Here is a 56,096-nt window from a genome sequence, read left to right on the forward strand (position 1 = left end):
GCGAGTTCGACTGGCCGGACGCCGAGGTTAGCGAGGAAACGGGCGCGCGCTTCCTGCAGGATGACGACATCCTGCCGTACTGGGCGGCGCGCTACGGCATCGGGCGGCCGCATCCGTAAGGATCAGTCGCTGGGTTCAAATCTGAGGACGCCGGCGATCCGGGCCACGCCGGTATCGCTCGGGTGAGCCTGACCATCCATCACCACAACTTCGGCGAAGTCGAAGGGACTGACGTCGTCGAGACAGGCGGCGTTGATCCCGAATTGCTGCGGGTTGGAACGGCGTTGGTGATGGGTGTGGATCCCGCAATGGCGACAGAACCAGTGCGAGGCCGTACCGGTGTTGAAGCGATAGAGCGACAGCGCGTCTTCGCCTTGGGTGATCTCCAGACCGTCCAGCGCGCTAGAGACCGCCACCGCCCCCCGCATCCGGCAGTAGGAGCAGGTGCAACGTCGAGCCGTGCTCAAGCCGTCGCTCAGGGCGACGCGAAACCGCACGGCGCCGCAGTGACACCCGCCTTCCCGGGTTTCCAGCGCCGACATCTCAACCCCCTGTCGCGGTCTTGCGATAATTATCTCGATCAAGGTTTCCGATCTCGACGGAGATCTGGCTAGAACCGTCATAGGGCGCGAGGCCGGCCAGCAAAGCCGCCTGCACCGCTTCGCCCAGCGCGGTTTTCTGTTCCTGTGTCCGGCCGCTGAGGATCCGCAGGTCGCAGTGGACCATGGCCTGGTCCGGGGCGCCGTTGGCGATGATCAGATTTTCGCAGCGGACAATGCGGGTCTTGCAGGCGGGCAGGGTTGCGCCGACGACGTCAACACAGAGGCGATGAATCTCCAGCGCCAGGGCGCGCCAGTCGGTCGCGTCGAAATGGGTGGAGTGTTCCAGCGTAATCTGTGGCATTCAGAGCGTCCTTGTTGCGACGCCCTTCCTTATCGCGCCGCGACGATGATTGCGATGAACGGACTTTAGAGACGATGCCCCTTGGCCCCTTCACCCTGGTCGCCACATTTCTGACGGTGTGGTGGATCGTGTTGTTCGCCATCCTGCCGCTCGGCCTGTCGGACCAGATCAAGGATCCCCCCACGGACGGGACCCAGTGGGGCGCCCCCAAGACGCCGAACCTCAAGAAGAAGTTCATCACCACGACCTGGGTGTCGATCATCGTCTGGCTGGTGATCGTCGCCTTCGTCTGGGTCGGCTGGAGCCCCTTGCCCGACATCACCCACGCGAACGCGCTCTAGCTTTCGTCCCCCTTGCCCGGCTAAACCTCGGGCCTGACTGAATTTGCCGAGAATCCTCCCATGCGCCTGTCGCGCTACTTCCTGCCGATCCTGAAAGAAGCCCCCTCCGACGCCCAGATCGTGTCGCATCAGCTGATGCTGCGCGCGGGCATGATCAAGCAGGAGGCCGCCGGCATCTACGCCTGGCTGCCGCTGGGCCTGCGGGTGCTGCGCAAGATCGAGACCATCGTGCGTGAGGAGCAGGTCAAGGCCGGCGCCGTCGAGCTGCTGATGCCGACGCTGCAACTGGCCGACCTTTGGCGGGAGTCGGGGCGCTACGACGCCTATGGCCCGGAGATGCTGCGCATCACCGACCGCCACGAACGCGAGCTGCTGTACGGCCCGACCAACGAGGAGATGATCACCGACATCTTCCGCGGTTTCGTGAAGTCGTACAAATCCCTGCCGCTGAACCTCTTCCACATCCAGTGGAAGTTCCGCGACGAGCGTCGCCCCCGGTTCGGCGTCATGCGCGGCCGCGAATTCCTGATGAAGGACGCCTATTCCTTCGACATCGACGAGGCCTCCGCCCGCATCGCCTATAAGCGGATGTTCGCGGCCTATCTGAATACCTTCGCCCGGCTGGGCCTGAAGGCGGTGCCGATGCGCGCCGACACCGGCCCCATCGGCGGCGACCTGAGCCACGAGTTCATCGTCCTGGCCGAAACGGGTGAGAGCGAGGTCTTCTGCGACCGCAAGCTGGTCGAAATGGCGGCGCCCGGCCACAACCTCAGCGTCGAGCAGTTGGAAGGCGTGTTCAACGAGCGCACCGCCCTGTACGCCGCGACCGAGGAAATGCACGACGCGTCCCAGTTTGAGGCCCAGACCGCCGAGGGCGACCGCCTGTCGGCGCGCGGCATCGAGGTCGGCCACATCTTCTACTTCGGCACCAAATATTCCGCGGCGATGAAGGCCAACGTCCAGGGACCGGACGGCAAGGACGCCCCGGTCCACATGGGCAGCTATGGCGTCGGCGTCTCGCGCCTGCTGGGCGCCATCATCGAAGCCAGCCACGACGCCGGCGGCATCATCTGGCCGGACGCGGTCGCCCCGTTCGACGTGGTGGTCATCAACCTGCGCGCCAGCGACGAGGCCGTCTCGGCCGCGTGCGAAGAGGCCGTGGCCAAGCTGGAAGCGGCGGGCAAGGACGTCCTCTACGACGATACGGACGAGCGCCCGGGCGGCAAGTTCGCCACTGCCGATCTGATCGGCGTGCCGTGGCAACTGACTGTCGGGCCGAAGGGACTGGCTGACGGCGTCGTCGAACTGAAGCGCCGCGCCACCGGCGAGAAGCAGAGCCTGTCGCTGGACGCCGCCCTGGAGCTGCTTACGAAATGACCGACGCCGCGACGGCCTCCGCTCCGCCGCCCGCATCGAAAGGGTCCGGCCCCTTCTCCAGCTGGGAGATCGGGCTGGCCCTCCGCTACCTGCGCGCCAAGCGCAAGCAGGGCGGGGTGGCGCTGATCGCGATGATCAGCTTCATCGGCATCATGCTGGCCGTGGCGGTGCTGATCAGCGTCATGAGCATCATGGCGGGTTTCCGCGGCACGCTGATGGACCGCATCCTGTCGTTCAACGGCCATATGTACGTGCAGGGTCCGGTGCTCTATGCGCCCGATCGCGACGCTGCGCTGAAGCGGATCGGCGACGTGCCGGGCGTCGTGTCGGTGACGCCTTTGACCGAAAGTCCCGCCATGTTCCGCGCGGGCAATCTGGCGACCGGCGGCATGGTGCGTGGGGTAAGGCCCCAGGACCTGGCCTCAATGAAGTTCGTCTTTGAAAGCCTTAGCTCCGAGGCGCGCGAGCGGTTCGGCAAAGGCGAATACGGGGGCGACCACGTCCTGATCGGCAAGACCCTGGCTGAGGAAGCCGGGCTGCGCGAAGGCGATCCGATCTCGCTATATTCGCCGACCGGCGCCGACAGCGCGTTCGGCAATCTGGGCGGACTTGAGAAGACCTATATCGTCGGCGGCGTCTATACGTCGGGCGCGGCGGACTACGACCGCGCGTTCATCTTCATGCCGCTGGAACAGGCTCAGATTTTCTTCGGCAAGGATGGGCTCTGGGACATCATCGAAATGAAGGTGGCGGAGCCGGACAAGGTCGAGAGCCTTCTGGCGCCGGTACAGCGCGCGGCCGGAGCGGGCAACGTCGTCACTGACTGGCGCAATCGGCAGGCCGCGATTTGGGGTGCGCTGCAGGTCGAACGCACGGCGATGAGCATCATCCTGGGCATGGTCGTCGCTATCGCCGCCATGAACATCATCAGCGGTATCGTCATGCTGGTGAAGAACAAGACGCGCGACATCGCCATTCTGCGGACCGTTGGGGCTAGCCAGTCGTCCATCCTGCGCATCTTTTTCATGTCGGGCGCAGCTATCGGCATCGGCGGCACGATTGCAGGTTTGGTGCTCGGACTGCTGTTCTGTTTGAACATCGGTGCGATCCAGCATTTCCTCGAAGGGCTGCTGGGGGTCCAGCTGTTCAACGCTGAAGTCTACATGCTGGATTCCGTGCCGGCCGAAGTGGACCCGTGGGACGTGACCTGGGTCGCGGTGTTCTCCTTCTTCATGAGCTGCCTGGCCAGTTTGCCGCCGTCGTGGAATGCGTCGCGCATCGATCCGGTGGAGGCCCTGCGTTTTGAATAGGCTGTTGAAGAAGAAGCCCGTCGTCGCCTCCGAGACGAACGGCGCCATCCTGTCGCTGCGCGGGGTCACACGCACCTATCCGACGGCGCAAGGCGGGCTGACGGTCCTTAAGGGCGTTGATCTCGAGGTCATGCCGGGCGAGGTCGTCGGCCTGATCGGACCGTCAGGTTCCGGCAAGTCCAGCCTGCTGCACGCGGCGGGCCTGTTGGAACGGCCGACCAGCGGTCAGGTGCTGATCGACGGCGAGGACGTCGGCGGCCTGGACGAGCGCGCGCGCACGCGGCTGCGGTTGCACCGCATCGGTTTCGTCTATCAATTCCACCACCTGCTGCCGGAATTTGATGCTCTGGACAATGTCGCTCTGCCCATGCGCATCGCAGGGGTGCGGGAAGGGGAGGCGCGTCGACGCGCGACGGAGACCCTGACGGCGCTCGGTCTCGGTCAACGCGTCACGCACCAGCCAGCGCAATTGTCGGGCGGCGAACAGCAGCGCGTCGCCATCGCCCGCGCCCTGGCCAATAGTCCGCGCCTGCTGCTGGCGGACGAACCGACCGGCAACCTGGACCCCGTGACCAGTCAGGCGGTGTTCGAGGCCCTGCGCGAGTTGGCGAAGACGACAGGCGTGGCCGCCCTGATCGCCACCCATAATATGGAACTCGCGGGGCATATGGACCGAGTCTTCGCCTTGAAGGACGGTCATCTCGAGCAGCGGGCGGCGGAAAGCCAGACCTACTAGCCTGCGATTAGCCTGTCCGTGGGGGTCAGGCGCTCGCTGTAGGGTCGCATAGTCCAACGCAAGGCGGCCGCCCCCAGTAGAGGCGCGATCTGGCCATAGGCTCGCCGACCCGGATCGAGCGCGCGTCTCAGGGCTGCGGTTTCGTCTAGTGTCAGGGGCGGCTGGGACATGGCCAGAACCCTCTGAAGCCGGAACCGCACGGTCTCGCGCCACGCTTCATGCGGAACGGCCTGGCACGGACTGACGGTCAGTAGCCGCAGGAACTCGTCGAGCCCCGGCGACGCCCCTTCCATCGCGTAGACTATGACGCCGTCGACCGTCACCATGACGCCGGCCAGGCTGAGGCTGCGCGCCTGGTCGCGGCGCATGTCAGTCAGTGCGGGCCATCGCGCGGCGTCCAGGAAACCGGAGGGAGGCCGAGCTAGAAAAACGGCGCTTTGCAGCACGTCGAGCCTCAACGCATCAGCGGCATATCGAAGATACCGCTGGCCATGCGCACAGGCGGATCAACTGCGTGCGACTACGAGGTTTTCACGCAGGAAAGCTTGCGTATTTTCAAACGTATGATGCTTGATAGCCTAGCTGACGAACGAAATGCTCAGGTCACGAACAGAGCGGGGCGCCCTATCACTGAAGTCGCCATCATCGATGATGACCGATCGCTGCTGGAACTGACAGTTCTGGCGGTGCGCGAGGCAGGCTTTTCCGCTGTCGGCTTTCACGAACCTCTTGACGCCCTGATGTGGGCCTCTGACGCCGAGCCGACCTGCATCATCGCGGATTTGAAGATGCCGGGTGTGGAAGGCCTGGACCTGGTGGCGGCGTTCTGCGCCCTCAACCGCCACGCTGTGGTGATTGTGAGCGCCTTCGTCGACGTGCGGACAACGGTCGATGCCATGCGGTTAGGCGTCGATGACGTCCTGCCCAAGCCCGCGTCTGGTGAGGAGTTGGTTCGCGCGCTCCGGCGGGGCATGGCGGCGCTGGCTTCGACGCCGTTGCGCGAAGAGCTGACGTTCACCCGTCGCGAGCGACAAGTCGCCGAAATGCTGGTCGAGGGGCTGACGACCAAGCAGATCGCGCAGAACCTGGAGCTAAGTCCGCGGACAGTCGAGTTTTTCCGGGCCAGCCTGCTGCGCAAGACCCAGTCGCCCAACTCTGCGGCCTTGGCGCGCTGACGCGTCTCGGCTTTCTGGCGAAATGAAGTTGACGAGAACAAAGGGGCAACATAGAACAAACGGGCAACATTTGATCTGGGGATAAAATCAATGACGCGTTGGGTGAGGGATCTGCTGTCGCTTGCGTCCTGCGGCGGCTTCGTCTGGATGGTCTGGCAGGCGGCCTTCCTGGTGACATGACCGCGCCCCACTGAAGGGCGACTCCCTGCATGATGAAGAAGCGTCGTCTAAGCGGCGCTGCGATGCGGAGTTTTCGATTGGCGGATGCGGTGAACAGTCAGGGCTTTGTCCACCTGCGGGTCCGCAGCGCCTATTCGCTTCTGGAAGGGGCGATCAAGGCGAGCAAGATCGGCAAGATGGCCGCTGAGGCGGGCATGCCGGCGGTGGGGGTGGCGGACCGAGCCAATCTGTTCGGCGCCCTGGAATTCAGCCAGACGACCAAGGATGCAGGCGTGCAGCCGATCGTCGCCTGCGCCCTGCCTGTGCTCGACATCGGCGGGCAGGTCGCCCAGCGCTGGGCCAAGACGCCGACGGTCGTGCTGATCGCCCAGAACGAGCAGGGCTGGCTCAATCTTTGCGCCCTGTCGTCCGCCGCCTACCTCGACGCGGGCGAGATGGCCGAGCCGGGGGTGCCCTGGGGACAGGTTGTGGATAAGTCGGAAGGACTGATCCTGCTGTCCGGCGGACCTGACGGCCCCATTGATCCTTTGTTCGTTCAGAAGAAGCCGGGCGAAGCCGCCGCCGCCCTTGATGAGATGAAGCGGGTCTTCGGCGATCGGTTCTATGTCGAGCTTCAGCGTCACGGCCTGTCCAGCGAGACGGTGGCCGAGGGAGGGCTGGTCGAATGGGCTTACGCTAACGATGTCCCGCTGGTGGCGACCAATGACGTCTATTACGCCAAGGCGGCGCAGGCGAAGTCGCACGACGCCTTGCTCTGCATCTCCGACGGCGCCTTCACGGGGCAGGAGGACCGCCGCCGCGTTACCGGCGAACACTGGTTCAAGTCGGCCGAGGCCATGCGCGAGCTTTTCGCCGACCTGCCCGAGGCCTGCGACAGCACCATTCAGATCGCCCGCCGCTGCGCCTTCCTGGTCAAGACGCACAAGCCGATCCTGCCGCGCTTCGACACGGGCGCGGGTAGGTCGGAGGGGGACGAACTGGCGCACCAGGCGCGCGAGGGGCTGAAAGCGCGGCTTGAAAAGAACAAGGCCTATGCGCCTGAGGAAGACTATTGGGCGCGTCTCGAATGGGAAGTCGGGATCATCCAGCAGATGGGCTTCCCCGGCTACTTCCTGATCGTTGCCGACTTCATCAAATGGGCCAAGCTGCACGACATCCCGGTCGGGCCTGGGCGGGGTTCGGGCGCGGGCTCCCTGGTGGCCTGGTCGCTGACCATCACCGACCTGGACCCCTTGCGGTTCGGCCTGCTGTTCGAGCGCTTCCTGAACCCCGAACGGGTGTCCATGCCCGACTTCGATATCGACTTCTGTCAGGAGCGACGCGAAGAGGTCATCGACTACGTTCAGGACCATTACGGCAAGGACCGGGTGGCCCAGATCATCACCTTCGGCACCCTGCAGGCGCGCGCCGTGCTGCGCGACGTCGGTCGGGTGCTGCAGATGCCGCTGGGCCAGGTGGACCGTCTGGCCAAGATGGTGCCGGCCAACCCCGCCAATCCTGTCACCCTGGCCCAGGCCATCGATCTTGAGCCGCGCCTGCGCGAGGCGCGCGACGCGGAGGCCTCGGTCAAGGCGCTGCTGGAGACGGCGCTGGAGCTTGAGGGGCTGTACCGCAACGCCTCGACCCACGCCGCAGGCATCGTCATCGGCGACCGGCCGCTGACGGAACTGGTGCCTCTGTATCAGGACCCGCGCTCCACCATCCCGGCCAGCCAGTTCAACATGAAGTGGGTCGAGCCGGCGGGCCTGGTGAAGTTCGACTTCCTGGGCCTGAAGACCCTGACGGTGCTGGATCGGGCCAAGGGCTATCTGGAACGGCGCGGCGCGGCGCAGGACTGGGGCCTGCTGCCGCTGGACGATCCCAAGACCTATGAGCTGATGGCCTCGGGCCAGACGGTCGGGGTGTTCCAGCTGGAATCCCAGGGCATGCGCGACACCCTGCGCAAGATGCGCTGCGGTTCGATCGAGGAAATCACCGCCCTGATCTCCCTCTACCGGCCGGGGCCGATGGAGATGATCGACACCTATATCGACCGGAAGTTCGGCCGCGCCGAGGTCGATTATCTGCACCCCAGTCTGAAGGAGGTGCTGACCGAAACCTACGGCGTCATCATCTACCAGGAACAGGTGATGAAGATCGCCCAGATCCTGGCCGGCTACAGCCTGGGCGAGGCCGACCTGCTGCGTCGCGCGATGGGCAAGAAGAAGAAGGAGGAGATGGATTTCCAGCGCCTCCGCTTCGTCAAGGGGGCGTCCGAGAAGGGGGTGCCGGAGAGCCAGTCCGGCTCCATCTTCGACCTGGTGGCCAAGTTCGCGGGCTATGGCTTCAACAAGTCACACGCGGCGGCCTATGCGCTGATCTCGTTCCAGACGGGCTGGCTGAAGGCCAATCATCCGGTCGAATTCTTCGCCGCCTCCATGAGCCTGGACTTGTCGAACACGGACAAGCTGGCGGTCTTCTATCAGGACTGCCGCCGGTTCGAGGTCCCGGTGCTGGCGCCCGACATCAACCGCTCGTCCGCCGACTTCGACGTGGCGTGGAAGGACGGGCAGGGCAGCGTACTGTATGCGCTCGGCGCCATCCGCAACGTTGGCCTGGAGGCGATGCGCCACGTCGTCGAGGTGCGCGAGACTGGCGGGCCGTTCGCCGACATCTTCGACTTCCTGGAGCGGGTCGATCCCAAGGCCGTCAACAAGCGAGCGCTGGAAGGACTGGCGCGGGCGGGCGCCTTCGACAGCATCCATCCGAACCGCCGCCAGCTGTTCGAGCAGGCAGACGTCCTGATCGCCTATTGCCAGAGCGTGGCGGCTGAACGCGCCTCGGCTCAGGTGAGCCTGTTCGGCGCCGATCAGGCAGGGGCCGCGCGTCCGCGTCTGAAGAGCGTCGAACAATGGGCCGGGCCGGACAAGCTGGACCAGGAGCTCTATGCTGTCGGCTTCTACCTGTCCGGCCACCCGCTGGAGGAGCTGACGCCCGCCTTGAAGCGCAAGCGGGTGACTTTCGTGGCCGAAGCGCAGGGGCTGGCCGAGGCAGGGCATGAAGCCTTCCAGATGGCCGGGGTGGTGCGTCGTCGTCAGGAACGCGCCAGCGCCCGAACCGGCGAGAAGTTCGCCTTCGTCACCTTCTCGGACCCGACGGGCGAGTTCGAATGCCTGTTCCCGCCTGAACAGCTACGGCGTTGCCGCGAGGTTCTGGAGGTCGGGACCTCGGTTCTGGTCAGGGTGCGGGCCAAGGCGGCGGACGGGGAGGTGCGCTTCTTCGGCGACGACGCCACCCGCATGGACGTGCTGCTGGATGACGCTCAGATCGGGTTGCGGGTGGTTCTGTCTGCCCAGTCGGCGGACGCGGAGGCGCTGAAGGCCCGCTTGGACCGCGCGCGGGCGCAGGGCAAGGGCGGCGAGGTGTGGCTGCAGGCTACATTGGGCGGGCGCACCGAGGTGGAGATCAAACTGCCTGGACGATACCGGCTGGACGCGGCGTTGCGCGGCGCGTTGAAGTCGGCGCCGGGGGTGGTGATGCTGGAGGACGCCTGATGAGCGAGACGAGCGTGAAGACCCATGCCGGATCCTGCCACTGCGGCGCGGTGGCCTATGAAGTCGATGTCGGTCTGGATGGACTGGTCGAGTGCAACTGCTCCCATTGCTACCGCAAGGGGTTCGTTCTGGCCTTTGCGCCGCGCTCGGCCTTTCGGCTGACGAAGGGGGAGGGGGAGACGACCTCCTATTTCTTCAATCAGCACAAGATCGACCATCGCTTCTGCAAGACCTGCGGGGTGCAGCCGTTCGGTTACGGCGTAGCGCCGGACGGGAGCGAGGTGGCCGCCATCAATATCCGCACCCTGACCGATATCGAGCCGTGGACCTGGACGGCGCAGCGCGTGGATGGCCGCAGCTTCTGATCCGGCTGTAATGTCGGCTCGCGGGACGATATCGGGCTCGCGGCTCCTGTTGCGGCCAGCTTGTTCGGCCGCTTGTGTTTTTCAGGCCTTTCGCCTATATGCGCGGCGCACTTCGCACGTGGGCGTGGCGCGGTCCGGGGAGACATCCCGGCCTGCACCGTTCCGAGGGATCAGTCGATCCTTTTAACCGCCCGCGCTAGGTTTGATCGGAAAAAGGAAAACACGATCATGGCTCTGCCTGAATTCTCGATGCGTACGCTGCTGGAAGCCGGCGCTCACTTCGGCCACCAGACGCACCGCTGGAACCCGAAGATGGACCGCTACATCTTCGGCTCGCGCTCGAACATCCACATCATCGATCTGTCGCAGACGATGCCGCTGCTGCACCAGGCCCTGGTCGCCGTGCGCGACGTAGCCGCCAAGGGCGGTCGCGTGCTGTTCGTCGGCACCAAGCGTCAGGCCGCCGACCCGGTCGCGCAAGCCGCCACGCGCTGCGCCCAGTACTACATGAACAACCGCTGGCTGGGCGGCACCCTGACCAACTGGCGCACCGTCTCGAACTCGATCCAGCGCCTGCGCGAGCTGGAAACCATCGTTGATGGCGGCGGCGAAGGCCGTAACAAGAAAGAGCTGCTGACCCTGCAGCGCGAGAAGGACCGTCTGGAGCTGTCGCTGGGCGGCATCAAGGACATGGGTTCTGTGCCGGACATCATGTTCGTGATCGACACCAACAAGGAATCGATCGCGATCCAGGAAGCCCGCAAGCTGAACATCCCGATCATCGCCATCCTGGACACCAACTCGGACCCGGACGGCATCACCTATCCGGTGCCGGGCAACGATGACGCCGCCCGCGCCATCCAGACCTACTGCGACCTGATCGCCGACGCCGTCCTGGACGGCCTGGCCGCCGGCGCCGCCGCTCAGGGCATCGACCTGGGCGCTTCGGAAGCTCCGGTTGAGCCGGCTCTGCGTGAAGCCGTCGTGGTCGAAGCCGAGGCCGCTCCGGCCGGTACGGAAGGCGCGGCTGAAGAGCTGGTCGCCGCCGAGGCCGAGAAGGTCGAAGGCTAAGGACAGACGTTCTGGCGCCGCCGTGCGCCGGGCCGACGTCAACTTGACATGCGGCCGGGCTAAACAGTCCGGCCGCCCATTTTGAATTTCAGGAGAAGAACATGGCCGAGATCACTGCCGCCCTTGTGAAGGAGCTTCGCGAGCGTTCGGGCGTGGGCATGATGGACTGCAAGAAGGCGCTGGTTGAGAACAACGGCGACATCGAAGCGGCCATCGACTGGCTGCGCGCCAAGGGTCTGTCCAAGGCCGCCAAGAAGGCCGACCGCGTCGCCGCCGAGGGCCTGGTGGCCGTCGCCGTGCGCGAGGACGGTAAGGGCGAAGTCGCCTCGGCCATCGAGTTCAACGCTGAAACCGACTTCGTGGCCCGCAACGACCTGTTCCAGGCTGCGGCCAAGGAATTCGCTCAACTGGGCCTGCACCACGAGGGCGTCGACGCCATCCACGGCGCGACCCTGGAAAACGGCAAGACCGTTGAGGCCGAAGTCACCAACCTGATCGCCACCATCGGCGAAAACATGCAGCTGCGTCGCGCGGCTCGCCTGTCGGTTGGCGAAGGCGCGGTTGCGACCTACGTCCACAACGCCGTTTCGCCGGGCGTCGGCCGCATCGGCGTGCTGGTCGCCCTGGAAGGCGCTGGCGACAAGGAAGTCCTGCGTGAAGTGGGCCGCAAGATCGCCATGCACGTGGCGGCCACGGCTCCGCTGGCGCTGGACACCTCGGACCTGGATCCGGCCGCGATCGAGAAGGAACGCGCTGTCCTGATCGAGAAGGCTAAGGAAGAAGGCCGTCCGGAAAACATGATCGAGAAGATCGTGTCGGGCCAGATCGCCAAGTTCCAGAAGGACGTGGTGCTGACCAAGCAGCCGTTCGTCATGGACCCGGACGTGACCATCGAACAACTGGTCGCCAACACCGGCAAGGAGCTGGGCTCTGAGCTGAAGCTGGCCGGTTTCGTCCGCATGGCCCTGGGCGAAGGCGTCGAGAAATCCGACGCTCCCGACTTCGCGTCGGAAGTCGCCTCGATGACCGGCGGCAACTAAGAAGACCTCTGCCTCCCCGTCGAGGGGAGGGAGAATTATGCGTTTGGGCGCGTTCGGCTTTGAAGGCTGACGCGCCCTTCGTCTATGATGAGCCGCCGATTCACTTCGCGCGGATGCTAACCCCCTGTATCCACGGACCCTTGACCATGCCCGACGCCCCCTCTGAGTTTCGTTACAAGCGCGTCCTGCTGAAGGTCTCGGGCGAGGTCCTGATGGGCGATCAGCCCTATGGCATCGACATGAAGACCGTGGACGTCGTCGCCGCCGCCGTCGCCGCCGTGGCGCGCCAGGGCGTCGAGATCTGCCTGGTCATCGGCGGGGGCAACATCTTCCGGGGCCTGTCCAAGGCGGCCGAGGGCATGGAACGCGCCAACGCCGACTACATGGGGATGCTGGCCACCATCATGAACGCCCTGGCCATGCAGGGCGCGCTGGAGAAGATCGGCGTCGACACGCGGGTCCAGAGCGCCATTCCGATGGCCGCTATCGCCGAACCCTACATCCGCCGCCGTGCGCTGCGTCACCTGGAAAAGGGCCGTGTGGTGATCTTCGCCGCGGGCGTGGGCGCGCCGTTCTTCACCACGGACTCGGGCGCCGCCCTGCGCGCAGCAGAGATGAACTGCGACGCCCTGCTGAAGGGCACCAGCGTCGACGGCGTCTATACGGCCGACCCCAAGAAAGACCCGACGGCGACGCGCTATGAAACGCTGACCTACCAGGACGTCCTGGCCAAGGACCTGCGGGTCATGGACGCCTCGGCCATCGCCCTGATGCGCGACAGCGGCATTCCGATCGTGGTCTTCTCGATTCGCGAGGAAGGTTCGCTTCACAAGACCTTGACGGGGCAGGGGACCTATACCGTCATCACCAACAAGCCCGCCTGAGCGGCTTCGCTATTCAACGACAGGACCAAGGACATTCGCCATGGCCAAACCCGATCTCAAAACCTTTCGTGACCGGATGGAAAAGTCGGTCTCCTCGCTGAAGGACGACTATGCGGGCCTGCGAACGGGCCGCGCCAACGCAGGTCTGCTGGAGCCGGTCGTCGTCGAAGCCTATGGCGCGACCTCGCCGCTGACCGCCGTCGCCGCCATCAGCGTGCCGGAACCGCGCATGATCTCGGTCAGCGTCTGGGACAAGGGCATGGTGGTGTCGGTCGAGAAGGCGATCCGTTCGGCTGGTCTGGGACTCAACCCGATCGTCGACGGCCAGAACTTGCGCATTCCGATCCCGCCCCTGACCGAAGACCGCCGCAAGGATCTGGCCAAGCTGGCCGCCAAATACGCCGAGGACAAGAAGATCGCTGTGCGCAACGTGCGCCGCGACGCCAACGACGAGCTGAAGAAGGCTGAAAAGGCCGGCGATATCAGCCAGGATGAACAGAAGAAGATGGAAGCCGAGGTCCAGAAGGACACCGACGCCGCCATCAAGCGCATCGACGAGACCTTGAAGGCCAAGGAAGTCGAGATCATGCAGGTCTGACGCCCTCGTCAGGTCTGTCCAAGGAAGGTCTCATATGTCGGCCGAGCCCGTCGCCACGGCGCCTGCAAAGGGGCCTCGTCACGTCGCCCTGATCATGGACGGCAACGGCCGCTGGGCGCAGCGACGGGGCCTTCCGCGCGCCGTGGGCCACCGCGAGGGGGTCCAGGCCCTGCGCCGGACCATCAAGGCCGCGCCTGAACTGGGCGTGCAGTGCCTGACGGTGTTCGGCTTCTCGACCGAGAACTGGAGCCGTCCGGCCGACGAGGTGTCTGACCTGATGGGGCTGGTGCGCGCCTTCGTTGGCAGCGATCTGAACCGACTGGAGGCTGCGGGGGTGCGGGTGAAGGTTCTCGGGCGCCGCACGGGTCTGCCTGAGGATATCGCCGCCATCGTCGCGCGGGCCGAGGCGCAGACGGCCCACAACGACAAGTTCCTGCTGCAGGTGGCCTTCAACTATGGCGGCCGGGCGGATTTGGCCGATGCGGCCCAGCTTCTGGTTGATCGCGCCCGCGCTGGCGAGGACTTCATCGTCGACGAAGAGGCGCTGGGCGCCGGCCTGTCGACGGCCGGCGCGCCACCGGTCGATCTGATCGTGCGGACCTCAGGCGAGCAGCGCCTGTCCAACTTCCTGTTGTGGGAGGCGGCGTACGCCGAGATGGTTTTCCAGGAGATACTTTGGCCGGACTACGGCCCAGAAGCCCTGGCCGAGGCCATCGCCCAGTTCGCCTGTCGCCAGCGCCGGTATGGCGGGCGCGAGGTCATCGACACGGCTTATGGCGAGGCGGCGGTTTGATATGGCGTTGAAGCCTCGCGATATCGCCCTGCGAGCCGCCTCTGCGGTCGTGCTGGCCCCGGCGGCCGTTCTGGCGACCTGGGCCGGCGGCGACTGGTTCTGCGCCTTGGTTGTCGCGGGCGCGGTGCTGCTGGCCTTCGAATGGGCGCGGATGTGCGCGCCCAAGCTGTGGCGGCCGATCGGGGTCGCGGTGGCCCTGGCCCTGGTCGTGGCGGTGATCGCCGCCCACGTCGGCCAGATTTCCCTGGCGCTGGTTTTGATGGTGTTCGGGGCGCTGGCTGCGGGTCTGTTCGCCCGGACGCGAGGCGAGTCGGCGCTCGATACCGCCTATGGCGTGCTTTACCTCGGCTGGCCCTGCGTTCTGTTGATCTGGCTGCGCGACCTGCATGAGGTGCAGGGGCTGTACTGGACCGTGCTGGTCTTCGCCGTCGCCTGGTCAGCGGACATTCTGGCCTATCTGGTCGGCAGCTTCGTCGGCGGCCCCAAGCTGTGGCCGCGCTTTTCGCCGAACAAGACCTGGTCCGGCTTCATCGGCGGGCTGACCGCCGGGATGATCGCCGGCGCCGCGATGGCGGGCTGGCTGGACATGGGGATGCTGACTGCCGTCTGGGGCGGGGTGCTGGGCCTGACCGCCGCCTTGGCCACCATGGGCGGCGATCTGTGGGAGTCGGCGCTGAAGCGTCGCTTCGGGGTCAAGGACGCCGGCAACCTGATTCCGGGTCACGGAGGTCTGCTGGACCGGGTGGACGGCCTGATGTTCGCCGTGGTCGTGGTCGCCGCCGGGCGGCTGATCGTTCTTATGCTGGAGCGGGCAGCGTGATCGCGCGGCGCGTCACGGTCCTCGGCTCGACCGGATCGGTCGGCTCTTCGACGCTGGACCTGATGGAACAGGCGCAAGGCGCGGGCTCTGCGCGGTTCGAGGTCGAGGCCCTGACCGGCGGCGCGAATATCGCCCGCCTGGCCGAGCAGGCGCGCCGCTGGCGGCCGCGCATCGCCGTGACGGCCGATCCCGCGCGGCTGAATGAACTGCGCGAAGCCCTGACAGGAACTGGGATCGAAACCGCCGCCGGCCCGGACGCCATCGTCGAGGCGGCCACGCGGCCGGCCGACTGGATCATGGCCTCCATCGTCGGAGCGGCGGGCCTGCGTTCGGCCTGGGCGGCGGCGGGGACGGGCGCGACACTCGCCTTGGCCAACAAGGAGAGCCTGGTCTGCTGCGGTCCGGCGTTGATCGAGCGGGTCCGGCGCAGCGGCGGCCAACTGATCCCGGTCGATTCCGAGCACTCGGCCATCTTTCAGGTCTTCCCGCTCGAGGCGCCCCAGCGGGTGTCCAAGCTGGTGCTGACGGCCTCGGGCGGACCGTTCCGCACCCTGCCGCGCGCAGCCATGACGCGCATCACGCCCGAACAGGCGGTCGCCCACCCGAACTGGAGCATGGGCGCCAAGATCTCCGTCGACAGCGCCACCATGGCCAACAAAGGCCTTGAGCTGATCGAGGCCGCTTATCTGTTCGACATGCCGGGCGAGCGGATCGATGTGGTGGTGCACCCGGAATCGATCATCCACAGCCTTGTGGAATATGTGGATGGTTCGACCCTGGCGCAGATGGGGCCGCCGGACATGAGGACGCCGATCGCCTGCGCCCTGTCCTGGCCGGATCGGCTGGCCTGGCCCGCGCCCAAGCTGGACCTGGCGTCGCTGGGGCGGCTGACCTTCGAGGCGCCGGATGAGGCGCGCTTTCCGGCCCTGAGGCTGGCGCGCGAAGCCCTGGCTGCCGGCGGCGAGGCGCCGATCGTCTTCAATGCAGCCAATGAAGTGGCGGCGCTGGCGTTTCTTGACCGACGGCTGGGCTTTCTCAATATTGCCGCAGTCGTCGCCGACACCCTTGAGAAGGCGACCAGCGCGGGCGTGTCTTGCGGTTCGGACGATGCCTGCGATGCGGCCCTGGCCGTCGATGCGCAGGCGCGGCGAATTGCGAGCGACGTCATCGCCTCGCTGAACATGGCTGCCTGAGGGCGCAGGAGAGACGAGCGGCATGGTAGGCGCGATCAGCCAGATTCTGACCTATGTCGTGCCGTTTCTGCTCGTCCTGACGCTTGTCGTGACGGTGCACGAACTCGGTCACTTCCTGACCGCGCGCGCCTTTGGCGTGAAGATGGATCGTTTCGCCATCGGGTTCGGCCGCGCCATCTTCAAGCGCACTGATAAACATGGCGTCGAGTGGCGCGTCGGCTGGCTGCCGCTGGGCGGCTATGTCAAGTTTTCCGGCGATCTGGATGCGACCGGCGTGCCCGACCGAGCAGGGCTGGAGGCGATGCGCAAGCAACTGGTCGTCGACCATGGACCGGGCGCAGAGCGCGATTATCTGTATTTCAAGCCGCTGTGGCAGCGCGCCCTCGTCGTAGCGGGCGGGCCGTTCGCCAACTTCGTGCTGGCCATCTTCATCTTCACCCTGCTGTTCAGCCTGGTCGGCGTTGAGCTTCGTCCGGCGCGGGTGATGCAGGTGCAGGCGGAATCCCCCGCCGCCGCCGCCGGCTTCCAGCAGGGCGACCTGATCACCCACGTGAACGGCAAGCTGATCTCTGACGGCGGCGAGGTGACGCGCGTCGTGGCCTTGAGCAGCGGCGATCCGGTGCGCTTCACCGTCGAGCGCGGCGATCAGGCTGTGCAACTGACCGCCACGCCAGAGCGCCGGGTTGAGACCGATCGCATCGCCGGCCGCGTCAGCGTTGGGCGCATCGGCCTGTCCCTGGGTTCGACGCGCGACGAGATTCGTCATGTCCGTTACGGCCCGGTCGCGGCCGTGGGGCAGGGCGTGCGCGAGACCGGCGCTATCCTGAACACGACCCTGACCTATATCGGCCGCATCTTCACCGGGCGCGAGTCGGGCGATCAGTTCAGCGGGCCGCTGGGCATCGCCAAGGCTTCGGGCGCCCTGACCAACGCGGCCGTTGCGGCCAATCCCGAGCCCTGGGCCATCGTCCGCAATCTGTTGCTGACGCTGACGAGCTTCGCGGCCATACTTTCGGTCGGAATCGGCTTTTTAAATCTGATGCCCATTCCCGTTCTGGATGGGGGGCACCTGCTGTTCTACGCCTACGAAGCCGTTGCGCGCCGTCCCATGGCCGCTAGGGTTCAAGAAGCGGGATATCGGGTCGGTCTTGCTTTGCTGGCGGGTTTGATGTTGTTCGCGACCTGGAACGATCTGCAGAAGCTCAATCTCTTCAAATTCCTCGGCGGGCTCGTCTCGTGAGCCGACGCCAGCCCCCGATGGTACCCGCATGAATCAAAACGACAGTCGCCTCATGACCCAGACCCGTGGCCGCATTCTCGGGGTCAGCGCCCTGGCCCTGACCTTCGCCGCCGGCCTCGCGAGCCCGGCGCTGGCCCAACAGACGCCCAACGTCGTGGTTCAGGAAGCGCCGCCGCAGGCTGATCGCGCTGTGGTGAACCGCATCGTGGTGCGCGGCAACGAGCGGATCGACCAGACGACGGTCCTCTCCTACCTGCCGATCCAGCCCGGCGACACCATCGATCCCGTGACCATCGACGTGGCTGTGCGGACCCTGTCGCGCACGGGCCTGTTCGCCGACGTCCAGCTGGGCCTGCAGGCCAACGGCGACCTGATTGTCGAGATCGCCGAAAACCCGATCATCAACCAGGTGACCTTCGAGGGTAACAAGGCGCTGGCCGAGAAGAAGCTGCGCGACGAAGTCACCATCAAGCCGCGCGGCATCTACACCCGCGCGCGGGTGCAGGAAGACGTCGGCAAGATCGTCGAACTGTATCGTCTGTCGGGCCGCATCTCGGCGACGGTGACGCCCAAGCTGGTCCAGCTGGATCAGAACCGCGTCGACGTGGTGTTCGAGATCGACGAGGGGCCCGAGACGGGTATTTCGGCCATCACCTTCCTGGGCAACCAGGCGTTTTCCGACAGCGACCTGGCCCAGGTCATGGTGACGAAGACGTCCAAGTGGTGGCGGCTGTTCAGCTCGAACGACAACTACGATCCGAACCGCCTGGATTACGACCGCGAACAGCTGCGCAAGTTCTATACGAACCGCGGCTATTACGACTTCCGCATCCTGTCGTCGGTGGCTGAGCTGAAGCCGGACAACAGCGCCTTTGGCGTCACCGTCACGGTGGATGAAGGCGATCGCTACAACTTTGGTGAGATCAAGGTCGTCACCGAGAATGACCGACTGAACGCCGACTTCCTGCAACTGCTGCTGCCGATCCGTAAGGGGGACCTGTACGAGAGCGATCGCATCCAGGCGGCGGTCGATACGTTGACGTTCGCCGCCGGTTCGGCCGGTTACGCCTTCGTTGAGATCAATCCAACCTATCGCGCGGACCCCGAGACCGACACCGTCAACGTCACCTTCAACGTGCGTGAAGGCCAGCGTGTCTACATCGACCGCATCAATGTGGTCGGCAACACCCGCACCCTGGACACCGTCATCCGCCGCGAACTGATGGTGGGCGAGGGCGACGCCTTTAACCGCTCGCTGGTCGAGCGGTCGCGCAACAACCTGCGCGCCCTGGGCTTCTTCAAGGACGTCAAGATCGAGGAGACGCGCGGCAGCGCGCCGGACCGCTCGGTCGTCAACGTCACCGTCGAAGAGCAGCCGACCGGTGAACTGTCCGTCGGCGCGGGTTTCAGCTCGGTCGACTCCTTCGTGCTGAACCTGGGCATCACCGAGCGCAACTTCCGCGGTCGCGGCCAGAACGTCGTGGCGCGCGCCGAATGGGGCTCGCTGCGTCAGCAGATCGACTTCCGCTTCACCGAGCCGAAGTTCCTGGGGCGTGACGTGCGCGCGGGCTTCGACCTGTTCCACACGCGCTACGATCTCAGCAAATATTCCTCTTACGACTATCGCTCGACGGGCGGCGGGGTGCGCGTCACCTATCCGCTGAACGGTTACGCCAGCTTCAGCGCCCGTTACTTCCTGAAGGACGACGAGGTCATCATCCCGTTCGGCTATTGCGGAGGCGTCGGCGCCGGGTCGTCGGCCTTGTGCGACCAGGCGGGCTCGTATCTGAACTCATCGGCGGGCTACACCCTGGTGGTGAACCGCCTGAACGACCCGGTTCGCCCGACGCGCGGCTGGACCGCCTCTCTGCGTCAGGACTTCGCCGGCATCGGCGGCGATGTGAACTACATCCGGACCGAGGCGGACGCCTCCTGGTACTACGGCATTCGCCCCAACTGGGTGGTCAGCCTGCAGGGCCAGACCGGCTACGTCAGCGGCTGGAACGGCGACCCGATCCGGATCAACGACCGCTTCTTTAAGGGCGGCAACACCTTCCGCGGCTTCGAAACGGCGGGCATGGGCGCGCGCGACCTGACCACGACCGACGCCCTGGGCGGCAACTTCTACGCGATCGGTACGGTCGAGCTGACCGTGCCTAATCTCCTGCCCGACGAGTATGGCATCAAGACCTCGTTGTTCGCGGACGTCGGCACGATCGGCAAACTTGACGATCGCTATCTGGTCGATCCGGCGACCGGCCTGCGCAACCCCAATATCGTCGACGACCTGGCCCTGCGCGCCGCGGCGGGCATCAGCATCCACTGGCGTTCGCCGATGGGGCCGATCCGCTTCGACCTGTCCAAGGTTCTGTCCAGGGAAGACTACGACAAGACCGAGACCTTCCGCTTCTCGACCTCCACCCAGTTCTAACTGCGGTCTGACCGCCGCCACTAAGGCTTAGATTATGAAACTCATCGCTATCGGCGCCTTCGCCCTCGCTTCGCTGACCGCCTCGGCCGCCCTGGCCCAGTCGCAAGGGCCGGCCAACCCTGGCCCGGCCATCCCCGGCGTCTGCGTCTATTTCAACCAGCGCGTCCTGGCTCAGTCGACCGTAGGCCAAGCCGTTCAGACCCGCATGGAACAGCTGGCGCAGGAAGTTCAGGGCGAGCTCCAGCCCTACGCCACCGCCATCCAGACTGAGGCCCAGGCCCTGCAGCAAGGCGCCGCCACCATCCCGGCCGACCAGATGAACCAGCGCCGCCAAGCCCTGCAGCAGCGTATCCAGGAAGCCCAGCAACTGGAAGCCACGCGCGACAACGAGCTGCGCTACACTCTGGCCCAGCAACGCCAGAAGATCTCGGAAGCTATCGAGCCGATCCTGGTCGCCGTCTATCAGGAAAAGGGCTGCGGCATCATGATCGACCGCGAGAGCGTCTTCATCATGAACCCGGCCATGGAAGTGACGGATACCGTCATCCAGCGCCTGAACGCTCAACTGCCGACCCTGAGCTTCAACCGCTCGCCGGTGCCGGCCCAGCCGCAATCCTAAGGCGGGCCATGCCCGATCCGAGGTTCTTTCAGACCCTGTCGCCCCTGACGGTCGCCGCCCTCGCCGAGCATATCGGCGGGGAGGTGGTCCGGGGCGGCGAGGTCGTCATCTCGGCCGTTGCGCCCCTGTCCAGTGCGGACCGGGGCGCGATTGCGTTTCTGGGCGACCGCAAGTTCGCCGCCGCCTTGGCCGAGACCAAGGCCGGTTGCGTGATCGTGCCGCCGTCCGCCGTCGACGCGGCCCCGGCTGACGCCGCCGTCATCGTGTCGGGCGAGGCTCAGGCCGCCTGGGCGCGGGCTTCGGCCCTGCTGCACCGGCCGATCCGTCTGGACCGCGCCATCACGGTCGTCGAGGCCGCCGAGGACGATACCGTGGTGATCGAGCCGGGCGTGATCCTGGGCGAGGGCGTCCGCATCGGACGCGGCAGCCGCATCGGCGCCAACACCGTGATCGGTCCCGGCGTGCAGATCGGCCGCGACTGCCTGATCAGCCCTGGCGTCACCGTCGGCTTCGCCCTGGTGGGCGACCGGGTGAAGCTGCTGGCCGGCGCGCGGATCGGCGAGGCGGGCTTCGGGGCCGCCGGGTCCAAGGCCGGGCCGGTCGACATTCCGCAGTTGGGCCGCGTCATCCTGCAGGACGGGGTGACGGTAGGCGCCAATTCCTGCATCGACCGAGGCGCCTACGATGACACCGTCATCGGCGAGAACACCAAGATCGATAATCTGGTGATGATCGGCCACAACTGCGTCATTGGCCGCAACAACCTGATGGCGGCGCACACCGGCATCTCGGGCTCGGTCACCAGCGGCGACAACTGCATCTTCGGCGGCCGGGCGGGCGTGGGCGACCACATCACCATCGGCGAGGGCGCGCGCGTCGCGGCCGGAGGCGGCGTCCTGGCCGATATCCCGCCGGGCGAGATCTGGTCCGGCTATCCCGCCAAGCCTTTGCGCCAGTTCTTGCGCGAGACGGTGTGGCTGTCCAAACAGGCGTCCCAGAAGAAGGGCGCGAAGGAATCGAAAGAATGAGCGAAGACAATAAGATCGATTACGCCGAGGTGATGCGTCGCCTGCCGCACCGCTACCCCTTCCTGCTGGTCGACAAGGCCGAGGACTTCGTAGCAGCGACCTCGATCGTCGGCATCAAGAACGTCACCCACAACGAGCCCTTCTTCCCCGGCCACTTCCCGATCGACCCGGTCATGCCGGGCGTCCTGATCGTCGAGGCTATGGCCCAGACGGGCGCCCTGCTGATGTCCAAGTCGCTGGACGTGGCGGTGGCTGACAAGGTCATCATGTTCATGTCGATCGACGGCGTGCGCTTCCGCAAGCCTGCGCGTCCGGGCGACCAACTGCGCATGGAGGTCAAGGTGATCCGCGCGCGCGGCGACGCCTACAAGTTCCGCGGCGAGACCTTCATCGACGGCAAGCTGGCCGCCGAAGCTGAGTTCATGGCCATGGTCGTGACCGTGGCGGAGCCCGCCCAGTGAGCATTCACCCGACCGCCATTGTCGACGCTTCGGCGACCCTGGCGGACGGGGTCGAGATCGGCCCGTTCTGCACCGTGGGGCCGGGCGTCGCCCTGGCTTCCGGCGTGCGCTTGGTCAGCCATGTGGTGATCCAGCAGGATACGAGCGTCGGCGCGAACACGACCATCCACCCCTTCGCCGTCATCGGCGGCGATCCGCAGCACGGCGGCTACAAGGGCGAGCCGGTGCGGCTGGAGATCGGCGAGAACAACCTGATCCGCGAACACTGCACCTTCAACCGGGGCACGCCGCCCCATGCTGGAGTTGGGACGGGCGTCACCCGCGTCGGCTCGAACAACCTGTTCATGACCGGCGCCCACGTCGGCCACGACTGCGTGGTCGGCGACAATGTCGTCATGGCCAACAACGCCACCTTGGGCGGCCACGCCCAGATCGGCGACAAGGTCTTCCTGGGCGGCCTGTGCGCCGTGCATCAGAACGGCCGTGTGGGGCAGGGCGCCATCGTCGGCGGCCTGGCCGCCGTGACGCGCGACGTCATCCCTTACGGCTCGGCGTGGGGCAATCACGCCAGCTTGCACGGCCTCAACCTGATCGGATTGAAGCGCAAGGGCTACGGCAAGGACGCGGTGCGTCGCCTGCTGGCCGCCTATCGCGACCTGTTCGAGGGAGAAGGCGTCTTCGCCGAGCGTCTGGATCGGGTCGAGGCGGCCTACCCCGACCTGCCCGAGATCATGGAGATCACGGCCTTCATCCGTGACGGCGGCAAGCGCCCGCTGTGCCTGCCGGGCGCGGAATGACGACCGCGCCCAAGCTGGCCTTGATCGCGGGGTCGGGCGATCTGCCCATCCGCGTCGCTCAGCGCTGCGAGGCCGAGGGGCGCGAGGTGTTCATCATCCGACTGAAGGGTTTCGCCGACGCGCACCTGCACCGCTGGTCGGGACAGGACTTCGGCATGGCCGAGATCGGCAGGATCCTGAAGGCGATACGCGCCGAGGGTTGCCGCGCGGTGTGCTTGGCGGGCTACGTCAATCGGCCGGATTTCAAGACCTTGAAGCCCGATCTTAAGGGCGCGTCCCTGCTTCCGGGCATCATCGCAGCGGCGTCCAAGGGCGACGACGCCTTGCTGCGTAAGATCCTTTCGGTGTTCGAAGATGAAGGGTTCGCGGTCGAGGGCGCGGACGATCTGCTGGGCGGCGAAATGCTGGCGGCGGGGGCGCTTGGGCAGGTGACGCCGACCGAGGAGCAGCTAGCGGACCTGAGGAAGGCGCTGCACGTCGCTGAAAAATCCGGCGAACTGGATATCGGTCAGGGCGCGGTCGTCTGCGACGGACTGGTGCTGGCGGTCGAGGCTCAGGAAGGCACGGACGAGATGCTGCGCCGCGTGGCGCACCTACCCGCCGACCTGCGCGGCTCACCCGGTTTTGCGCGCGGGGCGCTGGGCAAGGCGCCCAAGCCGATTCAGGACCTGCGCGTCGACATGCCCGTTATCGGACCGATGACGGTCGAACTGGCGGCCGCCGCAGGGCTGGCCGGCATCGGCGGGTTCGAGGGTCGGTTGATCGTCATCGACCATGAGGGCCTGGTCGAGGCGGCCGACCGCCTGGGCCTGTTCGTCTGGGGAGTGGAACGATGAGTCGACCCCTGAAGGTCATGCTGGTGGCGGCCGAGGCTTCGGGCGACGCCCTGGGCGCCGGTCTGGCGCGGGCGTTGAAGGCGCGGCTGGGCGGTGACGTGGTCTTCGTCGGCGTGGGCGGTCCCAAGATGGCGGCCGAGGGCGTCGCCAGCCCGTTCGACATCGCCGAACTGTCGATCCTGGGCTGGATCGAGGGTCTGAAGGCCTATGGCCGGGTCAAGAAGCGGGTGGCCGAGACGGCGGCCCTGGCGGCGGCGGAAAATCCCGACGCCGTGGTGCTGATCGACAGTTGGGGCTTCACCATCCGCGTGGCTCAGGCGATCCGCGCCGCCTCGCCGAAGACGCCGCTGATCAAATACGTCGGGCCGCAGGTCTGGGCCTCGCGGCCGGGACGGGCCAAGACGCTGGCGGGGGCGGTCGATCATCTGCTGGCCCTCTATGCGCTGGATGCGCCGTGGTTCGAGAAGGCGGGGCTGCCGACGACGGTCGTCGGCTCGCAGGCGCTGCACGTCGATATGGCCGGGGCCGACGGCGCCCGCTTCCGCGCCGCGCGCGGCATCGCGGCGGACGCGCCCTTGCTGCTGGTCCTGCCGGGCAGCCGGCCCAGCGAGATCACGCGCATGACGCCCGTCTATGAAGACGCGGCGAAGCGCCTGAAGGCCGAGATTCCGGGGCTGGAGGTCGCCGTCGTCGCGGCCGGCACCGTCGCCGCCGATGTGGCGGGCCGGGTCGCTGCCTGGCCTTTCCGCGCCCATGTCGTGCAGGAAGCCGACAAGTATGACGCCATGAAGGCCGCGAACGCCGCCCTGGCGACCAGCGGCACTGTCTCGACGGAACTGGCGCTGGCGGGCGCGCCGACGGTCATCGCGTACAAGATCGACGGGCTGAGCTACGTCCTGATGAAGCGGTTGGTGACGGCCAAGCACATCACCCTGTTCAACATCGCCGCCGACGAGGCCATTGCGCCGGAGTTCATCCAGCACGAGGCGACGCCGCAGGCCCTGGCCAGGGCGGTCGGACGGCTGCTGACCGATCCGGAGGCGGCGGCCGACCAGGCGCGTCGTCAGACCGAGGCGCTGGATCTGATGGGTCGCAGCGGACCGGACCCGTCGGAACTGGCGGCCGATGCCGTGCTGCGGGTGATTGCGGCGAAGGCGGGCTGAGCCCCCTACACCCCGCTCATCCCGGCGGAGGCCGGGATGAGCGGATCTATGGAGAATTCAGGCTAACAACGCCCGTGTCGCGGCTTCCACATCCGCCTGGCGCATCAGGCTTTCGCCGACCAGCAGGGCGCGCGCGCCGGCTTCGGCGACGCGCGCCACGTCCTGCGGGGTGAACAGGCCGCTTTCGGCGACCAGAAGCGCGCCAGTCGGGCTCAGGGCCGCCAGTTGCTCCGTCGTCGCCAGATCGACCTCGAAGGTCCGCAGCGAGCGGTTGTTGACGCCGATCATCGCGTCGTCCCGGCCTTGGACCAGCTTGGCCGCGCGCGCCATCTCGTCTGCGTCGTGCGTCTCGATCAGGGCGTCCATGCCCCAGCGGGTCGCCTCGGCCAGCAGTTCGGCGGCCAGGGCGTCGTCCACCATGTCCATGATGATCAGGATGCAGTCGGCGCCCAGCGCCCGGCTCTCGGCGACCTGCCACGCGTCGACCAGGAACTCCTTGCGCAGGCAGGGCAGAGCGACCGCGGCGCGCGCGGCGCCCAGATAGGCGTCGTCGCCCTGGAAGCTGGGGCCGTCGGTCAGGACGGAGAGGCACGACGCGCCGCCGCGTTCATAGGCCTGGGCCAGAAGGGGCGGGTCGAAGTCGGGGCGGATCAGGCCCTTGGACGGGCTGGCCTTCTTGATCTCGGCGATCAGGGCCGGGCGGCCGGTTTCGGCGAACCGTTGGGCCAAGGCGGCGCGGAAACCGCGCGGGGCCGAGGCCTCGTTTGCGCGGGCCTCGACGGCGTCCTGCGACGCCGCGGCCTTGCGGGCGGCGACCTCCTCGCGCTTGTAGGCGGCGATGCGGTCCAGAACGTCGCTCATCAGGCGTCCTCGTCTTCGATTGGCGCGTGGGAGACGCGCACCAGTTCAGCCAGGGCGGCGGCGGCGCGGCCGTCGTCGATGACGGCGGCGGCGATCTCGGCGCCCGATTTCAGGTCCTCGGCCCGCCCGGCCACCACCAGGGCGGCAGCGGCGTTCAGCAGGACGATGTCGCGATAGGGGCCGCGCTCGCCCGCCAGCAGGGCGGTCAGGGCCGCCGCATTGTGCTCGGCGTCGCCGCCGCGCAGGTCGTCCATCGTCGCCAGAGGCAGGCCGGCGTCGGCGGGCGTGACGCTGAAGCGGCGCACGGCGCCGTCCTTCCATTCCGCCACCTCGGTTGGGCCCGTGGTGGTGAGCTCGTCCAGGCCCTGGCCGTTGACGGTCCAGGCGCGCTTGGCACCCAGTCGGCCCAGCACCTCGGCCAGCGGCTCCAGCAGGGCGGGATCGTAGACGCCCATGACCTGATGGGTCGCGCCCGCCGGATTGCACAGCGGTCCCAGCAGGTTGAACACGGTACGGAAGCCGATCTCGCCGCGCACCGGTCCGACGTGGCGCATGGCCCCGTGATAGGTCGGGGCGAACAGGAAGGCGACGCTCGCCCGGTCCAGCGCCCGCGCTTGCTGAGCGGGCGTGGCGTCCAGATTGACGCCTAGGGCGGCCAGGACGTCGGACGAGCCCGACTTGGAGCTGACGGCGCGGTTGCCGTGCTTGGCGACCTTCAGGCCCGCGCCCGCCAGCACGAAGGAGGCGGCCGTGGAGATGTTGTAGGTGTGCTGGCCGTCGCCGCCGGTGCCGCAGGTGTCGATCACCTCGTCGAACGGGTGGTCCAGCGACAGGGCGGCGTCGCGCATGGCGCTGGCGAAGGCGACGATCTCGTCCACCGTCTCGCCGCGGATTCTCAGAGCGGTGACGGCGGCGGCGACCTGGGACGGGGTGGGCTCGCCGCGCAGGCAGGCGGCGAAGAAGGCCTTGGCCTCATCCAGGGTCAGGACGCGGCCGTCCACCAGCTTGGCCAGCAGGGGTTTGATGCTGTCCATGGCGTCAGACCGTCGCCAGGCGCTTGACGCCCGCCAGGTCGAGGAAGTTGGCGATCATCTCATGGCCGTGTTCGGTGGCGATGGATTCCGGGTGGAACTGGACGCCGTGGATCGGCCGGGTGCGGTGCGACAGGCCCATGATCTCGCCATCCTCGGTCCAGGCGGTGACTTCCAGCGCGTCAGGCAGCGTCTCGCGGCGCACGGCCAGGGAGTGGTAGCGGGTCGCCGTGAAGGGCGAGGGCAGGCCGCCGAACACGCCGCGGCCTTCATGCAGGATGGGCGAGGTCTTGCCGTGCATCAGGGTCTTGGCGCGCACCACCTCGCCGCCGAAGGCCTGGCCGATCGACTGGTGGCCCAGGCAGACGCCTAGAATGGGCATGGTCTCGGCGGCCGTCTCGATCAGCGAGAGGCAGATGCCCGCCTGATCGGGGGCGCAGGGTCCGGGGGACAGCAGCACGGCCTCGGGCTTCAGCGCCCAGGCCTCCTCGACGGTGAGGTCGTCGTTGCGGACGACGTGCGTCTGGGCGCCCAGCTCCGCGAGGTAGTGCACGAGGTTGTAGGTGAAGCTGTCGTAGTTATCGACGACGAGGATCATGGCGAAGGCTTCTTGAAGACGGGGAGGCAGGGCGGCCCCAACATGGAAGGCAAGCGGGCCGATTGAAAGCGGACGTTAAGCTGTCCGGGCGATACAGGAGCATCGCCATCGGAAGAAATCCGTCTTGACCCCTGTAGAATGCATCCGCGACGCCCGCGTCCTGTTGAACGAGGCGCCCAGCGAAGAACCCAAACCCATGCGGCTGCTCGCGGCAGCCGCCTTCGCCGCGACGACGGCGGTTCTGTTGGCCGGAACCATGGTCGTGGGTCCCGGCGTATCGTTTGACCAGGCTGCCACGGTTTCCAATCCCTAGCCGTCGGAACCCTGGCCGCGCGTGGTCGCGGTGAATCGCCACGCGTCCTCGGCCGCCTTCATCGGAGCGCGGGCTTTCGCTAGAGTCTCAGCGTATTCGGCGGCCGGATCGCTGTCGGCGACGACGCCGGCGCCGGCCTGAACGAAGATCTGGCCCTTGGCGAACATGGCCGTGCGCAGGACGATGCAGATGTCCGCCTCGCCATTGGCCGAGATGTAGCCGACGCCGCCGCCATAGCCGACGCCGCGCTTCTCTGTCTCAAGCTCGTCGATGACCTCCATCGCCCGCACCTTGGGCGCGCCCGAAAGGGTGCCGGCGGGCAGGGCGGCCAGAAGCGTGTCCACTGCGTCCAGCTTCGGATCGGCAGAGCCGTTGACGTTGGAGACGATGTGCATGACCTGGCTGTAGCGCTCGACCACGAAGCTCTCGGTCACCTCGACCGAGCCGGGCGATGAGACGCGGCCCACGTCGTTGCGGCCCAGGTCCAGCAGCATCAGGTGTTCCGCCCGCTCCTTGGGATCGGCCAGCAGTTCGGCCTCCAGCGCCTGATCCAGCTCGGGCGTGGCGCCGCGCGGGCGGGTGCCGGCCAGCGGGCGGATGGTGACGCGGCCGTCCTTCAAACGCACCAGAATTTCCGGGCTGGAGCCGGCCAGCTGGAAATCGACGTAGTCGAGGAAGAACAGATAGGGCGACGGATTGCCGCGACGCAGCGACCGGTAGAAGGCGAACGGGTCCTGGTTCCACGACGCCGAGAAGCGGTGGGCCAGCACGACCTGGAAGATATCGCCCGCGGCTATGTAGTCCTTGGCCCGCGCCACCATGCGGCCGAAGGCGGCCTCGTCCACGTCGGAGTGGAAATCGGGCGCCGCAATCGGCTCGACCTCGCGCTGGATCGGCAGGGGGCCGCGCAGGCGGTCCTCGAAGTCCTCCAGCCGCGCCTCTGCGGCGGCATAGGCCTGGGCAGGATCGCTCGCCGTGTCGGGATAGGCGGCGGAGATCAGGACGATCTCGTGCTTCACCGAATCGAAGATGGCGACCAGGGCCGGGCGCGCCATGACGGCGTCGGACAGGTCCAGCGGATCGGGGTTTGCCGGGCCCAGCGGCTCCAGCAGACGCACCATGTCATAGCCGAACACGCCGAAAAGACCGGCGGCCATCGGCGGCAGATCGGCGGGCAGGTCGAACTTCGTCGCCGCGATCAGGGCGCGGAGAGAGTCTAGCGCGGGGGTGTCTTCAGGCGTGAAGACGTCCGCCAGCACATCGGCGCCGCGCGCGATCTCCGCCTTGCCGTCCCGGCAGCGCCACACCACGTCCGGCGACAGGGTGACGAAGGAATAGCGGCCGTTGACGGCGCCGCCTTCGACCGACTCGAACAGGCTGGCGTACCGCCGCCCGTGCCCGACCTTCAGGAAGGCCGAGACGGGGGTTTCCAGATCATCGACCAGACGGCGGACCAGAACCTGGGGGCGGCCCGCCGTCAGGCCGGCGGTGAAGGCGTCGCGGTCTTGCTGCATTACTTCTTGGCGGGCGCAGCCGGGGCGGCCGCCGGAGCGGCGGGGGCCTCAACACCCAAAACCTGAAGGGCCAGCGCCGGGTCGTTGCGCGACTTGGTGCGCGCGGCGGCGGAAGCGATGGTGCGATCAGCCATGCTGTTGGCCAGTTCCTCGGTCAGGCGCGGACGGGCCTGTTCAGCCAGCGGAGCCGCCAGCGCCGTATCCGCGGCGTGGATGGCGTCGACACGGCCGACGACAAAGCTGTCCTGAGCCTGCTGACCCGAGAAGACCTGGCCCTTGGCCTGCCCGAACAGACCGCGCAGCACGCCGTCGCCGACCTGAGCTTGCGACTCGCGGCTTTGCTGGACGCCGGTGCGGACGGTCAGCTGAGCGCCGGCGTCAGCGGCGACCTTGGTGATGTCTTCGCCGGCGCGGATGCGCCCGGCCAGCTCTTCAGCCTTGGCCGACAGCAGGCGGGCGTTTTCACGCATCGTCCATTGCTGGCCCAGCGGCGCGCGCACTTCGTCCAGCGTCGGCAGGGCCGACGGGCGGATATCGTCCAGACGGACGGCGAAATACTGACCGTCGCCAGCGTCGATGACGTCGCTCTCGCCGCCCTTCGACAGGGCGTAGGCGCTTTCCAGAACCTGACGCGGGGCGTTCATCGGCTGACCGTCCGGCAGTTGGCCTTGCTCGGTGAAGGGCGGCAGCTGGATCACGCGGGCCTTTGCGGCCGCGGCGGCGTCAGCAAGGTTCTTGCCTTCCTGGCGGGCCTTCTCGAACTGCTCGACCTTGGCGTAGGTCTCGCCCTTGACGGCCTCCGCCTGCAACTCCTGGACGAGGGCGGGGCGGGCGGTTTCGAGCGTCACTGCCTGCCCAGCCTGGATCGAGGCCACCTTGGCGACCGTGAAGCCCAGACGGCCCTGGATCGGCGCCGACACCTGATCGGCGGCCAGGGCGAAGACGGCGGCGCCGACGGCGGGATCGCCCACGGCGGCCTGCGGCGTGGCCTTGTAGTCGCCGAGTTGAATGTTGTTGGCCTTGGCCACTTCTGCGGCGTTCTTGCCGGCGCGCAGATCGGCGACGATCTTGTCGGCGGCTTCCTTGGTCGGGACCGTCAGGGTGACGAAGGTGCGCTTTTCCGGCTCTGCCAGGGCGGCCTTGCGGAACTCATAGCGCTCGCTGATCTGCTCTTCGGTGATCGCCGGACGGGCGTCGTTCGGGCCGGGCGAGAACAGCACCAGAGAGATCATGCGGAACTCGGGGCTGCGCAGGCGCGCCTCGTTTTCCTTCATGAAGGCGGTCAGTTGGGCGTCGGTCGGCGCGCCGGCGCGGCCGGCCATGTCCTGGGTCACCGAGAACCAGCGGCCGTCGCGGGTTTCCAGCGCCTGGCCCGCCAGCAGGGCGGCGTAGACGCGCGGGGCCTGCAGACCGGCAAACACCGCCGAGCCCACGTGGGCGGTGACGTATTGGTCGCGCAGATCGTCTTCCAGCATCTGCGACGTCAGGTTCTGCTGGGCCAGGGCCTGGGCGTAGAGGTTCTGATCGAACTGGCCCGTGATCTGGTTGAAGAAGGCGGGGATCTTGCGGATTTCAGCCAGGATCAGCTCTTTGCCGGGGCGGATGCCCGCCTTGTAGGCCCAGTCCAGGAAACCCAGGCGCTGGGTTTGGCTGTCGAGGTACTGAAGGTGCAGGTTCTCCTTGACCATGTCGTCATAGCTGACCGGGCGTCCGGCCTGTTCCTGCAGATTGGCGCGGACGCGCTCGAAATCGGTGCGGAACTGGCCGGAATCGACGCTGCGGTCGCCGGCGCTGATGATGTGGCGCGGTCCCAGGTTGGCGAAGATATCCGATTGCGCCCCGACGATCAGGAAGCTGAGGATGATCAGGGCGAACAGGCCGGCGGCCCATTTCGACTTGGCGAAGTTTCGGAAGTACGTGATCATCGAGAAGAACCTGACGAGGGCCGGCGTCAAAAGGGCGCCAAGGGTCGCGTATAGGGGGTGCGGGGCCGCCGCCGCAAGTGAGGCCTGACGACATCTTGGCTTCTGTCGTCGCCGCCACTAGACAGGCCGCATGACACAATCTGTGAAGCTGGTCGCCGGCAACTGGAAAATGAACGGTCTGGGCGCGAGCCTGACCGAGGCTGAAACTCTCGCAAAGGCGCTGACCGAGCAGGCTGCGGCCTGCCGCGTGGCCCTGTGCCCGCCCGCCACCCTGATCGACCGGATGGCGCAGGCGCTGAAGGGCGGCGTTGTCGAAATCGGCGGCCAAGACTGCCACGCTGAAACCTCGGGCGCCTATACCGGTTCGGTCTCGGCCGAGATGGTTCGCGACGCGGGCGCCGGTCTGGTGATTCTGGGCCACTCGGAGCGCCGCGCGGGTTTCGGCGAGACGGACGCCGACGTCGCCGCCAAGGTGGAAGCCGCCCTGGCCGCCGGTCTGGAGCCCGTCATCTGCATCGGCGAGACCCTTCAGGAGCGCGAAGCCGGGCAGGCCGTCGAGGTCGTGAGCCGTCAGGTCGCCGGTTCGCTGCCGGCCTCGCTGGCGGGCAAGGCCTTCGCTGTGGCCTATGAGCCGGTCTGGGCCATCGGCACCGGACTGACGCCGACGCTGGAGCAGATCGAAGAGGTCCACGGCGCCGTGCGCGCCGCCATGGTCGCCAAGCTGGGGGAGGGCGGCCGCGCCGCGCCGATCCTGTACGGCGGCTCGGTCAAGCCGTCGAACGCCAAAGAGATCCTGGCCGTGGCCGAGGTCGGCGGCGCTCTGGTCGGCGGGGCCTCGCTGAAGGCCGAAGACTTCCTGGGCATCATCCGCGCGGCCTGACCGCGCGGACCGTTTGCTCGAAACCCTCAACGGTGTTAGAGCCCGCCGCTTGATCGGCGCGCTTTTGCGCCCACATGAATGACGCCATGCTCCAGACCATTCTGCTCGTCGCGATGATCATCATCTCGGTCTCTCTGTCGGCCGTGATCCTGCTGCAACGTTCCGAGGGCGGCGCCCTGGGCATGGGCGGCGGGCCGTCGGGCTTTATGACGGCGCGCGGCGCGGGCAATCTGCTGACCCGGGTGACGTCTATCCTGGCGGTGGCCTTCTTCGTCTGCGCCATCGGTCTGACGATCGCGGGCAACTATGCGCGCGGGTCGCGTTCGGTGATCGACGCCGATGCGGTCGGCTCCATCGCTCTGGATCGGCCGCAGCAGACCGCCCCGGCGCCGGAGGCAGCGCCTGCCGCTCCGGCCCAGCCAGCGGCTCCGTCGCTCGACGACCTGGAAGCCAGCCTGCCCGCCGGGCAGGGTGCGCCCGCCCAGTAAGGGCGTCGCCGCCATCGAGTTTGAGGAAGCGCGCCGCGAGGCGCGCTTTCTTCTTTTGATCAACAGTTGGATTTGTTCAGAGCCTCTCCGCTCAGGACGAATCATGGAGTAAGGTGTCCGCCCATGGCTCGCTATGTGTTCATCACCGGCGGCGTGGTTTCCTCTCTTGGAAAAGGCCTCGCTTCCGCCGCTCTCGGCGCTCTTCTGCAGGCGCGTGGCTATAAGGTCCGCCTGCGTAAGCTGGACCCCTATCTCAACGTCGATCCGGGCACGATGAGTCCCTATCAGCACGGCGAGGTCTTCGTGACCGACGACGGCGCCGAGACGGACCTCGACCTAGGCCACTACGAACGCTTCACCGGCGTCTCGGCGGCCAAGTCGGACAACATCACGACCGGCCGCATCTATCAGACGATCATCGAGAAGGAGCGTCGCGGCGACTATCTGGGCGCGACGGTCCAGGTGATTCCGCACGTCACCGACCAGATCAAGCAGTTCTGCCTGAACCCGGCCAAGACCGACGCGGGCGAGGATGTGGACTTCGTTCTGGTCGAGATCGGCGGCACGGTCGGCGACATCGAGGGCCTGCCCTTCTTCGAGGCGATCCGCCAGCTGGAGCAGGACCTGCCGCGCGGCCAGTCGTGCTTCGTCCACCTGACCCTGCTGCCCTTCATCAAGACGGCCGGCGAGATGAAGACCAAGCCGACGCAGCACTCGGTCAAGGAACTGCGCTCCATCGGCATCCAGCCCGACATCCTGCTGTGCCGGTGCGAAGAGCCGATCCCGGCCGACGAAAAGCGCAAGATCGCCCAGTTCTGCAACGTGCGCCCCGACAGCGTCATTCAGGCGATGGACTCGGCCGACATCTACGCCGTGCCGCTGGACTATCACCGCGAGGGTCTGGACACCCAGGTGCTGGCCCACTTCGGCATGGACGACGCCCCGGCGCCCGAACTGTCGGGCTGGAACGAGATCGTGCGCCGCCGCCTGCACCCGGACGGCGAGGTCACCATCGCCGTTGTCGGCAAATACACCGTCCTGAAGGACGCCTATAAGTCGTTGATCGAGGCGTTGCAGCACGGCGGCGTGGCCAACAACGCCAAGGTCAATATCGACTGGGTCGAGGCCGACACCTTCGAAGGCGATCCGCAGGCCTGCGCCGAACGGCTGGAAGGCGCCCACGCCATCCTGGTGCCCGGCGGGTTCGGCGAACGCGGGGCCGAGGGCAAGATCGAGGCGGCGCGCTACGCTCGCGAGCGCAAGATCCCCTATTTCGGCATCTGCTTCGGCATGCAGATGGCGGTGATCGAGGCGGCGCGGAACCTGGCTGGCTTCCCCAAGGCGACCTCGACCGAGTTCGGCCCGGCGGATGAGCCCGTGGTCGGCCTGATGACCGAATGGGTTCAGGGCAATGAGCGCGTCAAGCGCGAGCAGGGCGGGGACCTGGGCGGCACCATGCGTCTGGGCGCTTACGCCTCGACCCTGGCGGCGGGCTCCAAGATCGCCGAGATCTACGGCCAGACGGACATCAACGAGCGCCACCGTCACCGCTATGAGGTGAACATCAACTATCGCGAGGCGGTGGAGGAGAAGGGCGGCCTGTTCTTCGCCGGGATGTCGCCTGACGGCGTCCTGCCCGAAACGGTCGAGCGCCGGGACCACCCCTGGTTCATCGGCGTGCAGTATCACCCCGAGTACCGCAGCCGGCCCTTTGCGCCCCACCCTCTGTTCGCCAGCTTCATAGCAGCGGCCCTGGTTCAGAGCCGTCTGGTCTGATCACGGACGGTTGTATCGGCGTTATTCGGATTTCGTGGCAATCTGTCGTTAACGTTTTCGGAACGACGTCGATGGCCGGTGATTTCCTTTACTTCCTGCACCGCCACTTTCGTGCGGTTCTCGCGATCAGCGTGACGCTGGGCGCGCTGCTGGCCTACGCTCTCGCGCGCCTGATGCTACGCATGATCTTCGGCGTTTAGCGGCCGCCGTCAAAGCAGGCGGCCGCTGCCGGTTAGCCGTTTCAGAAGATTGTCGAGCGCCGCTAGCAAATATCCGCCGTATCCAGTCATACAAGGCCAACTAGTCGAGCGGCGATTGGTTGCCGCGCCGTGCTAGAGCGACTGGCCGTCGTCGACGGTGATGATGGAGCCGGTGATGTGGCGCGCCGCAGGCCCGGCGAGCAGCATCAGGGCCTGATCCAGCGCGTCCTCACCCATCAACCGCCGACGAGGGAAGCCGTTGATCTGGGCTCGACCTTGGTCGGTGGCGAACCAGTCGGCGTTGATCTCCGTCTCAATATAGCCCGGCGCGATGGCGTTGACCGCGATCAGTCGTCTGGCCCATTCGCGAGCCATGCCCTTGGTCATTGAGACGACCGCCGCCTTGGAGGCGCAATAGGCGGTCAGGCCCGGCAGTTGGACCGATCCGGCGATAGAGGCGATGTTGACGATGCGCGCATCGCCCTGTGCGGCCACGCCGCTGTCGATCATGCGGCCGGCCGCCTCGCGCGCGGCGATGTAGACGCCTCGCACATTGACGTCGAAGGTCTGATCCAGCCGATCCAGCGGCATGGACAGGGCGGCGCCTTCGCCCCCGACGCCGGCGTTGTTCACCAGGATCGACAGTGGGCCCAGAGCCTCTTGCGCCGCATCCATCGCCGCGCCGATCGTCTCGGCGTCGGCCACGTCCAACGTGACCGCCACCGCCTGGCCGCCAGCGGCGCGGATCGCGGCGACCTCCGTTTCCAGCCGGTCTGTCCGGCGCGCGGCCAAGGCGACGCGCGCCCCTGACTGCGCCAGGACGTGGGCGAATCGCAGGCCAAGGCCGCTGGACGCCCCGGTGATGAAAGCGGTGCGGTTTTCTAGTGATTTCTCGATCATGGCGTTTTCCTCCGACCCAAGCTTCACCGGAGTTCAGGGCGATTTCAACGACATTCGCTATCACGCGAGCGAATGTTGACTCCCGCGCTAATGCGTGTCCCAATCCGGGCCAAGCGCTGACGAACATGAGCGGCGCATGGGAGGGAAAATCTAATGAAGGCCATACTGCTCGCCTCGGCGTGCCTGCTTGCACCTGCCGCAATTCTGGCGCCGGGCCAGGTCTGGGCGCTGGATCAATCTTCGGCTGTCTCGCAGGCGGAAGAGCGCGACCGCCAGGCCGCGCAGGTCGAGGACGTGATCGTCACCGCTACCCGTCGCGCCGAACGTCTTCAGGACGTGCCGGTCAGCATCACCAGTCTGTCGCAGGAAGAGCTGACGCAGCGCGGCATCGTCAACTATGACGGTCTGGCCACGGCGACGCCGGGCGTCGTGCTGAACCGCGCGTCGGCCAACTTCAACAATTTCACCGCGCGGGGCGTCGCCACAAACGGCTATGGCGCCAACCTGCAGAGCACGGTCGCCATCTATCTGGACGAACTGCCGATCTCGTCGAACGGCAACTCCACCATTCTTGATCCGACGCTGTACGACGTGGAGCGGATCGAGTTTCTGCGCGGGCCGCAGGGCACGCTGTTCGGGTCGGGCTCGCTCGCCGGCGCGCTGCGCATCCTGACCCACGATCCTGACGCATCCGGCTTCGACGCCTCGGCGCTGGTCGATCTGGGCGTGATGGCCGAGGGGGGCCTGCGCCAGCGCTATAACGCCATGGTCAACGTGCCGCTGATCGAGGATCAGCTGGCCCTGCGGGTCGTCGGATTCTCGCGAAACGAAGAGGGTTGGGTCGACAACATCGGCACGGGCATCGAGGACGCCAACACCCTGGTTCAGTACGGCGGCCGCGCCATCCTGAAGTGGGATCCGACCGATCGCTTCTCCGCCCGCCTGATGTACTCGCGGGAGATCAGCAACCCGCATGACGCGTCGCTGACCAATCCGCAGCTCGGGGAATACGTCCGCCTGACCGACCGCCCGGACCGCTTCCAGAGCGACATGACGAACTACAACGCGACGCTGGAATACCAGTTCGATGGCGCGCGGTTGACCAGTTCCTCGACCTATTCGGATTATGAGGGTCTGTTCTACGTCGACCTGGCGGGCTCTTACGGCCAAGCCTTCCCCTTCGCCCTGGATGCGGACGCCTGGGACAGCACCTTTGTGCAGGAACTGCGGCTGGTCTCTGATCCGGGCGGCAAGTTCGACTGGTCGGTCGGCGGCTTCTATTTCCGCAAGCGCCGGGACGTCGACTACAACTATCGCTCGAACCCGGAGTTTCTGGCCGCGCGCGGTCTGACTGGTCTGCCGGACGAATACTACCAGCGGATGGGCACCCACTTCATCAGCCATGAAGTCGCCGCCTTCGGTCAGCTGACCTATCGGTTTACGGACGACCTGTGGGTGACCGGCGGCCTGCGCTACGGCAAGACCGACGCTCAGGGCTTCACCGAGGCGGGCGGGTATAACTCCAACTATCTGACCCTGGCCTATTGGGGTTTCAACAATACGCCGATCACCATGACCGGCCCCTATGCCGCAGCGGAGGGCGTGAAGGCAGAGGAAGACGGGCCGTCGTATCGCCTAAGCCTGTCGTGGCGGCCGACGAAGGCGATCACGACCTATGGGGCGATCTCCACGGGCTTCCGTCCGCCGATCATCAACGCCCAGGCCGGCTCGGTCAGCCAGATCGACCCCAATGACATCGTCATTCCCACGGGCGCCAGCTCGGATAACCTGATCAACTACGAGGTCGGGGTTAAGGGACGCTGGTTCGGCGGCAAGGTGTATGCCGATGCTGCCCTGTACTGGGTCGACTGGAACGACATCCAGGTCCAGGCCAACCGCGTGTCCGACTCCATCCAGTTCGCCACCAACATCGGCGGCGCGACCAGCAAGGGGCTGGAGGTCTCGGTGGTGACGCTGCCGGCCGATGGCTGGACCGTGGCCCTGACCGGCTCGTTGAACGAGGCCAAGGTCGATGATCTGAGCGTGCAGGAGGCCGCCATCTCGGGCGCCGTTCTGGGTGCGCGTCTGGCCGGGCCGAAGGCGTCGGGCTCTCTGCGGGTCAACTACGAGTGGCAGCCGACCGCAGGTGTCATCGGCAATGCGTCGGTGGCTGTTTCGCACGTCGGCAGCTTCCCCAACGCCTTCCCGAACACGCCGGGCCGCCCCCTGGTGCCGCTGCCGACCTATGACGACACCGACAGCTATACGGTGGTCAACGCCAACGTCGCCTTCGCCTTTACCCAGTTCACCGTCGGGGCCTACGTCGAAAACCTCTTCGACGACCGGTCGATCAACTACATCCACCCCGAGGCCTTCATCGACGGGCGCTACGGCCGTCAGCGTCCGCGCACCTTCGGCGTGCGTGTCGGCTACGAGTTCTGATCGATGGCCGTCGCAGCCTCCTCGGCCGTTCCGGGCGCGCAATCTGCGCGTCCGGGAGCCCGCGCCTGGTTTGTTCTGGCGCTTCTCTGCTTCGTCTACGTCCTGAACTTTCTGGACCGGCAGCTGCTGTCGATCCTGGCCAAGCCGATCCAGGACGAGCTGGGCGTCACCGACGGCCAGCTGGGCCTGATCAGCGGCCTGTATTTCGCGATGTTCTACTGCATCCTCGCCATTCCGGTGGGGTGGCTGGCGGACAGGACCAATCGGGTCAGGGTGCTGTCCCTGGCCTGCGCCCTGTGGAGCGCGGCGACGGCGGCCTGCGGGTTCGCCCAGAACTATCCGCAACTGGCGGCTGCCCGCATGATGGTGGGCGTGGGCGAGGCGGGCGGCGTTCCGCCGTCCTACGCCATTATTTCCGACTACTTCCGGCCCGGGACGCGGGGCACGGCGCTGGGACTGTTCAACCTGGGGCCGCCGATCGGATCGGCGCTGGGCGTGGCGTTCGGGGCCTCGGTCGCCGCCGCATATTCCTGGCGCGACGCCTTCATTTGGGTGGGCGTCATCGGCGTCGTCACCGCCCTGATCGTGTGGTTCTTCGTTCGCGAGCCCAAGAAGGGCGGGCTGGATGAGCCCACACAGGCTGCGGATGAGCCCGTGCAGCCGGTCGCCGCCGAGCCCGCGCCGGGCTTCACGGCGACGTGCCGGATGTACTTCTCCAATCCGGTGCTGCGGGGCATGGCTCTGGCCAGCGGCGCGACCCAGTTCGTCACCTACGCCCTGTTGAACTTCGCCACCCTGTTCCTGATGCGCGAAAAGGGCATGACCCTGCAGGAAATCGCGCTCTGGTACGCCCTGCTGTTGGGCGTCAGCGTCAGCCTGGGAATCTTTGGCTCGGGATGGCTGATCGATCGCCTTAGCCGTCGTTACAAGACCGCCTATGCCTATCTGCCCGCCGTCGGACTGATTGTGGCCGCGCCCTTCTTCGCCGGTTTCGTCTGGGCGTCGGACTGGCGTGTTGCCCTGCTCTTCCTGTCCGTGCCGATGGCGCTCAACTACTTCTATCTGTCGCCGGCGGTGACGCTGGTGCAGGAAGAGGTGCGGCCCAATCAGCGGGTCCTGGCCGGCGCCCTGTTGCTGCTGGTGATGAACCTGATCGGTCTGGGGCTGGGGCCGACCTTCCTGGGCGCCGCCAGCGATTTCTTCCGGGCCAGCCATCCGGATAACTCGCTGCAGATGGCGTTCTACTGCCTGCTGCCCTTCTATGGGTTGGCGATTGTGATGTTCCTCGGTCTGGCGCGGAAAATCCGGCTCCAGTCGCAAAAGGAGGTCGTGTCGTGATGAAATCCGCTGTTCATCTTCTGGCGGGCCTGACCGCCCTCGGATGCGTCGCTGTTCAGTCGCCTGTGTGGGCGGAGGCAGGGCCGGTGGTGCAGGCTCCGGCCGGGCCTTTGCAGGGCGAGACCGTCGACGGCGTCGACGTTTTCCGGGGCGTGCCTTACGCCCTGCCGCCCACGGGCTGGCGCCGCTGGCGTCCGCCCGCCGCGATGTCGCCCTGGTCTCAGACGCGCGACGCAACCCAGTTCGGCGCCGCCTGCCACCAGCCGGTGGCGCGTGGCGAGAGCATCTATTCCGGCGAAGAGCCGACGATGAGCGAGGACTGCTTGTTCCTCAACGTCTGGGCGCCGGAGGGCGCCGAGGCTGCGCCGGTCTTCGTCTGGATCCACGGCGGAGCTCTGACCACGGGCGCCTCGAACGAGGCCATGTACGACGGCGCCCGCATGGCCGCCGCCCAGGGCATGGTGGTGGTGTCGATCAACTATCGGCTGGGCGTGCTGGGCTATCTGGCGCACCCGGAGCTGAGTGCGGAATCGCGTCAGAAGGTCTCCGGCAACTATGGGTTGCTCGACCAGGTTTCGGCCCTGAAATGGATCAAGGGCAACATCGCCGCCTTCGGGGGCGATCCGGGCAACGTCACCATTGCGGGCGAGTCCGCCGGCGCGCTCAGCGTCATGTATCTGATGGCCTCGCCCGAGGCGCGCGGCCTGTTCCACAAGGCGATCGCCCAGAGCGCCTATATGATCTCGACGCCGGAACTGCGCTCCACCCGTCACGGCGATCCGGCCGCAGAGATGGTGGGCGTCTGGTTGCAGGCCCAGTTGGGGCGTCAGAACCTGGCTGATCTGCGCGGCATGGACGCTCAGGAACTGACGACGGCGTCTCTGGGCAAGGGTTATGCGCCGTGGGGTACGATCGACGGAAAGATACTGCCGGAACAGCTGGTCGAGGTGTTCGACCGGGGGGAACAGGCTCCCGTGCCTCTGATGGCGGGTTTCAACGAGGGCGAGATCCGCTCTCTGCGCTTCCTGCTGCCGCCGTCGCCGCCTGCGGACGCCGAGGCCTATGAGGCGGCCATCCGCGCCAGCTACGGCCCGTTGGCCGAGACCTTCCTGAAGCTCTATCCGTCCTCGGACCTGAAGGAGAGCCTGCTGGCGACGCCGCGCGACGGCCTTTACGGCTGGACCGCCGAGCGTCTGGTGCGCCGTCAGCAGCGCACGGGCCAACCCGGCTTCCTGTACTTCTTTGACCATGGCTATCCGGCGATGGATGAGGCGGACCTGCACGCCTTCCATGCGGCTGAGATCCCCTATGTCTTCGGCAATGTTGACCGGACGCCGCCGCGCTGGCCTGCTATTCCCGAGACAGACGGCGAACGCGGTCTGGCTCAGGCCATGATGGCCTATTGGGCGAGCTTCGCGCGGACGGGCGTCCCAGTCGCGTCGAACCAGCCGGATTGGCCGGCGTATGGCGAGGGCCGGGCCTATATGGCCTTTGAGGAGACTCCGGTGGTGCGGGACCATCTGATGCCGGGCATGTACGAGACCCACGAAGCCGTGGTCTGTCGCCGCCGCGCCGCGGGGGGGATCGCCTGGAACTGGAACTTCGGAGTCTTGGCGCCCGCCTTGCCGCCGAAAACGCCCGCCTGCCAGTGAATAAAGAGAACGTCATGGCGTCTGATGCCGCACCGAAATCTTCCGTCGCACCTCGCAAGCCCGCCGCCCGACCGCGTCGCAGCAAGGTCGAGCAGCGCGCCGAAACTATGGAGCAGATCCTCGACGCGGCCGAGTATCTGTTCTCGGTGCACGGTCTGTACGGGGTGACGCTGAAGGATGTGGCCCAGCGGGTCGGGGTCCACCACACCCTGCTGAACTACTACTTCACCGACAAGAAGAAGCTCTACGACGACGTCATCGCCCGGCGTGCGGGCGTCACCGTCGCCCTGCGGATGAAGGCGCTGGAGGACTGCGAGGCGGCGGCGGAGGGCGGTCGCCCGACGGTCGAGGCGGCCCTTCGCGCCTTCCTCGACACGGACCTGGACCTCTACAGTCAGGGCGGGGAGAACTGGAAGAACTATGGCGTGCTCGGCGCCCTGTCCTCGAACACGCCCTACGGCGCCGAGCTGATGGACTTCCACTTCGATCCGGTGGTGTTGAAGCTGATCGAGCTGCTGAAGAGGGCCCTGCCGGACTGCGCCGAGGAAGACATCTTCTGGGGCTACCACTTCGTCACCGGCGCCCTGATGCTGACGCTGGCGCGCACGGGACGGATCAACCGCCTGTCGGGGGGGCTGTGCGACTCTGACGATTTCGAAGCGGTCAAGAACCGGATGGCCCGCTTCATGGCCGCAGGCTTCATGGCCATCTGCGAAGGCGCGGGCGGCTCTCGGGAAGCGGCGGCCCTGGCGGCGATGACTGGCGCTCTGTCCAACGATTGATTGCGGCTGCCTGGCCGACTCCTGTTTCGCGTTAGCGGCGCCGACGCGCGCCCGAAGGGATACGCAACCCATGATGATGAACGACGGGGACGTTCAGTCCTTTCCCCTGACTCTCGACAAATTCCTGGATCACGCCGCCAAATGGCGTCCGAACGCGGAAGTGGCGACGACGCGTGACGACGGGTCGGTCGCGCGCATCGGCTATGCCGCCCTGCGCAGCCGCAGCCTTAAGATTTCCGCGCTTCTGCGTCACTGGGGCGTAGGGCAGGGCGAGCGAGTGGCCACCCTGGCCTGGAATACTCAGGGCCATGTCGAGGCCTGGTTCGCCATCATGGGCATGGGCGCGGTCTGCCACACGCTGAACCCGCGCCTGACGGCCGAGCAACTGGCCGCCATGCTGGCCCAGTCCGAGGCGAAAATCCTGTTCATCAGTCCCGACCTGATGGACCTGGCCAGCCGCATCGCCGAGCTGTCGCCGCATCTTTCTCGCATCCTGGTGCTGGATCAGGCCGAGGGGGCGCCCGGCGTGCCGCAAGGCCGGGCCGAGGTCGCCGCGCTGGAGCCGCTGCTGGCCGAGGCGCATCCTCCGGTCGTATGGGGCGACTTCCCCGAAACCGCGCCCTGCGGCCTGTGCTTCACCTCGGGCACGACCGGGGCGCCCAAGGGCGTGACCTACACTCACCGCTCGAGCTTCCTGCACACCTTGAGGGTGCTCCAGGCCGACGTCATGGCGGTGACCAGCCGAGACAGCCTGCTGGCCGTGGTGCCGATGTTCCACGCCAACGCCTGGGGCCTGCCGTTCGCCACGGCGGCGGTCGGGGCCAAGCTGGTGCTGCCGGGGCGGCGACTGGACGGCGCCAGTCTGGCGCGTCTGATCATCGCCGAGGGCGTGACGGCGGGCGTGGGCGTGCCGACCGTCTGGCTGTCCCTGCTGGAGCACGTCGAGGCGGCGGGGCTGGAGCTGCCGTCGCTGGAGCGGATCATCATGGGCGGCGCGCCTCTGGCCCCGGCCTTGATGGAGCGGATCGAGAAGCGGCTGGGGGTTATCGTTCAGACCAGCTGGGGCATGACCGAGCTGTCGCCCTCCGGCACGGTCGCCTCGCCGCAGGAACTGCGCCGGTCGGCGGCGGTTTCCGGGCGTCCGGCCGTGGGGGTCGACCTGTTGCTGACGGATGAAGCGGGACAGCCTTTGCCCGAACAACGCGGCTTCGAGGGCCATCTGAAGGTTCGCGGCGCCGCCGTCGTGCGCCGTTATTTCGGCCAGGATCAGGACGCCGTCGACGCCGACGGCTGGTTCGCCACGGGCGATCTGGCGCGACTGGACGAAGAGGGCAACCTGACCATCACCGGCCGGGCCAAGGATCTGATCAAGTCCGGCGGTGAATGGATCAACCCCGCCGAGATCGAAGCCGTCGTCGGCGCCTTGCCGGGGGTGGCGCTGGCGGCCGTCATAGGCAAGACGGACCCGAAATGGGGCGAGCGTCCGATCCTGCTGGTGGAGCTTTCGGCCGACGCGCCCGCAGATGACGAGGCTCTGCTGGAGCCGCTGAAGGGGCGGGTGGCGTCATGGTGGATTCCCGATGCCGTCTACAGGCTGGAGCGGATGCCGCTCGCCGCCACCGGCAAGATCGACAAGCTGAAGCTGCGCGCTGAATACGGCGCGCGCTGATCGCCAAGACCTGACGTTTACTAGTTTCAAGACAGGAGTTTGCAGGGATGTTGCTGAAGGACCGAGTGGCGATCGTGACGGGTTCGGGCGGGGGTCTGGGCCGCTGTCACGCGCTGTATCTGGCCTCGCAGGGCGCGCGGGTCGTGGTCAATGATCTGGCCGAGGCGGCGGCGAAAGGCGTGGTCGACGAGATCGTCGCGGCGGGCGGCCAGGCGATGGCGGCGGCCGGGTCGGTGACCGACGTGGACGCGGTGCAGGCGATGGTCGAGGCGGCGATGCAGGCCTGGGGCCGGATCGACATCCTGGTCAACAACGCCGGCATCCTGCGCGACAAGAGCTTCGCCAAGATGACGATGGACGACTTCCGCCTGGTGGTGGACGTGCACCTGATGGGCGCCGCCATCTGCTCCAAGGCGGTGTGGGAGATCATGCGCGCCCAGACCTACGGCCGCATTGTCATGACCACCTCGTCGTCGGGCCTGTATGGCAACTTCGGCCAGGCCAACTACGGCGCGGCCAAGCTGGCCCAGGTCGGGCTGATGCAGACCCTGGCCATCGAGGGCGCCAAATACGACATCAAGGTCAACGCCCTGGCCCCGACCGCGGCGACGCAGATGACGGCGGGCATCCTGTCCGACGAGGTGCTGAAGGCGCTGGACCCGGCCCTGGTCAGCCCCGGCCTGCTGGCCCTGGTCGGCGACGACGCCCCGACGCGCGCCATCCTGTGCGCGGGCGCCGGCCACTTCGCCACGGCCAACATCACCCTGACACAGGGCGTGCGCATCGGCGGGGCCGAGGACGCCGGCGAACAGCTGATCGCGCGCTGGGCTGAGGCCAGCGACCGCGCCGGCGAAGCGGTCCCCGCCTTCGGCTTCCAGCAGGCGGCCCAGGAAATGGCTTCGGCAGGCGTCGAAGGCCCGGTGACCGCCTAGGGCGGGGCGGGTTAGAAGTTCTATGAAATAGAGACGATAAGGGGACGGAGTTCATCCGTCCCCTTAAAGCAACCAATCAGACCCGTTCGAAGATTGCGGCGATGCCCTGGCCGCCGCCGATGCACATGGTGGCCAGGCCGTAGCGGCCTCCGACGCGCTGCAGCTCATGCACCAGTTTCGTGGTGATGATGGCGCCGGTGGCGCCGACCGGGTGGCCGAGCGAGATGCCGCTGCCGTTCGGATTGACCTTCGCCGGGTCAAAGCCCAGCTCGCGGCTGACGGCGCAGGCCTGGGCCGCGAACGCTTCGTTGGCCTCGATCACGTCCAGATCGGCGACGCTCAGCCCGGCGCGCTCAAGAACCGCACGGGTCGCGGGCACGGGACCGATGCCCATATAGGCCGGATCGACGCCCTGGTGCGCATAGGCGACCAAACGGGCCATCGGCTTGAGCCCCTGAGCCTTGACCGTCGCTTCGTCGGCCAGGACCAGGGCGGCCGCGCCGTCGTTGACGCCCGACGCGTTGCCCGCCGTAACCGTGCCGTTCTCCTTGCGGAACAGCGGACGCAGTCGGGCGAGATCCTCCAGAGAAGTCTCGCGGACGTGTTCATCGATCGCGAACTGGGCGGCCTTGCCGCGCACCTTGATCTCGACGGGCAGGATCTGATCGATGAAGCGGCCCTCGGCGATGGCCTGGGCGGCGCGGGTCTGGCTGATCAGGGCCAACTGGTCCTGATCGTCGCGACTGACGCTGTAACGGTCGGCGACATTCTCGGCCGTGACGCCCATCAGGATGTCGCCGAACGGATCGGTCAGGGCGCCGTTCAGGGCGTCGATCAGCGTTTCATCGCCCATCTTGCGGCCCCAGCGCATGCCCGTCGACAGGAAGGGCGCGCGGCTCATGACCTCGGCGCCGCCGCCGATCGCGACCTGGCAGTCGCCCAGCTGGATCGCCTGCGCCGCCGAGACGATGGCCTGCAGGCCCGACCCGCACAGCCGGTTTACCGTCATGGCGGGCGTCGCGTGCGGAACGCCGCCGTTCACCGCGGCGACACGCGCCAGATAGGCGTCTTTCGGCTCGGTCGGGATCACCTGGCCGAACACGACATGGCCGACCTGTTCAGCATTGAGCCCCGAGCGCGCGATGGCCTCGCGCGTCACCAGCGCCCCCAGTTCGGTCGGGGCGTGGTTCTTGAGCGAGCCGCCGAAGGTCCCGATGGCGGTGCGGACGGCGGAGACGATGAAGACGTCGGTCATGGTCGATCTCGATAGGATGCAGGAGGGGGAGGAGGGATCAGAAGCTGTCGTTGCGCATGGCGCCGGTCAGGTCGCTGGCCGAGACGGCTGCGGCCAGCCAGGCGCCGACCTTGGGAAGTTCGAACTCGAAGAAGTAGAGGCAGGCGGTCACCTTGCCTGCGTGGAAGGCGTCGGCGGGCGCCTGGCTGGCCGCCCTGGCCTGATCCAGCCATAGCCAGGCCATGACGACATGGCCGAACGCGCGCAGGAAGGCGGTCGCATTGTCCATGCGGGTCGCTTCGGGCAGGTTTTGGATCGCCTTCAGGGCGCGCTGGATCTCTTGCCAGGCGGTGCGCAGGGCGTCAGCGGCGGCGGCCAGATCGGTGCTCTGTGCAGCCTGATCGCAGGTCGCGTTCAGCCGACGTTCCAACACGCCAAGCCCGGCTCCGTCGGCGCGCAGGATCTTGCGGCCCAGCAGGTCGAGCCCCTGAATCCCGGTCGTGCCCTCGTGGATCGGGTTCAGCCGGTTGTCGCGATAGAGCTGCTCCACGTCGAAATCGCGCGTGTAGCCGTATCCGCCGTGAATCTGGATGGCGATGTCGTTGGCGGCCAGGCCGTATTCCGACGGCCAGGTCTTGGCTACGGGCGTCAGCAGGCCCAGCAGGGCGGCGGCGTCAGGATCGTCGGGCTGATCGACCAGCTTGGCGCAATACAGACACAGCGCCAGCGCGCCTTCAGCGTAGGCCTTCTGCGTCAGCAGCATGTGGCGAACGTCGGGGTGTTCAATGATGGCGACCGAACCGGCGTGGCCCGGCCGCTGGCCCTGCAGCCGTTCCTGCGCGTAGGCGAGCGCGTGGCGATAGCCGCGATAGCCCAGGGCGGCGGCGCCCAGCCCCACGCCGATGCGCGCCTCGTTCATCATCAGGAACATCTGTTGCAGGCCGCGCCCCGGCTCGCCGATGCGCCAGCCAATCGCGCCGTCGCCCTCGCCAAAGTTCAGCAGGCAGTTGGCCGTGCCGCGATAGCCCATCTTGTGATTGAGGCCCGCAACGCTGATGTCGTTGCGCTGACCGTCAGGCAGCACCTTTGGCACGATGAACAGCGACAGGCCCTTGGTGCCGTCCGGCAAGGCGCCGTCGTCCAGCGGGATCTTGGCCAGCACCAGATGGACGATGTTGTCGCTGATGTCCTGATCGCCGCCCGAGATCCACATCTTGTTGCCCGACAGGCGATAGCGGGCGCCCAGCTCGTCCTCGCCATCGATCACTGCGCGGGTGCGCACGTCCGCCAGGTTCGAGCCGGCCTGCGGCTCCGACAGGCACATGGTGCCGAACCACCGGCCCGCGATCTGGGGCAGGGCGAAGGCCTCGGTCTGAGCCGGCGTGCCGAACTCCGCGATCAGGCGGGCGTTGGCCGTGGTCAGCATCGGATAGGCCGCCGTGGCGATGTTGGCGGCGCCGAAGAAGGCGAACGACGCCGAACAGGCGAGGTAGGGCAGGCCCAACCCGCCCAGATCCTCCCCGAACCCCGCAGAGAACAGGCCAAGCTCTGCGTATTGCTCCAGAGCGGTCCTGATCGCCGGCAGGGTGATCACCCGCCCATCCTCCAGCCGAGGCTCAGCCGCATCGGCCGCCTTGTAGTGGGGCAGGAACAGATCGACGGCCAGGGCTTCTGACAGGTCCAGCACAGCGTCGATGCTCTCGCGGCTGTGCTCGGAGAATGCTGGGGCCTCGAACAGGGTCTCCATCTTCAGCCAGTCATTCAGCATGAAATCCAGGTCGCGACGGACGATCAGCGGATGGGTCATGCGGTCGGTGCTCCAGGGCGGCGGTCGTGGGCGATCCGGCCATTGGCGGCCTGATCGATGCCTGATAACCTATTGTTGGATTGTTGGACAAAGAGAGTCTAGATGGCAAATCACCTGAAGCGTCTGGCGATCCCCAAGGCGTATGAGGCGGTTCACCGGGCGTTGGAGGAGGAAATCCTCAGCGGTCGGATTCCCATGGGCTCGCCTCTGCCGACGGAAACGGAACTGGCTGAACAGTTCGGCGTCACGCGGCACACGGTTCGCGAAGGGATGCGAGCGCTGGAACAGAGCGGTCTGGTCCGGCGAGAAGCGGGACGGCGCCTGCACGCTGTTTTGCCTCATCATGAAGACTTGGCGCCGCGCGGTTCCCGCGCCTTGCTTATGCAGGGTGTGACCTTCCGCGAGTTGTGGGTGGTGGCGTTGAGGCTGGAGGTCTGGGCGGTCGAGATGGCCGCGCCGCTGATCGACGCGGCTGTCATCGAAAAGCTGGAAGCCAATGTCGCCGCTATGGACACTGCGCTGTCCGAGGGCCGTTCCATCATCGCCCTCGACGTCGAGTTTCACGCCCTGATCGCTGAGGCCGCCCGCAATCGGGTGCTGCTGATGTCGCGCGAACCGGTGTCGCTGCTGTTCTATCCGTCGCTGGAAAAACTGTTCCGCCACCCACGGACGGCGGACTTGTCGCCGGCGCGCGTGCTTGAGGCGCACCGGGAAATCCTGGTTGCGTTACGGCAGGGCGACGCCGTCGCCGCGCGCGACTGGATGGAGCGGCACATCATGGACTTCCGTCGCGGCTACGACCTGGCGGGCATCGACCTGGATCAGCCTGTCGACACCAAGGTCGAGCCGTCGACAATGCGATAGGCGGCGTCGAGCGCTGACCTAGATCGGCGCCACGGTCAGTTCGATGAGGTCGGAGTAGAGCCCCGCCCGGCGTCGCGCCGTTTCGCCCACCTGTAGCTGCAGGTCATACGCGTCCTCGCCCAGCCCGGTGCCCGTGCGGCTCTCGACCTGGCCGCCGACGCCAAGGTTGATGGGACGGTTGCCCAGGCTCAGACGATAAGGAACCCACCAGGAGGAGTCCTCGGCCAGGACCAGCCGACCCTTGTTGCGCGAGGAGACCGCGACGCGGTAGCCGCCGGTGCTCTTGACCCACACCTGCAATGGCAGGTTGGTCCCGCCCTCGGCCAACTCGCCCAGCTCGATCCGTCCGCCGCCGTCCGTGCGGATGAAGGCGCCGCGCAGCCCCATCACGGCCGACGGCTGGACGTTGAGCGCAAGCACCAGCAGTTTGTCGACGGTGATCCGATTGTCCTTGGAGCGGAAGGCGAACTGCACCGTCTGCTCGAACAGGCCGTCCCGGCTGAGTTGATCGACATCGACCTCGAACCGGTAGCGGCGCACCACGCGCGCACCGGGTTGCAGCGTCATCGCAGCCCCCGGCCGCGACTGCGAGCGACCAACGACCGGGGTCAGGTCAACCGCTGAATATTCGTCGGTCAGGCTGTAGGGCAGGGTCGACCACCGGCCGCTCGGCCCAGTGTCGGGCCGCAAGCCGAACGGCAAGCCCCGAGTGTTGACCTCGACCTCGCCATCGCAGGGCGCCTCGCCTTCGTTTGACCAGGCGATATCGAAGCTGGCGAAGGCAGCATCGCCTCCATAGGGGTCATAACCGCGGATTTCCCACCGGGCCAACTGCGGCTCGATCCGCAACAGGCAACCCGACGACGGCCGGGACGCCTGCGCCGCGGCGGCGCCGGCCGCGGCCAGCGAGGCGATCAGGGCGATGCCGGCTAAGGCTGCCGCCGCACGCTTTTGAAGAACGCTCATGCTTAATCTCCCTCGGGCGCAGCGATGTCGACGTGAACGACACGCAGATTGTAGAGGCCGTCATTGTCGGCCGGGACGGTGAAGTCGAAACCGCCCCTGGGATCGGTGAACAGTTCAACGCGATAGCGCCCGCCCGGCTTCAACCCCTGGACGGCGAACCGGCCGACGCTATTGGTGAAGAAGGGCTGCGGTGCAGCGTCCGGCTCGTCCAGGGCGATCACGCGCCCGCCGATCAGCGACAGCGGCGCAGGGCCGGCGGCGCCGCGTCCGGTGACCGAGCCCACCGCGCTGACAAAGGCGTCTGACCCGATCTCGAAGGCATAGCCGCTGCGATAGGCCGGCCGGACACGGCGCACGCCTTCGCCGATGTCATAGCCGGGAGGCGCGTCGATGACGTCGTAGTAGACGGAATCGTTCACATAGGATCCCAGGTAGGGATACAGCACCGGGCCGAGGGGGCCGCTGGCCGCCGAGTAGCGGCCGTCGCGCAGCACCTCGCCGGCAATGACCGGACGCCCTTGCAGGCTGGGGTGGCCGTACAGGATAGCGAAACTGTCGGCGACCCGCCGCCCGATGGCCGCCTTGCCGCCGGCGAAGGCGATGGCCGTCGAGACGCTGGCGGTCGTGACCTGCTGATCGCCAATTGAGCCGAAGTCCTGGCCGTAGCCGGCGTGTGACACCGAGGCGTTGAAGCGATTGCCGACATAGTCGACGCCGCCCAGCAGGCTGGCGGGACCATCGTCGTAGGTGGCGATAGCCGAATAGCCGAACGATCCGGCCAGGTTCTCCGGGATCTTGTAGAAGGAGGCCGAAGCGCTGTTCAGGTTGGAATCGTAGCGCGCGTCGGCGCGCACATCGCTGGACGGACGCCAGGTCAGGGCTAGGGTGAAACCCCAGCCATCGCGATCGCGGCGGCCGCCGGGCGTATCCTCATACTTGAGGTAGTTCACCCCCGCCTGAGCGCTCCACTGGCGGTTGATGGCGTAGTTGGCCGTCAGGTCCGAGCGGAAGGAATCGCCCAGCCCGGCGTCGTCCCGCGACTTGTTGTAGGCCAGGCCCACGCTGCCGTAGAGGCGATCAGAGAAGACGCGGGAATACTGGCCATAGACCTGCCACGCGATGGGGTTGGAGGCGTCGGGGTCCGACAGGGTCGCAAACCCCTCCGACACGTGTTCGAACTGGACCGTAAAGAAATCCGAGGTGGTGGGGCGGTCGATATAGAAGTCGTAGGCCGCGACCACGGCGTAGCCGCTGCCGGCGGTGTCGCTGTTGCTGACCCCGGCCTGAAGGTTGAGGCGCGACCCGTTACGCAGGATGAATTGGGTCTGGGCGTTGCCCATCTGGACACGTTCGCTGGCCTGCAGGCCGACCCCCAGGGCGGGCTTGTCGATAAAGGCCTTGCGCCAGTAGCCCGTGAAGGCGAGGTCGCCGTCGGAATAATCGGGCTGTCCGAAGCTGGGCCGCCCGGCCACGCCGAAATAGCCGCCATACTCATACTCGCCGGGATCCAGGTCGATCGAGTCGATATAGGCGCTGTAGCGATAGGACTGCGAAGCCCCCGAACCGTCGACCACGACGACTTCGAGGTCGTTGCTCCCCGTCTGCACTGGCAGATTGGACAGATCGTACTGGCCGGGATCCAGGCGCAGTTCGCGCACCAGGGCGCCGTTGCGCAGGATACGCACCGTGGATTCGCTCTGCAGCAGCAGTTGCCGGTCCTGACGGAACACGTTCGGCCGATAGGGATCGAAGCGGCGTCGCTGGCGCGTCACCCCCACGCCGCCTACGTCGGCATACCCCTGCAGACCCCGGAACTCGGGGTTGAGATCGCCGAGGGTCCAGCGCCGGTAGTCCTGGGGCTGGTCAAAGACGAAGCGCGCGTATCGCCGCAGCCACTCATAGTCGCCCGATCCCAGGGATTCGCGGCCTTGAACCTCCGCCTCCAGCACCAGCCCGCGCCAGCGGCTGGCGCCGTTCAGATAGACGTTCGGCGCGGGGGCGTCGCCGGTCGCATGGCGATAGCTCCAGGACGCCGCCGCGTTCAGAAAGGCGGAGAAGGGCAGGGGCGCCAAACCCTCCGCCTCGGGATCGCCGCGCTCGAACAGGACCTCGAGCCGCCGCAGGTTGGGCGCGATGCGGACCACCAGCAGAGACAGCGCCGTCGGATCATACTCGAGGGACACCCCTTGTTCGGCCAATTCCTCGCCTTCGAAGCCCTGCTGACCGGCCAGACGCGACGCCAGCGCAGCGGACGCCTCGTCGGTAAGCAGCGGCGTGATCAGCTCCAGGAAGCCGGCTGAATCGACGATAAAGCGGTCGTCGCGGGTCAGCGTCACCGGAACTTCGCCCAGCGGCCGTCTATTGAACGTCAGCGGCGCAGTCAGGGTGATGTCGCGGTTGTAGGGGTTGATGTCCGGGCGCACGACCGCCGCCGGCTGGTCGCTGGTTTGGGCGGCGGCAGAAGGCGGGCCTGGCGCTTCTGGACTCTGCGCCTGGGGCGGTTCCTCGAACCGCGGCGGCGCGGTGATGATCGGCGCGTCCTCGTTGAACGGCGCCGCGCCGGCGGGCGCACCGCCGTTCGACGCCAGCACCGACGCCAGGATCGCCGTGGGGACGAGGCGCGGCTTCATTGGCTGAAGCGCACCTTGATCGGCGCATCAGGCGAGAAGGCGACGTTGGTCGGAAGGTAGAAGGTGCGATCGCCTTTCAGGGGTTCCAGATAGCCGGCGCCCACAGCTTCGTTGACCGTGGAGGCGTCCAGCCGGATCTCGGTGCGCGCGCCGTCGGGACCAAGGCCCTCGACCCACCAGGTGGCGCCGCTCATCAGGGCGTAGCGGCGTCCGGCGTTGCGCACGCGGACCTCGACGCCGGGAACCTTGGCTGCGGCCGGCTGGGCGACCGGCTCGCCCGTGCCGCCGACGCTCTCGTCGATGACGGGGGCGGCTGGGGCGGCGTCGATTTCAACCGCCCGGGCGCTGACGACCGAGACGTCAGCCGTGGCCCCGGGAGGCGCGACGGTGACCAGCGACTTCATATGATAGACGACCTGGACCTGGGCGGCGAGGTCGCCGCTGGCGCCTTCCTCCAGTTCGACCGGAAGCTGGCGGATGCCGACGTAATAGGCGCGCGACACGTCGATGTCGGGGTCGCCAACCCACTGGACCCGGATCACCTGACGCCCGCGAACGGGCACGACGCCCTGAGGGGGGAACACCAGGAAGTCTTCGTCCGCCGGGGTTTCCACCAGCTTCCCGTCCGCGTCGAAGGAGATGCGCGTGATGCGCGTCTCATAAGGCAGAGCCTTGGCTGCGAGGTTCTGCACTTCGATCCGGGCCGAGGACCCCGCGCCGCGCGATGAGATTTCGGCGACCATAGGCGATACGCGCATCGCTTCGACGGCGGTGGCGGTGATTCCCAGGAACAGGGTGGCGGCCAGGACCAGCCCAAGACGGGACATCTTCTTGTGTCGAGGGGGGCGAGGCGCCGCCCGCTCTTTCAGCCCTGGTCCCATAATGATCCTCCCCGTGGCCCGCTGACTCGTGTACCGATGTCATGCAGAATTCGTGCCACTGATACGCCAATGACCTATTAACGGTCGAAGCCCGCCCGACAGGGCCGGGCGGGCTTCTTCGCGTCTTACTCAGCCGTTTTTAGATGGCGGCCAGTTCGATCGTCAGGGTGTCCTGATAGACGCCCGAGACCAGCGACTTGGTCGGCACCGGCACGTTGATGTGGACGTTGAAGTGCGACTTCCAGGCGCCCTGAATCTTCACGCCGTCGGCTTGGTTGGTGTCGACGCTCAGCGTTTGGGTCGTGGCGGTCGCGGAACCGGCGCCGGCGGGAACGCCGGTCCAGCTGGCGTCAACCTTGTAGGGCAGGTTGGCCTGGAACTGGGCGCCGTCGAAGGCGCCGGCGTAGTTCGACTTCATGCCGATGGCGCCGTTGTCCTTGGTGATGCGCACTTCGTTGCGGGTGTTGCAGCCCGCGGTGTTGGTCTCGATCGAGGCGTTGGCCGCGCTGACCATGTCGAAGGCGTCGTCAACGCCGCCGTTGTCCAGCGTGTTGATGCCGATCTGGCCGAAGTTCAGGACGGTGTTGATGTTGCCCGAGTAGAAGGAGCAGTCCTGCGAGACTTCGCCCTTCAGCGTGAACTGGGCCGAGTCGTTGCCGGCTGTGCCGCGGTTGTTGGCGACGCTGCCCGAGGCCGAGATCCACGAGGCGATTTCGTCGCCGCCGCTGAGAAGGTTGGCCAACTTGCCAGCATTGGCGGCCGATTGGCCACCAAGGAAGCTTTGGTTGTCGCTGGAGCCGCTGATCAACGGCCCGATGTTGTAGGCGCTCTGGCTAAAGCTGCCGGCCGAAGCGGCGGTTGCGGACAGGGCCAGCGCAGCGACGCCGGCGATCAGTTGATAGGCTTTCATTTCAGTCTTCCTCCAAGAAGTGCGCAGGATTGCGCCAGTCACACCCGCTTTGGCCGCGCGGCACGCGCCGAGCTTTCGCACAGTCCGCTCAGCAGCCCGCTGGGGCGCCGGGCGTCCGCTCGACGCTCGTTGTGCTTCACGATCATCGCCGGTCCCTACAGCCTCGGCACGAGGCTGATCTCCACGGTTTCCCAGTAGCGCCCGGCCAGCAGGCCGGCGCCTTCGGGCTCCATCATCTCTATGTTCAGACGACCGCCGTCGAAGGCGACGCCGCCGCGGCTCGAGATCACCTGACCGGCCATCAACTGCCGGCTGGTGAAGTCGCCGGTCGCCGCGCCGCCTTGGCCGCCCCGGCCCGGATGCCCGCTTTCCAGGGGCACGTTGATCGCCAGGCGATAGGCCGCCAGGCCGCTGTACGGGCCCTGGCCGCGCGGCAGGGTCTCATGCGCCAGCCCGCCGTTGGCGGAGCGCAGATTGATGTCGAAGGGGACGTTGCAGCTCAGGCCGAAGCGTGTCTCGACGGCCAAGCCGCTGCGTCGCAGGTCGCCGAGATCAACGCCGCCCAAGGCGCCGATGTCGCACTTGGGGGAAATACGGCCGACCGCTTCGAGCACCAGCGCCTTGCGCCCGGCGTCATCAGCCTTGGCCGCCGTTCCCGCTGTGACCAGCATCGCGGCTGCAAGCAAACAGGCTGTTCGCATCTGCTCCCCCGGCGAATGTCGCCGCTCCCTCATCTGAGGGCTAAGGAGCACGTTAGGGTTTTGTTAATCGTCCCCAATATGGGGTATGCAACCAAAGAAAAAATAGTTAATTTGATGATTATTCTTATGAAATTCGCCAGCCAGGTGAATTGTTGCTGCGTAGCCTCATAAGGGGGCCGGTGGGGGACGCGGGATGAAACTCGTTTTGGCGGCGCTTTACGTCCTGGCTTTGGCCGCTCCCCAGACCCCGGAGTCGGCAACCCCGTCCGCCTCCGTCTCCGCCCTAGAGGTGCAGCTTCGTCCGGACGCCGTCGGTGATCGACGTGTGTTCGTTAGCGAGACCGAGCTGACGGCCCAGACCGGCGGTGTTGAGGCGCGCCAGGTGAACCGCCAGAAGTTTGAACTTGAAACCCTGGCGGCCTCGGCAGGTCAGATGAGCCTCCGGTTCCGCTTGCTGGAAGCCGCCTTGACCGATAGCCGCGATCCGGGGCTGGAACGGCTTCTGCAGGCTTGGGTCGGAGTGGATGTGGTCGTCGCCGCCGACGCCTCCGGTCGGCCTGTGGCTTTTTCGGACTGGCCGTCCGTGCGCTCAGCCTATCTCGCCCGGCTCGGTGAAGTCGGACTGGACCAGGGCGAGCGGGAGGCCGTCGCGACGCAGCTGGACCGTGTGCCGTCAGATCAGTTGCTGTCCCAGTTGTTGAGCGACGTCGCCTTGCTGGCGGAGATGCAGCCAAGGCAGCCTCTGCCTGAAGGCCGTTTTGAACAGCCGCTGCAGGTTTCGGGAGAGGTGTCGCGGTCAGGCGCGCAGTCGGTTGCGCGGAGCCCGGACGGGTGTGGCGTTCTGCTTGCGCGCTCGTTCAGCGCCGAAACGCCGAATTCGGCAGAACCGAGCAGCATGACGCGCGATATGCGCGCCATCCTCTACGCGCCGGACGGCTGGGTATCCGAGGTCAGCCGCACGACCGCGATGCGCGCGGGGCAGGAGCGGTCGGATGAAGTGGTGCGCATTGTCCGCGAACCGCCGCCGTCATGTCCCGCCGCATGACGGCTGGACCGTAGGTCAGGACAGCCGAAAGGGCGATATCTTGGCGAACATCTCTTCGCGGCTGCTCACGCCCAGTTTGGCATAGGCGCGCTTGACGTGCGTCCGCGCGGTTTCAAGGCTCACCCCCAGGTCGCGCGCAGCTTCCGTCACAGTAGCGCCGTCCACGAGGCGTTTGAGCAAGGTGGTCTCGGCCGAGGTCAGGTCCAGGGCCGGACCGAAGTCGGCCCACAGGCGGCGCGAGCCCGCGGTGTCGCTGAAAGCCAGGATGATTGCGTCTGCGTCGCCCAGTGCGATGTTCACGGCCCGGATAATCAGGCAATCCCCGCCGCCGTCGCGGCGCGCCAGGACCCAGGCCTTCGGCTCGTCGTTCAGGTCTTCCAAGAAGGCGGTGAAGGCGAACAGGGAGGTGCGCTGTGCGAAGCTGAGCCGCCCTCCGACCTCCCCAAGATCTGGATCAACGTGGAGGAGCCGCTGGCCTTCCTCATTGCTCCATAAGAGATGCAGGCTGGGCGTGACAATCATCGCCGCGCGGCTGCAGCTCTTGCTCCAGGCCTCGGAGCAGGCGGATTCATCAATCGGTGAAATGTCGAAGCGACGCGCCTCTACCGTCCCCCGCGGGCCCACCCCGTCCCCTCCCTTTGAAGCCCAGGCTGCCCGAGCTCTCAAGGACATTACACAAATCAACGAACAGCGTCATTATGGAAAGTAAGGCCGGGCGATGGATGGCGGCTGCTTGGCGCGGTCCGCAAAAAGAAACCCCCGCCAGGGTAGGGCGGGGGTCTTGGAACTCGTTTGAGAGCTGGTCAGATCGGCTGAATGGTCAATGCGAGGACCAGAGACTCTTCCAGCTGAACTTCATCAAA

Annotated in this window: 54 protein-coding genes (2 of these 54 only partly in view); 36 read left to right on the plus strand and 18 right to left on the minus strand. The window is 66.8% G+C overall.

All coding sequences use genetic code 11. The annotated features are described in order from the left end of the window. Window positions 1-119, plus strand: partial view of a DUF3088 family protein gene (locus tag H9656_RS02150; RefSeq protein ID WP_191742625.1) — the 3' portion only. It extends 220 nt beyond the left edge of the window; only the last 119 of its 339 coding nucleotides appear in the window; the start codon falls outside the window, past its left edge; it ends in the stop codon at window positions 117-119. Between the two features lie 3 nt (window positions 120-122). Here the strand turns inward: H9656_RS02150 and H9656_RS02155 are convergent, their stop codons facing one another. Both H9656_RS02155 and H9656_RS02160 read right to left on the minus strand, forming a co-directional pair. Then, window positions 123-542: a GFA family protein gene (locus H9656_RS02155; RefSeq protein ID WP_191742626.1), complete on the minus strand. Its 420-nt coding sequence runs from the start codon at window positions 540-542 to the stop codon at window positions 123-125. A gap of 1 nt (window position 543) precedes the next feature. Then, window positions 544-903 (minus strand): 5-carboxymethyl-2-hydroxymuconate Delta-isomerase, encoded by a 360-nt coding sequence (locus H9656_RS02160; protein ID WP_191742627.1) that lies wholly within the window; start codon window positions 901-903, stop codon window positions 544-546. A 74-nt stretch (window positions 904-977) separates the two neighbouring features. Here H9656_RS02160 and H9656_RS02165 point away from each other — a divergent pair, with 74 nt between their 5' ends. From H9656_RS02165 to H9656_RS02180, 4 genes are read left to right on the plus strand one after another with little or no spacing between them, the layout of a single operon-like run. Beyond that, complete coding sequence (locus H9656_RS02165) at window positions 978-1,244, plus strand: DUF1467 family protein (RefSeq protein WP_191742628.1); 267 nt, start codon at window positions 978-980, stop codon at window positions 1,242-1,244. Between the two features lie 60 nt (window positions 1,245-1,304). Next, a complete protein-coding gene (proS, locus tag H9656_RS02170; protein ID WP_191742629.1) occupies window positions 1,305-2,621 on the plus strand; it encodes a proline--tRNA ligase in 1,317 nt (438 codons plus the stop codon). Then, window positions 2,618-3,931: a lipoprotein-releasing ABC transporter permease subunit gene (locus H9656_RS02175; RefSeq protein WP_191742630.1), complete on the plus strand. Its 1,314-nt coding sequence runs from the start codon at window positions 2,618-2,620 to the stop codon at window positions 3,929-3,931. Before proS ends, H9656_RS02175 begins: the two co-directional genes overlap by 4 nt. Next, a complete protein-coding gene (locus tag H9656_RS02180) occupies window positions 3,924-4,667 on the plus strand; it encodes an ABC transporter ATP-binding protein (protein ID WP_191742631.1) in 744 nt (247 codons plus the stop codon). The genes H9656_RS02175 and H9656_RS02180 overlap by 8 nt, the downstream gene beginning before the upstream one ends. Here the strand turns inward: H9656_RS02180 and H9656_RS02185 are convergent. Further along, a complete protein-coding gene (locus H9656_RS02185) occupies window positions 4,664-5,035 on the minus strand; it encodes a hypothetical protein (protein ID WP_225212191.1) in 372 nt (123 codons plus the stop codon). The genes H9656_RS02180 and H9656_RS02185 overlap by 4 nt on opposite strands. A gap of 69 nt (window positions 5,036-5,104) precedes the next feature. Between H9656_RS02185 and H9656_RS02190 the strand changes: the two genes are divergently transcribed. From H9656_RS02190 to lpxB, 18 genes are all read left to right on the plus strand, one after another. Then, window positions 5,105-5,842: a response regulator transcription factor gene (locus H9656_RS02190; protein WP_225212192.1), complete on the plus strand. Its 738-nt coding sequence runs from the start codon at window positions 5,105-5,107 to the stop codon at window positions 5,840-5,842. A 257-nt stretch (window positions 5,843-6,099) separates the two neighbouring features. Further along, window positions 6,100-9,555 (plus strand): DNA polymerase III subunit alpha, encoded by a 3,456-nt coding sequence (dnaE, locus tag H9656_RS02195; RefSeq protein WP_191743720.1) that lies wholly within the window; start codon window positions 6,100-6,102, stop codon window positions 9,553-9,555. Then, window positions 9,555-9,920, plus strand: a complete 366-nt coding sequence (locus H9656_RS02200; RefSeq protein WP_191742632.1) for a GFA family protein — start codon at window positions 9,555-9,557, stop codon at window positions 9,918-9,920. Before dnaE ends, H9656_RS02200 begins: the two co-directional genes overlap by 1 nt. 228 nt (window positions 9,921-10,148) lie before the next feature. Beyond that, a complete protein-coding gene (gene rpsB, locus H9656_RS02205; protein WP_191742633.1) occupies window positions 10,149-10,991 on the plus strand; it encodes a 30S ribosomal protein S2 in 843 nt (280 codons plus the stop codon). A gap of 101 nt (window positions 10,992-11,092) precedes the next feature. Beyond that, entirely contained in the window at window positions 11,093-12,031 is a 939-nt protein-coding gene (tsf, locus tag H9656_RS02210; RefSeq protein ID WP_191742634.1) for a translation elongation factor Ts, read from the plus strand. A 146-nt stretch (window positions 12,032-12,177) separates the two neighbouring features. Beyond that, window positions 12,178-12,915, plus strand: coding sequence for a UMP kinase (pyrH, locus tag H9656_RS02215; protein ID WP_191742635.1), 738 nt, complete (start codon window positions 12,178-12,180; stop codon window positions 12,913-12,915). A 40-nt stretch (window positions 12,916-12,955) separates the two neighbouring features. After that, a complete protein-coding gene (gene frr, locus H9656_RS02220) occupies window positions 12,956-13,513 on the plus strand; it encodes a ribosome recycling factor (RefSeq protein WP_191742636.1) in 558 nt (185 codons plus the stop codon). A gap of 34 nt (window positions 13,514-13,547) precedes the next feature. Then, window positions 13,548-14,306, plus strand: a complete 759-nt coding sequence (gene uppS, locus H9656_RS02225; protein ID WP_191742637.1) for a polyprenyl diphosphate synthase — start codon at window positions 13,548-13,550, stop codon at window positions 14,304-14,306. A gap of 1 nt (window position 14,307) precedes the next feature. Further along, window positions 14,308-15,126, plus strand: coding sequence for a phosphatidate cytidylyltransferase (locus H9656_RS02230; protein ID WP_191742638.1), 819 nt, complete (start codon window positions 14,308-14,310; stop codon window positions 15,124-15,126). Further along, a complete protein-coding gene (gene dxr / locus H9656_RS02235) occupies window positions 15,123-16,319 on the plus strand; it encodes a 1-deoxy-D-xylulose-5-phosphate reductoisomerase (RefSeq protein WP_191742639.1) in 1,197 nt (398 codons plus the stop codon). The genes H9656_RS02230 and dxr overlap by 4 nt, the downstream gene beginning before the upstream one ends. A 22-nt stretch (window positions 16,320-16,341) precedes the next feature. Next, window positions 16,342-17,559 carry a M50 family metallopeptidase gene (locus H9656_RS02240; RefSeq protein WP_191742640.1) on the plus strand — a complete coding sequence of 406 codons (1,218 nt, stop codon included), beginning with the start codon at window positions 16,342-16,344 and terminating at the stop codon, window positions 17,557-17,559. A 52-nt stretch (window positions 17,560-17,611) separates the two neighbouring features. Next, entirely contained in the window at window positions 17,612-19,990 is a 2,379-nt protein-coding gene (gene bamA, locus H9656_RS02245) for an outer membrane protein assembly factor BamA (protein WP_225212193.1), read from the plus strand. A 34-nt stretch (window positions 19,991-20,024) separates the two neighbouring features. Continuing rightward, window positions 20,025-20,609 (plus strand): OmpH family outer membrane protein, encoded by a 585-nt coding sequence (locus H9656_RS02250; RefSeq protein ID WP_191742642.1) that lies wholly within the window; start codon window positions 20,025-20,027, stop codon window positions 20,607-20,609. An 8-nt stretch (window positions 20,610-20,617) separates the two neighbouring features. Then, entirely contained in the window at window positions 20,618-21,637 is a 1,020-nt protein-coding gene (lpxD, locus tag H9656_RS02255; RefSeq protein WP_191742643.1) for a UDP-3-O-(3-hydroxymyristoyl)glucosamine N-acyltransferase, read from the plus strand. After that, entirely contained in the window at window positions 21,634-22,098 is a 465-nt protein-coding gene (fabZ, locus tag H9656_RS02260; protein WP_025977361.1) for a 3-hydroxyacyl-ACP dehydratase FabZ, read from the plus strand. Before lpxD ends, fabZ begins: the two co-directional genes overlap by 4 nt. After that, window positions 22,095-22,895 (plus strand): acyl-ACP--UDP-N-acetylglucosamine O-acyltransferase, encoded by an 801-nt coding sequence (gene lpxA / locus H9656_RS02265; RefSeq protein ID WP_191742644.1) that lies wholly within the window; start codon window positions 22,095-22,097, stop codon window positions 22,893-22,895. Before fabZ ends, lpxA begins: the two co-directional genes overlap by 4 nt. Then, window positions 22,892-23,731 carry a UDP-2,3-diacylglucosamine diphosphatase gene (gene lpxI, locus H9656_RS02270; protein ID WP_191742645.1) on the plus strand — a complete coding sequence of 280 codons (840 nt, stop codon included), beginning with the start codon at window positions 22,892-22,894 and terminating at the stop codon, window positions 23,729-23,731. The genes lpxA and lpxI overlap by 4 nt, the downstream gene beginning before the upstream one ends. Then, entirely contained in the window at window positions 23,728-24,894 is a 1,167-nt protein-coding gene (gene lpxB, locus H9656_RS02275) for a lipid-A-disaccharide synthase (protein WP_191742646.1), read from the plus strand. Before lpxI ends, lpxB begins: the two co-directional genes overlap by 4 nt. Window positions 24,895-24,951: 57 nt before the next feature. Here the strand turns inward: lpxB and trpC are convergent, their stop codons facing one another. From trpC to H9656_RS02290, 3 genes are read right to left on the minus strand one after another with little or no spacing between them, the layout of a single operon-like run. Beyond that, window positions 24,952-25,755, minus strand: a complete 804-nt coding sequence (trpC, locus tag H9656_RS02280; RefSeq protein WP_191742647.1) for an indole-3-glycerol phosphate synthase TrpC — start codon at window positions 25,753-25,755, stop codon at window positions 24,952-24,954. Further along, complete coding sequence (gene trpD, locus H9656_RS02285; RefSeq protein WP_191742648.1) at window positions 25,755-26,789, minus strand: anthranilate phosphoribosyltransferase; 1,035 nt, start codon at window positions 26,787-26,789, stop codon at window positions 25,755-25,757. Before trpD ends, trpC begins: the two co-directional genes overlap by 1 nt. Before the next feature lie 4 nt (window positions 26,790-26,793). Next, complete coding sequence (locus H9656_RS02290) at window positions 26,794-27,384, minus strand: anthranilate synthase component II (protein ID WP_191742649.1); 591 nt, start codon at window positions 27,382-27,384, stop codon at window positions 26,794-26,796. Window positions 27,385-27,508: 124 nt separating this feature from the next. Here H9656_RS02290 and H9656_RS02295 point away from each other — a divergent pair, with 124 nt between their 5' ends. Continuing rightward, window positions 27,509-27,697 carry a hypothetical protein gene (locus H9656_RS02295; RefSeq protein WP_191742650.1) on the plus strand — a complete coding sequence of 63 codons (189 nt, stop codon included), beginning with the start codon at window positions 27,509-27,511 and terminating at the stop codon, window positions 27,695-27,697. On the opposite strand, the gene trpE is transcribed toward H9656_RS02295, so the two are convergent. Together trpE and H9656_RS02305 are read right to left on the minus strand one after the other, a co-directional pair. Continuing rightward, on the minus strand, window positions 27,694-29,211 hold the full coding sequence (gene trpE / locus H9656_RS02300; RefSeq protein ID WP_191742651.1) for an anthranilate synthase component I: 1,518 nt from the start codon (window positions 29,209-29,211) through the stop codon (window positions 27,694-27,696). The genes H9656_RS02295 and trpE overlap by 4 nt on opposite strands. After that, entirely contained in the window at window positions 29,211-31,136 is a 1,926-nt protein-coding gene (locus H9656_RS02305; RefSeq protein WP_191742652.1) for a peptidylprolyl isomerase, read from the minus strand. Before H9656_RS02305 ends, trpE begins: the two co-directional genes overlap by 1 nt. Window positions 31,137-31,266: 130 nt before the next feature. On the opposite strand from H9656_RS02305, the gene tpiA reads away from it, so the two are divergent. From tpiA to H9656_RS14195, 4 genes are all read left to right on the plus strand, one after another. Then, on the plus strand, window positions 31,267-32,016 hold the full coding sequence (gene tpiA / locus H9656_RS02310) for a triose-phosphate isomerase (protein ID WP_191742653.1): 750 nt from the start codon (window positions 31,267-31,269) through the stop codon (window positions 32,014-32,016). Window positions 32,017-32,090: 74 nt separating this feature from the next. Next, window positions 32,091-32,504 (plus strand): preprotein translocase subunit SecG, encoded by a 414-nt coding sequence (gene secG, locus H9656_RS02315; protein WP_191742654.1) that lies wholly within the window; start codon window positions 32,091-32,093, stop codon window positions 32,502-32,504. A 123-nt stretch (window positions 32,505-32,627) separates the two neighbouring features. Continuing rightward, on the plus strand, window positions 32,628-34,280 hold the full coding sequence (locus H9656_RS02320; protein ID WP_191742655.1) for a CTP synthase: 1,653 nt from the start codon (window positions 32,628-32,630) through the stop codon (window positions 34,278-34,280). Window positions 34,281-34,351: 71 nt separating this feature from the next. Then, a complete protein-coding gene (locus H9656_RS14195) occupies window positions 34,352-34,480 on the plus strand; it encodes a hypothetical protein (protein WP_263598607.1) in 129 nt (42 codons plus the stop codon). A gap of 132 nt (window positions 34,481-34,612) precedes the next feature. Here H9656_RS14195 and H9656_RS02325 read toward each other — a convergent pair whose 3' ends face one another. Then, entirely contained in the window at window positions 34,613-35,380 is a 768-nt protein-coding gene (locus H9656_RS02325; protein ID WP_191742656.1) for an SDR family NAD(P)-dependent oxidoreductase, read from the minus strand. Between the two features lie 153 nt (window positions 35,381-35,533). Between H9656_RS02325 and H9656_RS02330 the strand changes: the two genes are divergently transcribed. The 6 genes from H9656_RS02330 (at window position 35,534) to H9656_RS02355 (ending at window position 44,195) form a co-directional block, all read left to right on the plus strand. Further along, on the plus strand, window positions 35,534-37,822 hold the full coding sequence (locus H9656_RS02330; protein WP_191742657.1) for a TonB-dependent receptor: 2,289 nt from the start codon (window positions 35,534-35,536) through the stop codon (window positions 37,820-37,822). Window positions 37,823-37,825: 3 nt separating this feature from the next. Then, complete coding sequence (locus H9656_RS02335) at window positions 37,826-39,160, plus strand: spinster family MFS transporter (protein ID WP_191742658.1); 1,335 nt, start codon at window positions 37,826-37,828, stop codon at window positions 39,158-39,160. Next, the gene (locus H9656_RS02340) at window positions 39,160-40,812 is read left to right on the plus strand and encodes a carboxylesterase/lipase family protein (protein WP_191743721.1); all 1,653 of its coding nucleotides are present in this window, start codon (window positions 39,160-39,162) and stop codon (window positions 40,810-40,812) included. Before H9656_RS02335 ends, H9656_RS02340 begins: the two co-directional genes overlap by 1 nt. Before the next feature lie 14 nt (window positions 40,813-40,826). Beyond that, complete coding sequence (locus H9656_RS02345) at window positions 40,827-41,594, plus strand: TetR/AcrR family transcriptional regulator (RefSeq protein WP_191742659.1); 768 nt, start codon at window positions 40,827-40,829, stop codon at window positions 41,592-41,594. Window positions 41,595-41,664: 70 nt separating this feature from the next. Next, window positions 41,665-43,263: an AMP-binding protein gene (locus tag H9656_RS02350; RefSeq protein WP_225212194.1), complete on the plus strand. Its 1,599-nt coding sequence runs from the start codon at window positions 41,665-41,667 to the stop codon at window positions 43,261-43,263. A 47-nt stretch (window positions 43,264-43,310) separates the two neighbouring features. After that, complete coding sequence (locus H9656_RS02355) at window positions 43,311-44,195, plus strand: SDR family NAD(P)-dependent oxidoreductase (protein WP_191742660.1); 885 nt, start codon at window positions 43,311-43,313, stop codon at window positions 44,193-44,195. A 76-nt stretch (window positions 44,196-44,271) separates the two neighbouring features. On the opposite strand, the gene H9656_RS02360 is transcribed toward H9656_RS02355, so the two are convergent. Next, complete coding sequence (locus tag H9656_RS02360) at window positions 44,272-45,450, minus strand: acetyl-CoA C-acyltransferase family protein (protein WP_191742661.1); 1,179 nt, start codon at window positions 45,448-45,450, stop codon at window positions 44,272-44,274. 37 nt (window positions 45,451-45,487) lie between these two features. Further along, the gene (locus H9656_RS02365; protein WP_191742662.1) at window positions 45,488-47,236 is read right to left on the minus strand and encodes an acyl-CoA dehydrogenase; all 1,749 of its coding nucleotides are present in this window, start codon (window positions 47,234-47,236) and stop codon (window positions 45,488-45,490) included. A gap of 102 nt (window positions 47,237-47,338) precedes the next feature. Here H9656_RS02365 and H9656_RS02370 point away from each other — a divergent pair, with 102 nt between their 5' ends. After that, window positions 47,339-48,100, plus strand: coding sequence for a FadR/GntR family transcriptional regulator (locus tag H9656_RS02370; RefSeq protein ID WP_191742663.1), 762 nt, complete (start codon window positions 47,339-47,341; stop codon window positions 48,098-48,100). An 18-nt stretch (window positions 48,101-48,118) separates the two neighbouring features. On the opposite strand, the gene H9656_RS02375 is transcribed toward H9656_RS02370, so the two are convergent. The 5 genes from H9656_RS02375 to H9656_RS02395 form a co-directional block, all read right to left on the minus strand. Next, window positions 48,119-49,066 carry a hypothetical protein gene (locus tag H9656_RS02375; RefSeq protein WP_191742664.1) on the minus strand — a complete coding sequence of 316 codons (948 nt, stop codon included), beginning with the start codon at window positions 49,064-49,066 and terminating at the stop codon, window positions 48,119-48,121. Between the two features lie 2 nt (window positions 49,067-49,068). Continuing rightward, a complete protein-coding gene (locus H9656_RS02380; RefSeq protein ID WP_191742665.1) occupies window positions 49,069-51,696 on the minus strand; it encodes a fimbria/pilus outer membrane usher protein in 2,628 nt (875 codons plus the stop codon). Next, window positions 51,693-52,523, minus strand: a complete 831-nt coding sequence (locus H9656_RS02385; RefSeq protein WP_191742666.1) for a fimbrial biogenesis chaperone — start codon at window positions 52,521-52,523, stop codon at window positions 51,693-51,695. Before H9656_RS02385 ends, H9656_RS02380 begins: the two co-directional genes overlap by 4 nt. 193 nt (window positions 52,524-52,716) lie before the next feature. Beyond that, on the minus strand, window positions 52,717-53,487 hold the full coding sequence (locus H9656_RS02390) for a spore coat protein U domain-containing protein (RefSeq protein ID WP_191742667.1): 771 nt from the start codon (window positions 53,485-53,487) through the stop codon (window positions 52,717-52,719). Between the two features lie 155 nt (window positions 53,488-53,642). Beyond that, the gene (locus tag H9656_RS02395) at window positions 53,643-54,173 is read right to left on the minus strand and encodes a hypothetical protein (protein WP_191742668.1); all 531 of its coding nucleotides are present in this window, start codon (window positions 54,171-54,173) and stop codon (window positions 53,643-53,645) included. A 220-nt stretch (window positions 54,174-54,393) separates the two neighbouring features. Here H9656_RS02395 and H9656_RS02400 point away from each other — a divergent pair, with 220 nt between their 5' ends. After that, window positions 54,394-55,233, plus strand: coding sequence for a hypothetical protein (locus H9656_RS02400; protein ID WP_191742669.1), 840 nt, complete (start codon window positions 54,394-54,396; stop codon window positions 55,231-55,233). 15 nt (window positions 55,234-55,248) lie between these two features. Here H9656_RS02400 and H9656_RS02405 read toward each other — a convergent pair whose 3' ends face one another. Together H9656_RS02405 and H9656_RS02410 are read right to left on the minus strand one after the other, a co-directional pair. Then, window positions 55,249-55,755, minus strand: a complete 507-nt coding sequence (locus H9656_RS02405) for a helix-turn-helix transcriptional regulator (protein ID WP_191742670.1) — start codon at window positions 55,753-55,755, stop codon at window positions 55,249-55,251. Window positions 55,756-56,036: 281 nt separating this feature from the next. Continuing rightward, window positions 56,037-56,096, minus strand: the 3' portion of a protein-coding gene (locus H9656_RS02410; RefSeq protein WP_191742671.1) for a hypothetical protein. The gene runs 372 nt beyond the window's last position; only the last 60 of its 432 coding nucleotides appear in the window; its start codon lies beyond the right edge, outside the window — the gene reads right to left on this strand; it ends in the stop codon at window positions 56,037-56,039.

The organism is Brevundimonas guildfordensis (assembly GCF_014836405.1).
In the GTDB taxonomy this organism is placed as follows: domain Bacteria; phylum Pseudomonadota; class Alphaproteobacteria; order Caulobacterales; family Caulobacteraceae; genus Brevundimonas; species Brevundimonas guildfordensis.

Excerpts from the sequence above, each read along its gene's own strand:
- H9656_RS02155 (WP_191742626.1), bottom strand. The coding sequence starts at position 542 with ATGTCGGCGCTGGAAACCCGGGAAGGCGGGTGTCACTGCGGCGCCGTG.
- H9656_RS02160 (WP_191742627.1), bottom strand. The coding sequence starts at position 903 with ATGCCACAGATTACGCTGGAACACTCCACCCATTTCGACGCGACCGAC.
- H9656_RS02165 (WP_191742628.1), top strand. The coding sequence starts at position 978 with ATGCCCCTTGGCCCCTTCACCCTGGTCGCCACATTTCTGACGGTGTGG.
- proS (WP_191742629.1), top strand. The coding sequence starts at position 1,305 with ATGCGCCTGTCGCGCTACTTCCTGCCGATCCTGAAAGAAGCCCCCTCC.
- H9656_RS02175 (WP_191742630.1), top strand. The coding sequence starts at position 2,618 with ATGACCGACGCCGCGACGGCCTCCGCTCCGCCGCCCGCATCGAAAGGG.
- H9656_RS02185 (WP_225212191.1), bottom strand. The coding sequence starts at position 5,035 with ATGCGCCGCGACCAGGCGCGCAGCCTCAGCCTGGCCGGCGTCATGGTG.
- H9656_RS02200 (WP_191742632.1), top strand. The coding sequence starts at position 9,555 with ATGAGCGAGACGAGCGTGAAGACCCATGCCGGATCCTGCCACTGCGGC.
- rpsB (WP_191742633.1), top strand. The coding sequence starts at position 10,149 with ATGGCTCTGCCTGAATTCTCGATGCGTACGCTGCTGGAAGCCGGCGCT.
- tsf (WP_191742634.1), top strand. The coding sequence starts at position 11,093 with ATGGCCGAGATCACTGCCGCCCTTGTGAAGGAGCTTCGCGAGCGTTCG.
- pyrH (WP_191742635.1), top strand. The coding sequence starts at position 12,178 with ATGCCCGACGCCCCCTCTGAGTTTCGTTACAAGCGCGTCCTGCTGAAG.
- frr (WP_191742636.1), top strand. The coding sequence starts at position 12,956 with ATGGCCAAACCCGATCTCAAAACCTTTCGTGACCGGATGGAAAAGTCG.
- uppS (WP_191742637.1), top strand. The coding sequence starts at position 13,548 with ATGTCGGCCGAGCCCGTCGCCACGGCGCCTGCAAAGGGGCCTCGTCAC.
- H9656_RS02230 (WP_191742638.1), top strand. The coding sequence starts at position 14,308 with ATGGCGTTGAAGCCTCGCGATATCGCCCTGCGAGCCGCCTCTGCGGTC.
- H9656_RS02240 (WP_191742640.1), top strand. The coding sequence starts at position 16,342 with ATGGTAGGCGCGATCAGCCAGATTCTGACCTATGTCGTGCCGTTTCTG.
- bamA (WP_225212193.1), top strand. The coding sequence starts at position 17,612 with ATGACCCAGACCCGTGGCCGCATTCTCGGGGTCAGCGCCCTGGCCCTG.
- H9656_RS02250 (WP_191742642.1), top strand. The coding sequence starts at position 20,025 with ATGAAACTCATCGCTATCGGCGCCTTCGCCCTCGCTTCGCTGACCGCC.
- lpxD (WP_191742643.1), top strand. The coding sequence starts at position 20,618 with ATGCCCGATCCGAGGTTCTTTCAGACCCTGTCGCCCCTGACGGTCGCC.
- fabZ (WP_025977361.1), top strand. The coding sequence starts at position 21,634 with ATGAGCGAAGACAATAAGATCGATTACGCCGAGGTGATGCGTCGCCTG.
- lpxI (WP_191742645.1), top strand. The coding sequence starts at position 22,892 with ATGACGACCGCGCCCAAGCTGGCCTTGATCGCGGGGTCGGGCGATCTG.
- lpxB (WP_191742646.1), top strand. The coding sequence starts at position 23,728 with ATGAGTCGACCCCTGAAGGTCATGCTGGTGGCGGCCGAGGCTTCGGGC.
- trpC (WP_191742647.1), bottom strand. The coding sequence starts at position 25,755 with ATGAGCGACGTTCTGGACCGCATCGCCGCCTACAAGCGCGAGGAGGTC.
- trpD (WP_191742648.1), bottom strand. The coding sequence starts at position 26,789 with ATGGACAGCATCAAACCCCTGCTGGCCAAGCTGGTGGACGGCCGCGTC.
- H9656_RS02290 (WP_191742649.1), bottom strand. The coding sequence starts at position 27,384 with ATGATCCTCGTCGTCGATAACTACGACAGCTTCACCTACAACCTCGTG.
- trpE (WP_191742651.1), bottom strand. The coding sequence starts at position 29,211 with ATGCAGCAAGACCGCGACGCCTTCACCGCCGGCCTGACGGCGGGCCGC.
- H9656_RS02305 (WP_191742652.1), bottom strand. The coding sequence starts at position 31,136 with ATGATCACGTACTTCCGAAACTTCGCCAAGTCGAAATGGGCCGCCGGC.
- tpiA (WP_191742653.1), top strand. The coding sequence starts at position 31,267 with ATGACACAATCTGTGAAGCTGGTCGCCGGCAACTGGAAAATGAACGGT.
- secG (WP_191742654.1), top strand. The coding sequence starts at position 32,091 with ATGAATGACGCCATGCTCCAGACCATTCTGCTCGTCGCGATGATCATC.
- H9656_RS02320 (WP_191742655.1), top strand. The coding sequence starts at position 32,628 with ATGGCTCGCTATGTGTTCATCACCGGCGGCGTGGTTTCCTCTCTTGGA.
- H9656_RS14195 (WP_263598607.1), top strand. The coding sequence starts at position 34,352 with ATGGCCGGTGATTTCCTTTACTTCCTGCACCGCCACTTTCGTGCGGTT.
- H9656_RS02325 (WP_191742656.1), bottom strand. The coding sequence starts at position 35,380 with ATGATCGAGAAATCACTAGAAAACCGCACCGCTTTCATCACCGGGGCG.
- H9656_RS02330 (WP_191742657.1), top strand. The coding sequence starts at position 35,534 with ATGAAGGCCATACTGCTCGCCTCGGCGTGCCTGCTTGCACCTGCCGCA.
- H9656_RS02335 (WP_191742658.1), top strand. The coding sequence starts at position 37,826 with ATGGCCGTCGCAGCCTCCTCGGCCGTTCCGGGCGCGCAATCTGCGCGT.
- H9656_RS02340 (WP_191743721.1), top strand. The coding sequence starts at position 39,160 with ATGAAATCCGCTGTTCATCTTCTGGCGGGCCTGACCGCCCTCGGATGC.
- H9656_RS02345 (WP_191742659.1), top strand. The coding sequence starts at position 40,827 with ATGGCGTCTGATGCCGCACCGAAATCTTCCGTCGCACCTCGCAAGCCC.
- H9656_RS02350 (WP_225212194.1), top strand. The coding sequence starts at position 41,665 with ATGATGATGAACGACGGGGACGTTCAGTCCTTTCCCCTGACTCTCGAC.
- H9656_RS02355 (WP_191742660.1), top strand. The coding sequence starts at position 43,311 with ATGTTGCTGAAGGACCGAGTGGCGATCGTGACGGGTTCGGGCGGGGGT.
- H9656_RS02360 (WP_191742661.1), bottom strand. The coding sequence starts at position 45,450 with ATGACCGACGTCTTCATCGTCTCCGCCGTCCGCACCGCCATCGGGACC.
- H9656_RS02365 (WP_191742662.1), bottom strand. The coding sequence starts at position 47,236 with ATGACCCATCCGCTGATCGTCCGTCGCGACCTGGATTTCATGCTGAAT.
- H9656_RS02370 (WP_191742663.1), top strand. The coding sequence starts at position 47,339 with ATGGCAAATCACCTGAAGCGTCTGGCGATCCCCAAGGCGTATGAGGCG.
- H9656_RS02375 (WP_191742664.1), bottom strand. The coding sequence starts at position 49,066 with ATGAGCGTTCTTCAAAAGCGTGCGGCGGCAGCCTTAGCCGGCATCGCC.
- H9656_RS02380 (WP_191742665.1), bottom strand. The coding sequence starts at position 51,696 with ATGAAGCCGCGCCTCGTCCCCACGGCGATCCTGGCGTCGGTGCTGGCG.
- H9656_RS02385 (WP_191742666.1), bottom strand. The coding sequence starts at position 52,523 with ATGTCCCGTCTTGGGCTGGTCCTGGCCGCCACCCTGTTCCTGGGAATC.
- H9656_RS02390 (WP_191742667.1), bottom strand. The coding sequence starts at position 53,487 with ATGAAAGCCTATCAACTGATCGCCGGCGTCGCTGCGCTGGCCCTGTCC.
- H9656_RS02405 (WP_191742670.1), bottom strand. The coding sequence starts at position 55,755 with ATGATTGTCACGCCCAGCCTGCATCTCTTATGGAGCAATGAGGAAGGC.